Annotated in this window: 38 protein-coding genes and 1 pseudogene (1 of these 39 running past the window's edge); 15 read left to right on the top strand and 24 right to left on the bottom strand. The window is 74.7% G+C overall.

Translation table 11 applies throughout. The features are described 5' to 3' along the window. From NX801_RS23225 to NX801_RS23215, 3 genes are all read right to left on the bottom strand, one after another. Positions 1 to 663 carry the start of a prolyl oligopeptidase family serine peptidase gene (locus tag NX801_RS23225; protein WP_258789810.1) on the bottom strand. Its footprint begins 1,326 nt before the window's first position, so only the first 663 of its 1,989 coding nucleotides appear in the window; its start codon is at positions 661 to 663; the stop codon falls past the left edge of the window. A gap of 382 nt (positions 664 to 1,045) precedes the next feature. Next, positions 1,046 to 2,428, bottom strand: a complete 1,383-nt coding sequence (locus NX801_RS23220; RefSeq protein WP_258789809.1) for a M20/M25/M40 family metallo-hydrolase — start codon at positions 2,426 to 2,428, stop codon at positions 1,046 to 1,048. Continuing rightward, positions 2,421 to 3,254: a M55 family metallopeptidase gene (locus NX801_RS23215; protein WP_258789808.1), complete on the bottom strand. Its 834-nt coding sequence runs from the start codon at positions 3,252 to 3,254 to the stop codon at positions 2,421 to 2,423. The genes NX801_RS23220 and NX801_RS23215 overlap by 8 nt, the downstream gene beginning before the upstream one ends. A gap of 494 nt (positions 3,255 to 3,748) precedes the next feature. On the opposite strand from NX801_RS23215, the gene NX801_RS23210 reads away from it, so the two are divergent. Together NX801_RS23210 and NX801_RS23205 are read left to right on the top strand one after the other, a co-directional pair. Continuing rightward, positions 3,749 to 4,102, top strand: a complete 354-nt coding sequence (locus tag NX801_RS23210) for a DUF7144 family membrane protein (RefSeq protein WP_258789867.1) — start codon at positions 3,749 to 3,751, stop codon at positions 4,100 to 4,102. A gap of 15 nt (positions 4,103 to 4,117) precedes the next feature. Further along, on the top strand, positions 4,118 to 5,473 hold the full coding sequence (locus tag NX801_RS23205; RefSeq protein ID WP_258789807.1) for an ion channel protein: 1,356 nt from the start codon (positions 4,118 to 4,120) through the stop codon (positions 5,471 to 5,473). Between the two features lie 199 nt (positions 5,474 to 5,672). Here NX801_RS23205 and NX801_RS23200 read toward each other — a convergent pair whose 3' ends face one another. Next, positions 5,673 to 8,120: an MFS transporter gene (locus tag NX801_RS23200; protein WP_258789806.1), complete on the bottom strand. Its 2,448-nt coding sequence runs from the start codon at positions 8,118 to 8,120 to the stop codon at positions 5,673 to 5,675. 424 nt (positions 8,121 to 8,544) lie between these two features. After that, a complete protein-coding gene (locus tag NX801_RS23195; RefSeq protein WP_258789805.1) occupies positions 8,545 to 8,988 on the bottom strand; it encodes an SRPBCC family protein in 444 nt (147 codons plus the stop codon). 206 nt (positions 8,989 to 9,194) lie between these two features. On the opposite strand from NX801_RS23195, the gene NX801_RS23190 reads away from it, so the two are divergent. After that, a complete protein-coding gene (locus NX801_RS23190; protein ID WP_258789804.1) occupies positions 9,195 to 10,262 on the top strand; it encodes an Rv2578c family radical SAM protein in 1,068 nt (355 codons plus the stop codon). A gap of 85 nt (positions 10,263 to 10,347) precedes the next feature. Continuing rightward, positions 10,348 to 10,770 carry a RidA family protein gene (locus NX801_RS23185; RefSeq protein WP_258789803.1) on the top strand — a complete coding sequence of 141 codons (423 nt, stop codon included), beginning with the start codon at positions 10,348 to 10,350 and terminating at the stop codon, positions 10,768 to 10,770. A gap of 378 nt (positions 10,771 to 11,148) precedes the next feature. Here the strand turns inward: NX801_RS23185 and NX801_RS23180 are convergent, their stop codons facing one another. Continuing rightward, positions 11,149 to 11,763 carry an adenylosuccinate lyase gene (locus tag NX801_RS23180; protein WP_258789802.1) on the bottom strand — a complete coding sequence of 205 codons (615 nt, stop codon included), beginning with the start codon at positions 11,761 to 11,763 and terminating at the stop codon, positions 11,149 to 11,151. Positions 11,764 to 12,328: 565 nt separating this feature from the next. On the opposite strand from NX801_RS23180, the gene NX801_RS23175 reads away from it, so the two are divergent. The 9 genes from NX801_RS23175 (at position 12,329) to pssA (ending at position 23,512) form a co-directional block, all read left to right on the top strand. Next, positions 12,329 to 14,128 (top strand): 3-hydroxyacyl-CoA dehydrogenase family protein, encoded by a 1,800-nt coding sequence (locus NX801_RS23175; RefSeq protein ID WP_258789801.1) that lies wholly within the window; start codon positions 12,329 to 12,331, stop codon positions 14,126 to 14,128. A gap of 91 nt (positions 14,129 to 14,219) precedes the next feature. Next, positions 14,220 to 15,050, top strand: a complete 831-nt coding sequence (locus tag NX801_RS23170) for a TetR family transcriptional regulator (protein WP_258789800.1) — start codon at positions 14,220 to 14,222, stop codon at positions 15,048 to 15,050. Between the two features lie 489 nt (positions 15,051 to 15,539). Next, on the top strand, positions 15,540 to 16,982 hold the full coding sequence (gene ccrA / locus NX801_RS23165) for a crotonyl-CoA carboxylase/reductase (protein ID WP_258789799.1): 1,443 nt from the start codon (positions 15,540 to 15,542) through the stop codon (positions 16,980 to 16,982). Between the two features lie 59 nt (positions 16,983 to 17,041). Then, positions 17,042 to 19,069, top strand: a complete 2,028-nt coding sequence (locus NX801_RS23160; protein ID WP_258789798.1) for a protein meaA — start codon at positions 17,042 to 17,044, stop codon at positions 19,067 to 19,069. Continuing rightward, on the top strand, positions 19,066 to 20,067 hold the full coding sequence (locus NX801_RS23155) for an HpcH/HpaI aldolase/citrate lyase family protein (RefSeq protein ID WP_258789797.1): 1,002 nt from the start codon (positions 19,066 to 19,068) through the stop codon (positions 20,065 to 20,067). Before NX801_RS23160 ends, NX801_RS23155 begins: the two co-directional genes overlap by 4 nt. Positions 20,068 to 20,072: 5 nt before the next feature. Continuing rightward, positions 20,073 to 20,627 carry a MaoC family dehydratase gene (locus NX801_RS23150; protein ID WP_258789796.1) on the top strand — a complete coding sequence of 185 codons (555 nt, stop codon included), beginning with the start codon at positions 20,073 to 20,075 and terminating at the stop codon, positions 20,625 to 20,627. 4 nt (positions 20,628 to 20,631) lie between these two features. Further along, positions 20,632 to 21,837, top strand: coding sequence for an acyl-CoA dehydrogenase family protein (locus NX801_RS23145; protein WP_258789795.1), 1,206 nt, complete (start codon positions 20,632 to 20,634; stop codon positions 21,835 to 21,837). A gap of 168 nt (positions 21,838 to 22,005) precedes the next feature. Then, a complete protein-coding gene (locus NX801_RS23140; RefSeq protein ID WP_258789794.1) occupies positions 22,006 to 22,662 on the top strand; it encodes a phosphatidylserine decarboxylase in 657 nt (218 codons plus the stop codon). Beyond that, positions 22,649 to 23,512, top strand: coding sequence for a CDP-diacylglycerol--serine O-phosphatidyltransferase (gene pssA, locus NX801_RS23135; protein ID WP_258789793.1), 864 nt, complete (start codon positions 22,649 to 22,651; stop codon positions 23,510 to 23,512). The genes NX801_RS23140 and pssA overlap by 14 nt, the downstream gene beginning before the upstream one ends. 81 nt (positions 23,513 to 23,593) lie before the next feature. Here the strand turns inward: pssA and NX801_RS23130 are convergent, their stop codons facing one another. Further along, positions 23,594 to 24,751 (bottom strand): glycerate kinase, encoded by a 1,158-nt coding sequence (locus tag NX801_RS23130; protein ID WP_258789792.1) that lies wholly within the window; start codon positions 24,749 to 24,751, stop codon positions 23,594 to 23,596. A 114-nt stretch (positions 24,752 to 24,865) separates the two neighbouring features. On the opposite strand from NX801_RS23130, the gene NX801_RS23125 reads away from it, so the two are divergent. Next, positions 24,866 to 25,363, top strand: a complete 498-nt coding sequence (locus NX801_RS23125; protein WP_258789791.1) for an NUDIX domain-containing protein — start codon at positions 24,866 to 24,868, stop codon at positions 25,361 to 25,363. A gap of 139 nt (positions 25,364 to 25,502) precedes the next feature. Then, positions 25,503 to 26,237, top strand: coding sequence for an SIR2 family NAD-dependent protein deacylase (locus NX801_RS23120; protein WP_258789790.1), 735 nt, complete (start codon positions 25,503 to 25,505; stop codon positions 26,235 to 26,237). Positions 26,238 to 26,268: 31 nt separating this feature from the next. Here the strand turns inward: NX801_RS23120 and NX801_RS23115 are convergent, their stop codons facing one another. From NX801_RS23115 to NX801_RS23035, 17 genes and pseudogenes are all read right to left on the bottom strand, one after another. Next, positions 26,269 to 26,790 (bottom strand): methylated-DNA--[protein]-cysteine S-methyltransferase, encoded by a 522-nt coding sequence (locus NX801_RS23115; protein WP_258789789.1) that lies wholly within the window; start codon positions 26,788 to 26,790, stop codon positions 26,269 to 26,271. Continuing rightward, complete coding sequence (locus tag NX801_RS23110; protein WP_258789788.1) at positions 26,787 to 28,331, bottom strand: DNA-3-methyladenine glycosylase 2; 1,545 nt, start codon at positions 28,329 to 28,331, stop codon at positions 26,787 to 26,789. The genes NX801_RS23115 and NX801_RS23110 overlap by 4 nt, the downstream gene beginning before the upstream one ends. Before the next feature lie 78 nt (positions 28,332 to 28,409). Continuing rightward, the gene (locus tag NX801_RS23105; RefSeq protein WP_258789787.1) at positions 28,410 to 28,817 is read right to left on the bottom strand and encodes a nuclear transport factor 2 family protein; all 408 of its coding nucleotides are present in this window, start codon (positions 28,815 to 28,817) and stop codon (positions 28,410 to 28,412) included. 77 nt (positions 28,818 to 28,894) lie between these two features. Then, the gene (locus tag NX801_RS23100) at positions 28,895 to 29,227 is read right to left on the bottom strand and encodes an SCO4225 family membrane protein (RefSeq protein ID WP_258789786.1); all 333 of its coding nucleotides are present in this window, start codon (positions 29,225 to 29,227) and stop codon (positions 28,895 to 28,897) included. Between the two features lie 37 nt (positions 29,228 to 29,264). Next, positions 29,265 to 29,951 (bottom strand): response regulator, encoded by a 687-nt coding sequence (locus NX801_RS23095; protein ID WP_258789785.1) that lies wholly within the window; start codon positions 29,949 to 29,951, stop codon positions 29,265 to 29,267. Then, positions 29,936 to 32,371, bottom strand: coding sequence for an ATP-binding protein (locus NX801_RS23090; RefSeq protein ID WP_258789784.1), 2,436 nt, complete (start codon positions 32,369 to 32,371; stop codon positions 29,936 to 29,938). The genes NX801_RS23095 and NX801_RS23090 overlap by 16 nt, the downstream gene beginning before the upstream one ends. 112 nt (positions 32,372 to 32,483) lie before the next feature. Beyond that, the gene (locus NX801_RS23085; protein WP_258789783.1) at positions 32,484 to 33,260 is read right to left on the bottom strand and encodes a thioesterase II family protein; all 777 of its coding nucleotides are present in this window, start codon (positions 33,258 to 33,260) and stop codon (positions 32,484 to 32,486) included. A gap of 178 nt (positions 33,261 to 33,438) precedes the next feature. Continuing rightward, on the bottom strand, positions 33,439 to 35,046 hold the full coding sequence (locus NX801_RS23080; protein WP_258789866.1) for a GMC oxidoreductase: 1,608 nt from the start codon (positions 35,044 to 35,046) through the stop codon (positions 33,439 to 33,441). Positions 35,047 to 35,452: 406 nt separating this feature from the next. Continuing rightward, positions 35,453 to 38,206 carry a helix-turn-helix transcriptional regulator gene (locus tag NX801_RS23075; protein ID WP_258789782.1) on the bottom strand — a complete coding sequence of 918 codons (2,754 nt, stop codon included), beginning with the start codon at positions 38,204 to 38,206 and terminating at the stop codon, positions 35,453 to 35,455. Then, a complete protein-coding gene (locus NX801_RS23070; RefSeq protein ID WP_258789781.1) occupies positions 38,203 to 41,073 on the bottom strand; it encodes a helix-turn-helix transcriptional regulator in 2,871 nt (956 codons plus the stop codon). Before NX801_RS23070 ends, NX801_RS23075 begins: the two co-directional genes overlap by 4 nt. A 152-nt stretch (positions 41,074 to 41,225) precedes the next feature. Further along, positions 41,226 to 44,174 carry a helix-turn-helix transcriptional regulator gene (locus tag NX801_RS30815; RefSeq protein WP_309505876.1) on the bottom strand — a complete coding sequence of 983 codons (2,949 nt, stop codon included), beginning with the start codon at positions 44,172 to 44,174 and terminating at the stop codon, positions 41,226 to 41,228. 226 nt (positions 44,175 to 44,400) lie between these two features. After that, positions 44,401 to 44,979 (bottom strand): LuxR C-terminal-related transcriptional regulator, encoded by a 579-nt coding sequence (locus tag NX801_RS23060; protein ID WP_258789780.1) that lies wholly within the window; start codon positions 44,977 to 44,979, stop codon positions 44,401 to 44,403. Positions 44,980 to 45,397: 418 nt separating this feature from the next. Further along, positions 45,398 to 45,592 (bottom strand): ferredoxin, encoded by a 195-nt coding sequence (locus NX801_RS23055; RefSeq protein WP_258789864.1) that lies wholly within the window; start codon positions 45,590 to 45,592, stop codon positions 45,398 to 45,400. A 59-nt stretch (positions 45,593 to 45,651) separates the two neighbouring features. After that, positions 45,652 to 46,866, bottom strand: coding sequence for a cytochrome P450 (locus NX801_RS23050; RefSeq protein WP_258789779.1), 1,215 nt, complete (start codon positions 46,864 to 46,866; stop codon positions 45,652 to 45,654). 312 nt (positions 46,867 to 47,178) lie between these two features. Next, positions 47,179 to 48,378: a cytochrome P450 gene (locus tag NX801_RS23045; protein ID WP_258789777.1), complete on the bottom strand. Its 1,200-nt coding sequence runs from the start codon at positions 48,376 to 48,378 to the stop codon at positions 47,179 to 47,181. A gap of 55 nt (positions 48,379 to 48,433) precedes the next feature. Further along, positions 48,434 to 49,690, bottom strand: coding sequence for a crotonyl-CoA carboxylase/reductase (gene ccrA / locus NX801_RS23040; protein ID WP_258789775.1), 1,257 nt, complete (start codon positions 49,688 to 49,690; stop codon positions 48,434 to 48,436). Positions 49,691 to 49,784: 94 nt separating this feature from the next. After that, a pseudogene (locus tag NX801_RS23035) lies at positions 49,785 to 57,626 on the bottom strand (SDR family NAD(P)-dependent oxidoreductase); the annotation flags it as partial. Positions 57,627 to 57,671: the final 45 nt, after the last annotated feature.

Here is a 57,671-nt window from a genome sequence, read left to right as displayed (position 1 = left end):
GCCGGTCAGCACCAGGGTGCCGTCCCAGGGCATCCGGGGGTGGTCCCAGGCCAGCCAGACGGCCCGGCGGCCGTCCGGCGAGAGACGCGGTCCGGTGACGAACCGGTGGCTGTCGTCGGTGAGTTCGCGGATCGCGCCCCGGTCGCCGGCGGCCGAGCCGTCCAGCGGTACGGCGGCGGCGACCCGGCGTACGTCACCCGGCCCCGCACCGGTGAACTCCTCCAGTACGCACCAGACCTCGCCCCGGTCGGCGTGGATGACCGGGTCGGCCCAGCGCAGTCCGCCGCTGGTGGCGGAGAGGGGGGTGAGCGGCCGGGGTTCGCCGTCGCCGCCCGGCTCATGGAGGTAGAGCCGCTGGTCGGGGAAGTGGCTGAAGACCAGCAGTGGCCCGGCCTCCCCGGGGCGCACCGCGCCGGCCCAGGGCTGCCCGCCGTACTCGATCACCCGGCTGCGTACGTCCCAGGGGGCGGGGAGCAGCGGCTCCCCGGTGCCGTTCGGGAGCCGGCGGACCAGGGCCCGGCGGCCGCCCTCGGCGGGGCGCGGCTCGGTCCACCACACCTCGTCGCCGACGACTCCGACGTAGTCGGGGCGTCCCGAGTGCGCGGCGGCGAGCGCCGCGTCGATGGGTGACGGCCAGGCCCCGTAGGTGCCCGTGGGTACCATGAACATTTTCCCCTTACGTCCCGGTGTTCCGCGTGGTGCTCGTGGTCGGCGTTGCTCAGGAGCCTTCAGGAGTCTCCGGGAGCACTCCGGAGTGCTGAGGAGTGCTCACGAGTGCTCCTGGAGTACTCGGAGGCGCTCAGGCGTGCCCGGGCGTACGCGCCGGCGGCTCCGCGCAGGCGCGGCGATCGCGTGGCGCTCGCGTGCCGCGCCCGTGGTGCCCGTCGTGCCCTGTGCCCCGGTGCTCGTCGTGCTCTGTGCCCCGATGCTCGTCGTGCTCTGTGCCCTGATGCGTGTCGTGCCCTGGTGCTCGTCGTGGCCGCTCCCCCTCGTCCCTCGCCCCGCCCGCCGCCGGCTCCGGGCCGTTACCCGGGGCACGCCCGGCTCAGGCGTGCCGCAGGAAGTGGTCCAGGACCCGTACCCCGAAGTGGAGCGCGGTGACCGGGACCCGCTCGTCCACGCCGTGGAAGAGCGCCTGATAGTCGAAGCCGATGGGCAGTTGGAGCGGTGAGAAACCGTAGCCGGTGATGCCGAGCCGGGCGAACTGCTTGGCGTCCGTGCCGCCCGACATGCAGTACGGCACCACATGCGCGTCCGGGTCGAAGCGCTTCAGCGCCTCGGCCATCCGCGCGTACGTCGGTGAGTCGACCGGCGCCTCCAGGGCGATCATCCGGTGCTGGAACTCCCAGTCCACGTCCGGCCCGGTGAGCTGGTCCATGGTGGCGGTGAACTCCTCCTCGCCGCCCGGCACGAACCGTCCGTCGACATGGGCGGTGGCGGTCCCGGGGATCACGTTCACCTTGTAACCGGCTTGCAGAATGGTTGGATTGGCGCTGTTGCGGATCACCGGCTCGATCAGCGCGCCGGCGTGGCCCAGCTTGGCGAGGATCGCGTCCGCGTCGAAGTCCGGGTCGTCCGGGTCGATGTCGATGCCGTACAGCGCGGCGGTCTCGGTGAGCGCGGCCCGTACGGTCGGGGTGAGGCGGACCGGCCAGCGGTACTCCCCGATCCGGGCGACGGCGGCGGCCAGCCGGCTCACCGCGTTCTCCCGGTTGACCTTGGAGCCGTGTCCGGCCCTGCCGTCGGCGGTGAGTTTCAGCCAGCCGGTGCCCCGCTCCCCCGCGCCCACCGGGTAGAGCGCCAGATCGGGACCGGCGTGGAAGGTGAAGGCGCCCGACTCCCCGATGGCCTCGGTACAGCCCTCGAACAGCTCGGGGTGGTGGCGGGCGAGGAACCCGGAGCCGTCGACGGCGCTGGCCTCCTCGTCGGCGGTGAAGGCGACCACCACGTCCCGGCGGGGCCGGACGCCCCGGCGGGCCCAGTCGCGGACCACCGAGAGGATCATCGCGTCCATGTTCTTCATGTCGATGGCGCCCCGGCCCCAGACCATGCCGTCCCGGATCTCGCCGGAGAACGGGTGGACGGCCCAGTCGTCGGGGTGGGCGGGCACCACGTCGAGATGACCGTGGACGAGGAGGGCGTCGGCGGACGGGTCGGTGCCCGCGATCCGGGCGACCACATTGGTGCGGCCCGGGGTGCGTTCGAGCAGAACCGGTTCCAGACCGGCCCCGGTGAGCCGCTCGGCGGCGTACTCGGCGGCCGGCTGCTCCCGGCAGTCGCCGCCGCCGTGGTTGGTGGTGTCGATCCGGATCAGCTCGGAGGTGAAGGTCACCACCTCGTCGAGAGCCTGGTCGCCCGGACCGTCGTTCCCGGGGGCGCCCGGTCCGGAGACGCCGGCGGGGGTCGTGGGACGTGTGCTGTCAGCCATAGTGCTCCTCCACCGCTGCCGAGACGATCGTGGTGACCGCCTTGAAGGTGCGGATGGCCTCGTACATCGTCCCGCAGGTGTAGGCGACGCGCCGCTCGCCGCGGACCGCCACCCCGGGTACGACGGTGGCCGCCGCGGCGAGGTGCTCCGCGTCGAACTCCACCTCCACGGTGAACGGTCCGCCCCGCACCGGTTCGTACCGTACGGCCAGCGCGGTCGCCTCCTTGGCCGCGGCACGGATGTCGGCCGCCGTACGGGTGGGGGTGCGGCAGACCGCCGCGTACCGGGAGACATGGTCCTTGACCGCCACCTTGCGGGCCTCCGGGGCGTAGCCGAGGGCGTCCTCGCAGGTCAGGTCGTCGCCGGTGACCAGGACGACGGGCACGCCGTACTCCGCGACGACCCGGGCGTTGAGCGCGCCCTCGCTCGCCCGGTCGCCGTTCAGCCAGACACCGGTGATCGAATTGGCGAGATACGTGTGGGCCAGCACGCCCTCGGTGCCGGCCCCGGTGTGGTAACCCACGAAGGCGATCCCGTCCACGTCCCCGTGCTGGACGCCCTCGACCATGGAGAGCGTCTTGTGCCGGCCGGTGATCATTTCGGCGCGCTCGTCCAGCCGCTCCAGCAGCAGATTGCGCATGGTCCAGTGGGCCTCGTTGATGAGCACCTCGTCCGCGCCGCCGTCGAAGAAGCCCAGGACGGCCGCGTTCACATCGGAGGTGAACAGGGCGCGGCACCGCTCCCACTGCGGGCTCCCGGGGAGGACGTCGGCCGGCCAGGTCACCCCGGTCGCACCCTCCATGTCGGCGCTGATCAGGATCTTCATGCGTCCCTCTGTTCCCGGCCGTCCCACCGCCGAACCCCGCCCGGCGGCTCCGGCCCGGGGCGGCGGCCTCGTCAGTCTCGGCCCGGCGCACCCGCCCTGTCCAGCATGCGAACCGGTGACGGACCCGGCACGGGCCGGGGCCCGGGTACGCGCTCGCGCCCGCCCGGGCCCCGGCCTTCCGGGCTCCCCGGGACCGGGCGGCGGCCCGGGGTCCGTCATGCGAATGGCCGCCGTCCGGTCGCCCGGGGGCGGCGGCCGCCCCAGGCTCGGAGGGCAGCCGGACGGGCCGGACGGAGCGCCCGGCGGGCCGGACGGGCCGGACGGCTTCCGGACCGGGCAGCCGGAAGAGAGGGTGACCCATGAGCAGTACGTCAGGCGGCCCCGCCGCTCCGGGCCGCCGTACCCCCCAGGGGGCGGCGGCCCACGCCCACGCCCATCACGAGGGGGCCGGCGGACCGCATCGCGAGGAGAGCCCCTGGGCGCTCGGCGGCGCCATGTTCGCCGGGGTCCTGCTGCTGGTGCAGGGCGTGCTCGGGATGCTGGTCGGGGTCGCCGGGATCGGCCGTGACGACGTGTACGGGCGGCTGGGCGAGTACGTCTTCAAGTTCAGCGTCCCGGCGTGGGGCTGGATCCACCTGGTGCTCGGCATCGTGCTGGCGGTGGTCGGCGCGGGCATCCTGCGCGGCGCGCTCTGGGCGCGGGCGGCCGGGGTGGCGCTCGCCGCGCTGGCCGTGATCGCCGACTTCATGTGGCTGCCGTACTCGCCGGTCTGGGCGGTCGTCTCCATCGCCATCGGGGTCTTCGTCATCTGGGCGCTCTGCTCGGAGCGGGGCCCGGCCGCGCTCTGACACCGGTCCGCCGCGATGCCGCCCCCGCCGCCGTCCGGGCCGCCGGAACCCTCCGGGCCCGCCGCTCCCGACCCGCACGGCCGCCCGGGGTCCGCCGCCTCCGGCGCGGGCGGCTCCCCGCGGCCCGACGCGCCGTCCGCGCGGCGGCGGCTGCTGGTGCTGGTGGTGCCGGCGGTGCTCGCCGGGGCGGGGGCGGCACTGGTGCTGCTGGCGGTGAGCGTGGTCGCCGGCCGGCTGGAGGATGCGCTCTGGCGGGCGCTGCCCGGGGCGCTCGGGGTCTCCGGGGCCTCGGCCCCCTGGATCTTCGGGACGCTCTGCGCGACCGGGGTGGCGGTGGGCCTGGTGGTGTGGCGGTTCCCGGGCGGGACCGGGCCCGATCCGGCCACCCGGGGGCTGATCGACCCGCCGCTCCCGCTCCGGGTGCTGCCGGGGGTGGCCGTCGCGGTCGTCCTGGGCCTGGCCGGCGGGGTCAGTCTGGGTCCTGAGAACCCGGTCACCTCGCTGAACATCGCGCTGGCCTGCGCCCTCGGGCTGCGGGCGCTGCCCGGGGTCCCGGTGGCCGTCTGGGCCGGTCTCGCGGCGGCCGGCACCATCGGGGCGCTCTTCGGCACCCCGGTCGCGGCGGCCCTGGTGCTCTCCGAGGCGATGGACCCGCGCGATCCCCGGCCGCTCTGGGACCGGCTCTTCGCCCCGCTGGTGGCGGCCGGGGCGGGCGCGGTGACCACGGTGCTGATCGACGCCCCGGTCTTCGCCATGGACCTGCCGCCCTACCCGGGCACCCGGCCGGCCGACTGCCTGGCCGCGCTGGTGATCGCCACCGCCTCGGCCGCCGTCGCGCTCACCGGCGCCTACGCCTTCCCGTACGTCCACGGCGCCTTCCACCGGCTGCGCCACCCGGTGCTCCGGCTGACCGCCGGCGGCGCGGTGCTGGGCGCGCTCGGCGTGCTGGGCGGGACGCTGACCCTCTTCAAGGGCCTGGACCAGATCCGGGAGCTGGCCGCCGATCCGGCGGGGCACGGCCCCGGGAACCTGGCGCTGCTCGCGGTGGTGAAGCTGGCCGCGCTGCTGGTCGCCGCCTGCTGCGGGTTCCAGGGCGGCCGGATCTTCCCCGCCGTCTTCACCGGGGTGGCGCTGGGGATGCTGGCCCACGCCCTGGTGCCGGCCGTCCCCCTGGCGCTCGCCGTCACCACCGCCGTGCTGGGGGTGCTGCTGGCGACCACCCGGCAGGGCTGGCTGAGCCTCTTCGTGGCCGCCGCGCTCGCCGCCGACCTCACCCTGCTGCCGCTGCTCTGCGTGGCCGCGCTGCCCGCCTGGCTGCTGGTGACCGGCCGGCCGGTGATGGTGGCCCGGCCGGCCGCGCCCGGGCCCTGACCGGCCCCTGACCGTCCGCCCCGCGCCAGGCCTCCGACCGGCCGGTACGCCGGTGTGCCGGGCGCGTACCCGGTGGCGGGCTCGCCCGCAGGGCGCTCGGCCCCGTACCGCCGGTCCCGTACCGCCCATGCCCGCGCCCCGCCGGTACGCCGCCCGGCCCCGCGTACCCGTACCCCGCTCGCTCCGCGACGCGGTCCGCTCAGTACTCGTGGCCGAGCTGGAGGTCGCGTTCGGTGCGCCCGCCGCCCGCCACCCGCAGCACGGTGGCCACCGGCGGGTAGCCAGCGGCGATCACGGTGTACTCGCCGGACGGCAGATCGACGAACCGGAAGGTGCCGTCCACGCCGGTGGTGAGGGTGGCGACCACATTGCCGGCCGCGTCGAGCAGAGTGACCCGGGCGTCCTCCACGATCCGGCCGCCGTTCGCCCGTACGGTGCCGCGCAGCACCGCCCCACCGGCCAGTTCGATGTCCTGGCGGGTCTCCCGGGCGGCCTGCACGCTCACCGGGAGGGCCGCGGGCCGGAAGGCGGGGGCGCTGGCGGCGAGGGTGTACTCGCCGGCCACCAGCTCCCCGATCGCGTAGCCGCCGTCCCAGCCGCTGCGGGTGGAGGAGACCACCTCACCGCGTACATCGGTGAGGGTGACGGCGGCGTCCCGGACCGGGGAGCCGTCGGCGGTGACCACGGTCCCCGCGAGCCGCCCGGCGCCGCCGAGCAGCACATCGAGTTCGACGGCGCGGTCGTCCACGGTGACCTGGACGGCCTGCGGCTGGTGCCCGCGGGCCGCGCCGATCAGGACGTACGCGCCCGGCCCCGGCACGCTCAGCGCGTACCGTCCGTCCTCCTCGCTGGCACCCCGCCCGACCTGCCGGCCCCGGTCGTCGATGAGGGTCAGCGCGGCGCCCGGGACCGAGCTGCCGTCGTGGTGCAGGACCGCCCCGCGCACCGCGATCCCCGGCGGCGGGGCGGCGGCCTCCCGGGCCGCCGGGAGCGGCCCGGCGGGGAGGGTGAGGTCCGGAACGGTCACGGTGACCGCGCCGGGGGTGTCGGCTGCGGGGGCGTTCTGGGACACCGGCGGTTTCTCCTTGAGGAAGAAGGCGAGGAACAGCCCGAGCACGAGGACCGGGACGAGGTAGAGGAAGATGCGCGGCATCGCCTCCGCGTACGCCTGGATGTAGCCGTCGCGCAGCGCGGGCGGCAGAGCGTGCACCACCTCCGGGGTGATCGACTCGGGGTCGGGCAGGCCGGTGGTCCCGCTGGGCAGCCTGCTGTCCAGCGCGCGGTCGAGGCGGGCGGCGAAGAGGGTGCCGAAGACGGCGGCGCCCATGCTGCCGCCGATCTGCCGGAAGTAGTTGTGGGCGCTGGTGGCGGTGCCGACGTCGGCGGGCGGTACGGAGTTCTGCGCGGCGAGGATGAGCACCGGCATCACCAGGCCGAGGCCGATGCCGAGCACCGCCTGCCAGATGCCGGAGTACAGCCGGGGGGTGCCGGCGTCCAGCCGGGAGAGCAGCCACATGCCGAGGAGCGAGAGCGCGATGCCCACCACCGGATAGACGGTGTAGTGGCCGGTACGGGTCATCAGCCGGCCGGCGACCATGGAGGCGCCCACCAGCCCGGCCATCATCGGCAGCACCAGCAGCCCGGACGCGGTGGCGCTCACCCCGTCGACCATCTGGAGATAGGTCGGCAGATAGGCGGCGGCGCCGAAGAGCGCCACGCCGGTGACGGCGCCGACCAGGTTGGTGACGGTGAAGACCGGGTCGCGGAAGAGGCGCAGCGGGATCAGCGGTTCGGCGGCGCGGCTCTCCACGGCGACGAACAGCAGAATGGTGCCGGCCGCGCCGCAGAGCAGTCCGACGATCACCCGGGAGCCCCAGGCGTACTCGGTCCCGCCCCAGCTGGTGAGGAGCACCAGGCAGGTGGAGGCGGCGGTGAGGAACAGGGTGCCCAGCAGGTCGAACCGGCCCCGGGCGGCCGGCCGGGGCAGCCGGAGCACCGCGGCGACCACGGCCAGCGTGACGACGCCGAGGGGGACGTTGAACCAGAAGCACCAGCGCCAGGAGGCGTGGTCGGTGAAGAAGCCGCCGAGCAGCGGCCCGGCCACCGAGGCGAGGCCGAAGGCGGCGCCGATGAGCCCCATGTAGGTGCCGCGCCTGCGGGGCGGGACGAGGTCCGCGATGATCGCCTGCACCCCGATCACCAGTCCGCCCGCGCCGACACCCTGGACGGCCCGGAAGGCGATCATCTCGTTCATGGTGCGCGACCAGCCGGCCAGCGCGGAACCGATCACGAAGACCACGATGGCGAAGAGGAAGGCGCCCTTGCGGCCGTAGAGATCGCCGAACTTGCCGTAGACGGGCAGGGTGACGGTGGCGGTCAGCAGATAGGCGGTGATCGCCCAGGACATCCGGTCCAGACCCTGCAGTTCACCGACGATCTTCGGCAGGGCGGTGGCGACGATCATCTGCTCCAGCGCGGCCAGCAGCAGCGCGAGCATCAGGGCGAGGAAGACCACCCGCACCCGGCGCGGTTCGAGTTCCGGCCCGCCGGCCGGCGGCTCGGCGCCCGGCGGCCCGCCTCGCGCGGGGGTGCCGGGGGCCGGCGGGTCCTCCACCGGTACGCCGTTCAGCAGTGTGCTCGCACCCACGAAACCGCTCCCCTCGCCGCGCGCCCGCACCGCGCCCGTCGGTCGGCGTGACGCGGCGTCATTCTTCGCATCGGGCGCCGAGCGGGAGCAAGCGGGGCAAGGCGGGGAACGCGGGGCCTTCCGGGGGTGACGGGGCGCCGGCGGGACCAGGCATCCGGCGCCGAACAGGCGTTATCCCCGGGGCCCGGCATACCGGCCGGGGGTCCGCCGACCGTGGAACCGGGCCGGAAGACCACCCGAATCGGTGATCTGCGGGACGGGCCGGGTGCCGCTCCGGACCATCCGGCGACGGGAACCGCCCCCCCGGACGCCGGCCGTCCGGGGCCAGGCGCGTCCGGGCGGGCCGTCCGGCGAATCCGCCGCCGGACGCGGGGGGGGGGGCCCGGCGGCCCGGGCCCGCCCCGCCGCCCTTCCGTACGTCCGGTTACTGCTCCGTCTCGGCGGCGAGCTTGGCCAGCACCGCGTCGTAGATGCGGCCGAGGCCCTTGGGCGCGAAGGTCTTCTCGAAGAAGCCGCCGATGCCGCCGGCGCCGTTCCAGACGGTGGTGACGACGACCCGGGAGCGGCCGGTGCCGGCCGGGGTGACGGTCCAGGTGGTGACCATGGAGGAGTTGCGGTCCTTCTCCACGAGCTGGCCGTCGGTCGGCTCCGACACCTCCAGCAGACAGTCCCGGACGCGCTTGCTGGTGGCCTGGAGCTTCCAGTGCACCAGGGTGCCCTCGCCGTCGCCGCCCTCGCGCACCTCGTACTCGCTGAAGTGCTCGGGCAGCAGCTTCGCACGGGTGCCCCGGTAGTCGGCGAGGGCGTCGAACACCTTCTCCGCGTCCGCCCCGATGACCCGCTCCGTCGTGGCCTCGACCTGCGCCATGCCCTGTCCTCCAGCGCTCGTTCCCGGGCCGTTCCCCGGGGTGGGGCACCAGCCAACCACCCGGGCCCGGGCGGCCCAAATCCGGGTCCGGCCGACCGGACGCACCCGGCCGCCGGGCCGGCCCGGCGGCGCGCTCCGGGCGCGGCCCAAGCGATCATGGGAACGTTTGTTCTATTCTGGCGCTCCGCACCACCGAGGAGGCGTCCATGCGCTGGGACAACCTGAGCGACCACCCGGCCGCCCCCGCCGTTCCCGCCCTGTTCGACGCGGAGACGGTCACCACCCGCACCTTCGACACCCCCGAGTTCCGGGGCGTCACCTTCCACGAGGTCCGGGCCCGCTCGATCGTGAACCGGGTGCCGGGCGCGTCCCGGGTCCCGTTCACCTGGACGGTCAACCCCTACCGGGGCTGCACCCACGCCTGCGTCTACTGCTTCGCGCGCCGGACGCACGGCTATCTGGACCTGGACACCGGGCTCGGCTTCGACTCGCAGATCGTGGTGAAGGTCAACGCCCCGGAGCTGCTCCGCCGGCGGCTGGCGGCGCCCGGCTGGCACGGCGAGCACATCGCCATGGGCACCAATGTCGACTGCTACCAGCGGGCCGAGGGCCGGTACCGGCTGATGCCCGGCATCATCGGCGCGCTCACCGAACACGCCAACCCGTTCTCGGTCCTCACCAAGGGCACGCTGATCCTGCGCGATCTGGACCTCCTGGTCCGGGCCGCCGGGGTGACCGAGGTGGGGGTCTCGGTCTCGGTGGGCTTCACCGACCCGGAGCTGTGGCGGACGGTCGAGCCGGGCACCCCCTCCCCGGAGCGCCGGCTGGACGTCGTACGGGCCCTCACCGACCACGGCTTCGGGATCGGGGTGCTGATGGCGCCGGTGGTGCCGTTCCTCGGCGACCGTCCCGAGCAGTTGCGGGAGACCGTCCGGGCGATCGCCGCCGCCGGTGCGACCTCGGTCACACCGCTGGTGCTCCATCTGCGGCCCGGGGCGCGGGAGTGGTTCATGGCCTGGCTGGGGCGCCACCACCCGTATCTGGTGGCGCGGTACGAGCGGCTGTACGCGGGCGGCTCCTACGCCCCCACCTGGTACCAGCGGCGCATCACCCGTCAGGTGCACGAGCTGGCCGACGAGTTCGGCATCGGTCCCGCCCGGCGGGGCGCGGCCCGCCACCCGGCACCCGGTCCGGCAGCCGGAGGCACCGGTGGTGCCGGTGCCGGGGGCCAGGAGCCGGAACCGGCCGGGCCGACCCAGCTCACGCTGCTCTAGGCCTGCTCCGGGACGGGAGGCCGGAGGATCCCCGCGCGCCCGGCGCCGTACGGGATTGCCGGCGGTATGGGAGAGGATGTCCGTCATGACTCCGCCCACCCACCTCACCCATGTGCGCGCGCCCGAGGGCATCGCCCCCGGCGACGGCCACAGCCATGTCGTCTGGGGCAGCGGCCGGTTCATCGCGATATCCGGCCAGACCGCCCTGGACGAGGCGGGTCGGCCGGTCGGCGCGGGCGACCCGGCGGCCCAGGCGGGGCAGATCTTCGCCAACCTCGCCCGCTGCCTGGCGGCGGCGGGCGCCGGTTTCGATGACGTGATCAAGCTGACGTACTACGTCACCGACGCGGCCCATCTGCCGGCGGTGCGGGCGGCGCGGGACGCGGTGATCGACCCGGCGCACCCGCCGGCCGGTTCCGCCGTCCGGGTAACAGCGCTGGCCCGGCCGGAACTGCTGCTGGAGATCGAGGCGTTCGCCGTCCTCCCGGAGGGACCCCGGCCGCTGTAGCGACCCCGCGCGCCTGCCGGACACCCGGACCCGGGCCCGGTCCAGTGCCACCCGCCGCCGCGCCCGATCCGGTGGCACCCGCTCCGGACGCGGGTACCGGTGCGGTCACACCCGCTCCGGTGCGGTCGCCACCGCTCCCGCGCCCGATCCGGTCGTACCCGCCCCCGCGCCCGATCGAGTCACACCCGCTCCGGACGCCACGCCGGTCCGGTCCCGTCACACCCGCTCCCGCGGCCCGAGCCGGTCCGCGTCCGCCGCCGAGCGCCGACCCGGACCGGCCCCTGTACGGCGCACCCGCCGCCGGGCGCCGGCCCGACCCCCGGGCATCGGCCCGGGGCCCGGTCCGGTCCGGCCCCGCCTCCCCCGGGTGCCGGCCGCTCACTCCGACGCGGCGTCCTCGCTCTCGTCCTCCTCCGGCAGCCGGGCCAGCGCCTCGGTGGCCGCCCGGGTGAGGCGGGGGTGGCGCAGGGCGGCGCGCAGCACCGGGCGGGCGCGCGGGTCCCCCAGCGCGCCCAGGCCCTCGGCGCAGGCGAGCGCCACCCGCCAGTAGGGGTCGCCCACCGCCGCCAGCCGCCGTTCCAGCACCGTGATCAGCGCCGGTACGGACTCCGGGGCGCGCAGCGCGGTGAGCAGCCGTACCGGGGTCAGCGCATAGCCGACGCGCAGTTCATTGGTGGCGAGCGCGGCGGCCGCGCGGGGCGTGCGCGGGTCACCGAGCCGGGTGAGGGCGTGGGCGGCGGAGACACAGCGCTCCGGATCGCGGTGGTTGAGGAGCAGCACCAGCGGCTCGAAGGCCCGCCGGTCGCCGGCCAGCCCCAGCCGGAAGGCGGCCGTCTCCCGCGCCCAAAGCGGCTGTCCGGGCGCGGTGAGGACGCCGGCGAGCCGCTCGGTGTCCCCGGTGGTGGTGAGCCCTTCCCAGCCGGGCGAGCCGCCGGCCTCGTCGCGCAGCCGGTCGATGAGCGAGCGGAACTCCTCGTCCTGGGTCTCGTCCATGGTCGTCAGTATCCGGCGGGAGCGAGAGCCGGATCACAGAAATCCGGCGATTGCCCGGGACTGGCGCGCTCGTTACCCGCCGGTTAATCTCTGATGAGCGGGATTCACCCGGGCGGGCCACACCCGCGCGGTGTCTTCCGCGTCGCGGGGCGACCGCCCCGCACACCCGTGGGGCCTCCGGCCCCGCTCCCCTCGTGGCGGCCTGGTGACGCAGCCGCCGCGAGCGCCGTCGGTTCGGCAAAGCGGCAGTGCGCACCTCGGTGCGGTACGGCAGTGCAGTACGGCGTGGCCCCGGGACAGGGTCCGTCGCCCCTCTTCACCGCGCCTGCGCGGCGCCCCGCTCCGCGCTCTCGCGGCTCCGCGACCCGTCACCCCTCCGCGTGTGTCCGGCTCTTCCCGGACCGCTCCGGACCGCCCAGGTTCTCGTCTCACCCCTTCCGTGCCGCACGCGCTCCGTGCCGTCACGCGATGCCGGGTGACGCGCCGGCCGGGGCCGTGTCCGCGGCACCTCCGGCCGGTTCCCGCGCGCCCCTCATCAGTCGTCACCCCACTCTGGAGTCCCCTGATGGACACCCCTCTCTCCACCGTCGCCGTCGTCGGTCTCGGCACCATGGGCGCCGGTATCTCCGAAGTCCTCGCCCGGGCCGGCCGCGAGGTGATCGGCATCGACATCAGCGAGGCCGCCACCGCCCGGGCGACCGCCGCGCTGGCCGCCACCACCGCCCGGTCGGTGGCCCGGGAACGGATCACCGAGGAGGAGCGGCGCGACATCCTCTCCCGCTTCCGCGTCTTCACGGATCTGCGCGCCGCCGCCGGCGCCGACCTGGTGATCGAGGTCGTGCCCGAGTCGTACGAGCTCAAGCAGCGGGTCTTCCGCGAGCTGGACGCCGTGGTCCGCCCGGACACCATCCTCGCCACCGGCACCAACGCGCTCTCGGTGACCCGGCTGGCCGCCGAGTCGGCCCGCCCGGAGCGCGTGCTCGGACTGCACTTCTTCAACCCGGCCCCGGCGATGAAGCTGGTGGAGGTGGTCTCCTCGGTGCTCACCTCGCCCGCCGCCGTCGCCGCCGTCACCACCCTCACCCAGGAGCTGGGCAAGGAGGCGGTCGCGGTCGGGGACCGGCCGGGCTTCGTCGCGGACGGGCTGCTCTTCGGCTATCTCAACCAGGCCGCCGCGATGTACGAGTCCCGGTACGCCTCCCGGGAGGACATCGACGCGGCGATGCGGCTGGGCTGCGGACTGCCGATGGGCCCGCTCGCCCTGCTGGACCTCATCGGCGTCGACACCGCCCGGACCGTGCTCGACGCCATGTACGCCGCCTCCCAGGACCGGCTGCACGCGCCCGCGCCGATCCTGCGGCAGTTGAGCGAGGCCGGGCTGACGGGCCGCAAGGCGGGCCGGGGCTTCTACACCTACGAGGCCCCCGGCAGCCCGGTGGTGGTCCCCGACCCGCTCACCCCGGCCGTCCCGGCGCCCGGTTCGGCGGCGGACCCGGGCGGCGGCACCCGGGAGATCCGCTCGGTCGGCGTGGCCGGGTCCGGCACCATGGCGAGCGGCATCGCCGAGGTCTTCGCCAAGGCCGGGTACGCCGTGGTGCTCGCCGCCCGGTCGCCGGAGAAGGCCGAGGCGGCCCGGGCCCGGATCGCGGCCTCGCTGGACCGCTCGGTCGCCAAGGGCCGGCTGACCGCCGCCGCGCGTGACGAGACGCTGGCCCGGATCACCCCGGCCGGCTCGCTGGACGCCTTCGCCGGGGTGGACCTGGCGCTGGAGGCGGTGGCCGAGGACCTGGAGGTGAAGCGGGAGCTGTTCGCCACCCTGGACAAGGTGTGCCGGCCCGGCGCGATCCTCGCCACCACCACCTCCTCGCTGCCGGTGATCGCCTGCGCCCGGGCCACCTCCCGCCCGGCGGACGTGATCGGGATGCACTTCTTCAACCCGGCGCCGGCCATGAAGCTGGTCGAGGTGGTGCGTACCGTGCTCACCTCCGACGACGTGCACGCCACCGTCCGGGAGGTGACGGGGCGGATCCGCAAGCACCCGGTGGACTGCGGTGACCGGGCCGGGTTCATCGTGAATGCGCTGCTCTTCCCCTACCTCAACAACGCGATCAAGATGGTCCAGGAGCACTACGCCTCGCTGGACGACATCGACGCGGCGATGCGGCTGGGCGGCGGCTATCCGATGGGCCCGTTCGAGCTGCTGGACGTGGTCGGGCTCGATGTCTCGCTCGCCATCGAGAAGGTGCTGCACCGGGAGTTCCGCGACCCGGGTCTGGCGCCCGCGCCGCTCCTGGAGCATCTGGTGGCCGCGGGCTGCCTGGGCCGCAAGACGGGGCGCGGTTTCCGCGAATATGCCAGGCGCTGAGGCGTACGGGGAGTGGGGAGGGCTGCTCGGTCCGCCGGGCGGCCCGTCCCGCCGGGCGCGGCCCGACCCTCGAATGCAGTACGTTTCAGGCATGTCCCAGCCCGCTGATGCCGCCCGACGTCCCGCCCGTGCCGCCACCGCGCCCCCCGACGCCCCGGAGGGCACCGCCGGCACCCGCGCGGCCGCCCAGCGGCTGAAGCTGCGCCGCGAACTGGCGGCGGCGGCCATGGAGCTGTTCGCCACCAAGGGGTACGAGGCGACCACCGTGGACGAGATCGCGGCGGCGGCCGGGGTCGCCCGGCGGACCTTCTTCCGCCACTTCCGCTCCAAGGAGGAGGCGATCTTCCCGGACCACGACGACACCCTGGTGCGGGCGGAGGCGGTGCTGAACGCGGCGCCGGCGCACGAGCACCCGCTCGACACGGTCTGCCGGGGCATCAAAGAGGTCATGAAGATGTACGCCGCCTCCCCGGCCCTCTCGGTGGAGCGGTACCGGCTCACGCGTGAGGTGCCGACCCTGCGGGAGCGCGAGATCGCCTCGGTGGCCCGTTACGAGCGGCTGTTCACCCGCTATCTGCTGGGTCACTTCGACGAGCGCGACCACCACGACGGCAACGCCGACCCGCTGCTGGCCGAGGTGGCGGCGTCGGCGGTGGTCACCGCGCACAACCATGTGCTGCGCCGCTGGCTGCGGGCGGGCGGGCGGGGCGATGTGGAGGCCCAGCTCGACCACGCCTTCGGGATCGTCCGGAAGACCTTCGGCAGCGGGATAGGCGTGGGCCGTGCGGGCGGCGCCCCGGCACGGGCCGCGACGGCCGCCTCGGTGAGCGCCCAGGGCGATGTCCTGGTGGCGGTGGCCCGCACCGACGCGCCGCTGGACGAGGTCATGCGCACCATCGAGCAGGCGCTCAGCACCCGCTGAGCCACGCCGCTCCCCCAGTCTCCGGAACCGGTCCCTCGCGAGGGGCCGGTTCCGCGTTTTCCGGTCCCGGCGGGCGGCGCCCTCTCTCCCGTGCTCGCTCGTGCTCGCTCGTGGCGCCTTTGCCCCGCTCTGTCCGCATCCCTTCCCCACGACGATCGATCATCGCTCATCTGTGTCCGACAGGTTTCATCCGAGTGAAAATTCTGGCACTCAGTGTCTTGTCACTTGGCACCCGGTGTCATACGTTGAAGTGGTCCGGGCGGCCGGCGCGCAGAGACCTCCTCGTGCGCCGGCTGTCCCCGCACTCCCCCCGGAGTGCGCGCCCGGTCGCCTGCGTCACAGGCCACTTCGCGCACCACCCAGCGCTGCCGGCATCACCCGCACCACCCCCGGCCGAACCGACGGCCCCTCCACAGCAGCACCCATCCCTCGACCCTCGCGGGGGTCTTCCCTCGGACTCCCCGCACCCGCTTCGCCGGAGGCAATCCCGTGAAGGAAATCCTGGACGCCATCCAGTCCCCGGACACCACGTCCGCCGACTTCGCCGCGCTGCCGCTGCCCGAGTCGTATCGCGCGGTGACCGTCCACAAGGACGAGACGGAGATGTTCGCCGGGCTCACCACCCGCGACAAGGATCCCCGCAAGTCCCTGCACATCGACGATGTGCCGGTGCCCGAACTCGGCCCGGGCGAGGCCCTGGTGGCCGTCATGGCCAGCTCGGTCAACTACAACTCGGTCTGGACCTCGATCTTCGAGCCGCTCTCCACCTTCGGCTTCCTGGAGCGCTACGGCAAGGTCAGCGAACTCACCAGGCGCCACGATCTGCCGTACCACATCATCGGCTCCGACCTCGCCGGCGTCGTGCTGCGCACCGGCCCGGGCGTCAACGCCTGGCGGCCGGGCGACGAGGTGGTGGCCCACTGTCTGTCGGTGGAGCTGGAGTCCTCGGACGGGCACAACGACACCATGCTCGACCCGGAGCAGCGGATCTGGGGCTTCGAGACCAACTTCGGCGGTCTGGCCGAGATCGCGCTGGTGAAGTCCAACCAGCTGATGCCCAAGCCGGAGCACCTCAGCTGGGAGGAGGCGGCGGCTCCGGGGCTGGTGAACTCCACCGCGTACCGGCAGCTGGTCTCGCGCAACGGGGCCGGGATGAAGCAGGGCGACAACGTGCTCATCTGGGGCGCCAGCGGCGGGCTCGGCTCCTACGCCACCCAGTTCGCGCTGGCCGGCGGGGCCACCCCGATCTGCGTGGTCTCCTCGCCGGAGAAGGCGGCCATCTGCCGGGCGATGGGCGCCGAGGCGGTCATCGACCGCAACGCCGAGGACTACCGCTTCTGGAAGGACGAGCGCACCCAGGACCCCCGGGAGTGGAAGCGCTTCGGCAAGCGGATCCGGGAGCTGACCGGCGGCGAGGACGTGGACATCGTCTTCGAGCACCCCGGCCGGGAGACCTTCGGCGCCTCCGTCTACGTCACCCGCAAGGGCGGCACCGTGGTCACCTGCGCCTCCACCTCCGGCTACACCCATGAGTACGACAACCGCTATCTGTGGATGTCGCTCAAGCGGATCATCGGCTCGCACTTCGCCAACTACCGCGAGGCCTGGGAGGCCAACCGTCTGATCGCCAAGGGCAAGATCCACCCCACCCTCTCCAAGGTCTACCCCCTGGAGGAGACCGGCCAGGCCGCGCACGACGTCCACCGCAACGTCCACCAGGGCAAGGTCGGCGTCCTCGCCCTGGCCCCCCGCGAGGGTCTCGGCGTCCGCGACCACGAGCTCCGCGAGAAGCACCTCCGCGCCATCAATCTGTTCCGGGACACCACCGGCTCCGCCCCCGCCGGCACCGCGGGCGCGGAGGACACCACGGAAGCCACCGGCAGCACCGGCTCCCCGACGGAACCGGCCGCCCGCCACCGCGGCGACGACTGACGACAGCAACCACCCACGACTGACGATTGACGACTGACGACCCGGACTGAGGCCACTCCATGACAGAGCGCCAGAACAAGCGGGACCGGCCCTGGCTCATGCGGACCTACGCCGGTCACTCGACCGCCGAGGCGTCCAACGAGCTCTACCGGCGCAACCTCGCCAAGGGTCAGACCGGGCTGTCGGTCGCGTTCGACCTGCCGACCCAGACCGGATATGACCCCGACCACATCCTCGCCCGCGGCGAGGTGGGCCGGGTCGGGGTGCCGGTCTCGCACCTCGGGGACATGCGCCGGCTGTTCCAGGACATCCCGCTGGAGCAGATGAACACATCCATGACGATCAACGCCACCGCGATGTGGCTGCTGGCGCTCTACCAGGTGGTCGCCGAGGAGCAGGGCGTCGACATCGCCCGGCTCCAGGGCACCACCCAGAACGACATCGTCAAGGAGTACCTGTCGCGCGGGACCCATGTCTTCCCGCCCGGCCCCTCGCTGCGGCTGACCACCGACATGATCACGTACACGGTCCACCACATCCCCAAGTGGAACCCGATCAACATCTGCAGCTACCACCTCCAGGAGGCCGGCGCCACCCCGGTCCAGGAGATCTCGTACGCCATGTCGACGGCGATCGCGGTGCTCGACGCGGTCTTCGCCTCCGGACAGGTGCCGGAGGAGCGGCGGGGCGATGTGGTGGCCCGGATCTCCTTCTTCGTGAACGCGGGCGTCCGCTTCGTCGAGGAGATGTGCAAGATGCGCGCCTTCGGGGCGATCTGGGACCGGATCACCCGGGAGCGGTACGGCATCGAGAACCCCAAGCACCGCCGGTTCCGCTACGGGGTCCAGGTCAACTCGCTGGGGCTGACCGAGGCGCAGCCGGAGAACAACGTCCAGCGGATCGTGCTGGAGATGCTGGCCGTGACGCTCTCCAAGGACGCCCGCGCCCGCGCCGTGCAGCTGCCGGCCTGGAACGAGGCGCTGGGCCTGCCGCGGCCCTGGGACCAGCAGTGGTCGCTGCGCATCCAGCAGGTGCTGGCGCACGAGAGCGATCTGCTGGAGTACGAGGACATCTTCGCCGGCTCCCATGTGATCGAGGCCAAGGTGGAGGCGCTGGTGGAGCAGTGCCTGGCCGAGATCGACCGGATCCAGGAGATGGGCGGGGCGATGGCCGCCGTGGAGTCCGGCTATCTCAAGTCCCAGCTGGTCGCCTCGCACGCCGAGCGGCGGGCCCGGATCGAGGCCGGCGAGGAGAAGATCGTCGGCGTCAACATCTTCGAGACCACCGAGGAGAACCCGCTCACCGCCGATCTGGACACCGCCATCATGACGGTGGACCCGGCCAACGAGGCACGGGTGGTGGCGGCCCTGCACCAGTGGCGGGACAACCGCGACGAGGGCCGCGCCCAGGAGGCGCTGGCCGGGCTGAAGGCCACCGCCGCCGGGGACGGCAACCTCTTCGCGGCCACCCTGGAGTGCGCCAGGGCCGGGGTGACGACCGGCGAGTGGTCCTGGGCGCTGCGGGACGTCTTCGGGGAGTTCCGGGCGCCGACCGGGGTCTCCTCCGCGCCGGTCGCGGTCACCGCCGAGGCGGGCACCCCGCTGGCCCTGGTCCGGGAGAAGGTGGCCCGGACCGCCGGGGAGCTGGGCTCCGGGCGGCTGCGGCTGCTGGTCGGCAAGCCGGGTCTGGACGGCCACTCCAACGGGGCCGAGCAGATCGCCGTACGGGCCAGGGACGCCGGCTTCGAGGTGGTCTACCAGGGCATCCGGCTGACGCCCGAGCAGATCGTCGCCGCCGCGCTCGCCGAGGACGTGCACTGCGTGGGCCTGTCGATCCTCTCCGGCTCCCACGCCGAGCTGGTGCCGGACGTACTGGAACGGCTCCGGGCCGCCGGGGCCGGCGACATTCCGGTCGTGGTCGGCGGGATCATCCCGAACGCCGACGCGGCCGCACTTCGGCGGGCGGGCGTGGCCGCCGTCTTCACGCCGAAGGACTTCGGCATCACGGAGATCATCGGTCGTATCGTCGACGAGATCCGCGACGCCAACAAGCTCGAACCCCTCACCCTCCCGGAGGTCGCCGTATGACCAGCCCCGCCACCCCCGCCGGTTCCGCCGGCCCGGCCACCCCCGTGAACCGGCTGCGCCCGCGCCGGTCCTGTCTGGCGGTGCCCGGTTCCAACCCCCGCTTCCTGGAGAAGGCCCAGGGGCTCCCGGCCGACCAGGTCTTCCTGGACCTGGAGGACGCCTGCGCCCCGCTGGCCAAGCCGGAGGCCCGCCACACCATCGTGAAGTTCCTCAACGAGGGCGACTGGACGGGCAAGACCCGGGTGGTCCGGGTCAACGACTGGACGACCGAGTGGACGTACCGGGACGTGGTCACCGTCGTCGAGGGCGCGGGCCAGAACCTGGACTGCGTGATGCTGCCGAAGGTGCAGGACGCCCAGCAGGTGGTGGCGCTCGACCTGCTGCTCACCCAGATCGAGAAGACCATGGGCTTCGAGGTCGGCCGGATCGGCATCGAGGCGCAGATCGAGAACGCCCGGGGCCTCAACAACGTCAACGAGATCGCCCAGGCGTCGCCCCGGACCGAGACCATCATCTTCGGTCCCGCCGACTTCATGGCGTCCATCAACATGAAGTCCCTGGTGGTGGGCGAGCAGCCGCCCGGCTACCCGGCGGACGCCTACCACTACATCCTGATGAAGATCCTGATGGCCGCCCGGGCCAACGATCTCCAGGCGATCGACGGGCCGTACCTCCAGATCAAGAACGTGGACGGCTACCGGGAGGTGGCGGGCCGCGCCGCCGCCCTGGGCTTCGACGGCAAGTGGGTGCTGCACCCCGGTCAGGTGGAGGCCGCCAACGAGGTGTTCTCGCCCTCGCAGGAGGACTACGACCACGCCGAACTGATCCTGGACGCGTACGCCTACTACACGTCCGAGGCGGGCGGCAAGAAGGGCTCGGCGATGCTCGGCGACGAGATGATCGACGAGGCCAGCCGGAAGATGGCGCTGGTCATCTCCGGCAAGGGCCGGGCCGCCGGCATGACCCGTACCACCTCGTTCGAAGCCCCGGAGGCCTGATCACCATGCAGTTCGGACGCACCTACGAGGAGTTCGAGGTCGGCGCGGTCTACAAGCACTGGCCCGGCAAGACGGTCACCGAGTACGACGACCACCTCTTCTGTCTGCTCACCATGAACCACCACCCGCTCCACCTGGACGCCAATTACGCCGAACGGACGACCGACTTCGGCAAGAACGTGGTGGTGGGCAACTACGTCTACTCGCTGCTGCTCGGCATGTCGGTGCCGGACGTCTCCGGGAAGGCGATCGCCAATCTGGAGGTCGAGTCGCTGCGGCACGTGGCGCCCACCTTCCACGGCGACACCATCTACGGCGAGACGACGGTGCTCGGCAAGACGCCCTCGCGCTCCAGGCCGGACCGGGGCATCGTCCAAGTGGAGACCCGGGGCCACAAGCAGGACGGGACGCTGGTCTGCGTCTTCCGCCGCAAGGTGATGGTCCCCACCGAGACGTACGTCAAGGAGCGCGGCGGCGAGCAGCCCGGCCGCCCGGCCGTGCCCGCCTCCCCGCCCCCCGCCGCCGGGTCCGCCCCCGAGACCACCTCCCCGGAGAAGTGACGCCATGAGCCGACTCGCGCAGACCCACGGTCTCACCGAGGTCCAGCAGGAGATCGTGTCCACGGTCCGGGACTTCGTCGACAAGGAGATCATCCCGGTCGCCACCGATCTGGAGCACCGGGACGAGTACCCCCAGGAGATCGTGGACGGGCTCAAGGAGCTGGGGCTCTTCGGGCTGATGATCCCCGAGGAGTACGGCGGCCTCGGGGAGTCGCTGCTCACCTACGCGCTGTGCGTGGAGGAGATCGCCCGGGGCTGGATGTCCGTCTCCGGGATCATCAACACCCACTTCATCGTGGCGTACATGCTCAAGCAGCACGGCACCCAGGAGCAGAAGGACACCTTCCTCCCCCGGATGGCGGCGGGCGAGGTGCGGGGCGCGTTCTCCATGTCGGAGCCGGCGCTCGGCTCGGATGTGTCGGCCATCACCTCCAAGGCGGTCCGGGACGGTGACGAATACGTCCTGAACGGCCAGAAGATGTGGCTGACCAACGGCGGCACTTCCACGCTCGTCGCCGTGCTGGTGCGGAGTGACGAAGGACACCCCGAGGGCACCGCCCCGCACAAGTCGATGACCACCTTCCTGGTGGAGAAGGAGCCGGGCTTCGGGGAGGTCCGCCCCGGGCTCACCATCCCCGGGAAGATCGACAAGATGGGCTACAAGGGGGTCGACACCACCGAGCTCATCATGGACGGACTGCGCATTCCGGCCAATCGGGTCCTCGGCGGCACCACCGGCCGAGGGTTTTACCAAATGATGGACGGCGTCGAGGTCGGCCGGGTCAATGTGGCCGCCCGTGGCTGCGGGGTCGCGCAGCGTGCCTTCGAGCTGGGCGTCTCCTATGCCCAGCAACGTCACACTTTCGGGAAGGCCATCGCCCAGCACCAGGCCATCCAGTTCAAGTTGGCCGAGATGGCTACCAAGGTGGAGGCGGCCCATGCGATGATGGTGAACGCAGCACGCAAAAAGGACTCCGGGCAGCGAAACGACCTGGAAGCAGGGATGGCGAAGTACCTCGCCTCCGAATACTGCAAGGAGGTCGTCGAGGACGCCTTCCGTATCCATGGCGGCTACGGGTTCTCGAAGGAGTACGAGATCGAGCGCCTCTACCGGGAGGCACCCATGCTGCTCATCGGTGAAGGTACCGCCGAGATCCAGAAAATGATCATTGGGCGTCGGTTGCTGGAGGAGTACCGATTCCAGGGGTGATTGTCGCGTTTGGGTGGGTTCGGCCGCGAAGAAGATCACACCCTGTCATCATCTTCCGGCCGCCGACTCGGCTTCTGGCTTGCCCAGTTGCGGCCCGCAACCGATAGCATCGCCGAAACGCCGCCGTCCCCCGCATCCGCGCGGCATCATCCGCTACGAAGGTCATTCATGCCCCACAGCCAAACCTCTGCACCTCGCGACAGCCTCTCCGGCGCACGCATCGCTCGCGGAGCATCGCCGTGGCTCCTGCCGACCGTCGCCACCGCCGCTCTCAGTCTTGCCCGTTCGCGGCGTTCCAACCGCGCCCGGGCGATCGCTGTGCCGGCCACCGCGCTCGCGGCCGGCATGCTGTGGTTCTTCCGCGACCCCGAGCGCGAGATCGCGCAGGGCAGGGTCATCTCCCCCGCCGACGGCGTGGTGCAGAGCATCATGCCGTGGAAGGACGGACGGACGCGGGTCGCCATCTTCATGAGCCCGCTGAACGTGCACGTCAACCGCGCGCCGCTGGCGGGCACGGTGACCTCCGTCGAGCATGTGCCCGGCGGGTTCGTCCCGGCGTTCAACAAGGAGAGCGAGAACAACGAGCGCGTTGTCTGGCACTTCGACACCGAGCTCGGTGACATCGAGATGGTGCAGATCGCGGGCGCCGTGGCCCGGCGCATCGTGCCCTACGTCCCGCAGGGCACCAAGGTCGAGCAGGGCGAGCGCATCGGCCTGATCCGCTTCGGCTCGCGGGTCGACATCTACCTCCCGGAGGGTGTCGAGGTCGCCGTCGAGGTCGGGCAGGCCACCACCGCGGGGGTGACTCGAATTGACCGTGATTGATCCCGACACACGCGCCGACTGGGCGCCCGAGGCCGAGCCCGCCGAGGAGGCCGAGGAGATGCCGCTCTCGCTGCGGCTCTCGATAGCGGACACCCTCACCCTGGGCAACGCCACCTGCGGCTTCATGGCGGTGTACTTCACCACCACGGGCATCCTGATCCCGCACCTCACCGGCAGCGACGAGTCCGGCATGGCCCGGCACTCGGCCGCCACCGCGGTGATCCTGATGCTCTGCGCGGCGGTCTTCGACCTGTTCGACGGACTGGTCGCCCGCAAGCTGCGCAGTTCCCCGATGGGCGCCGAGCTGGACAACCTGTCGGACCTGATCAGCTTCGGTCTGGCCCCGGCGTACTTCGTGCTGGTCTACGGGATGGTCGCGGACGACGCGCACCAGCGGGTCTCCGCGGTGGCCGCCATCGTGGTGCTGCTCGCGGTGGTGCTACGGCTCGCCAGATTCAGCTGCGTCACCATGAAGGACGGCATGTTCCAGGGCATGCCGAGCCCCTTCGGCGCGCTGACGGTCGTCTCGATCGTGCTCCTGGAGCTGCCCTTCGTCCCGACGCTGCTGGCCATCATCGGTACGGCCTGGCTGATGGTGAGCCGGGTCGAGTACCCGAAGCCGCGCGGGGTGCTGGCGGTGGCGATGCTCAGCTGGATCGTCGGCGCCATGGGCATGCTGGCGGCCTGGGCCTTCGACGCCCCCGGCGGACAGCTGCTGCTCCAGACCGGCTGCGCGCTTCAGGTGGTGCTGGGTGCGGTGATCCCGCTCTTCGCAACCGCCAGGCGGGTGAACACCTTCCGCGACAACCGCCGCGAAAGCCGCGCGGCGCGAGCCGCACAGCTGCCGTAGCAGCACGGGGACGGAACCTCACCACCAGCGCCCCCGGCCACTTCTCGTGGCCGGGGGCGCTGTGGCGTCGCACGGGACTCCTCAAGAGGCGAGCCACTCCCGCGCCAGCCGCTCCGCCACCCGCTCCAGCAGTTCTCCGGCCCGGGCCATCGACACGGCCGGGTCGGGTTCCAGGGCGGAGAGGGGGTAGGCGCGGCGGATGCCGGCCCGCTCCAGGGCCTCGGGCGGGAGGGCGAGCCGGCCGCAGACGGCGACGCAGTCCACGCCGGCCGCGCGGGCGGCGGCGGCGACCCCGGCCGGGGCCTTGCCGTGCAGGGTCTGGCGGTCGAGCGAGCCCTCGCCGGTGACCACCAGGGTGGCGCGGGCCAGGGCCGGGGCGAAGCCCAGGACGTCGAGCATCACCTCGATGCCGGGCCGGAACCGGGCGCCGAGGCCCACCAGGGCGCCGTAGCCGATGCCGCCCGCCGCGCCCGCGCCCGGGGCGCCGGCCAGCTCGGTGGCGCGCGGGCCCAGGGGGCCGGCCAGGACCCGGGCGAAGTGGGCGAGGGCGGCGTCCAGCGCGGCCACGTCCGCCGGGGAGGCGCCCTTCTGCGGACCGTAGACGGCGGGCGCCCCGGTGGGTCCGGTCAGCGGGTTGTCGACGTCGCCGGCGAGGACCAGCTCCACGTCCCGGAAGCGGGGGTCCAGGGCGGAGAGGTCGGCCGTGGCCAGCTCGCGCAGCCCGCCGCCGCCGGGGCCGACCGGGGTGCCGTCCGCGGCCAGGAACCGGGCGCCGAGCGCGGTCAGCATGCCGGCGCCGCCGTCCGTGGTGGCGCTGCCGCCGACCCCGAGGACGACCGTGCGGGCGCCCGCGTCGAGGGCGGCGCGCAGCAGCTCCCCGGAGCCGCGGGTGGTGGCGGTCAGCGGGGCGCGGACGCCCTCCGGCAGCCGCTGGAGTCCGGACGCCTCGGCCATCTCAACCACCGCGGTGGGCCCGCGCAGCGCGTACCCGGCGGTGACCGGCGTGCCCAGCGGCCCGGTCACCCGGACCTCGCGCCGCTCGAAGCCGGCGGCGAGCGCGGCGGCGACCGTACCGTCCCCGCCGTCCGCGACCGGCAGGGCCGTCACCTCGGCGTCCGGGACGGCCCGCCGGATCCCGGCCGTCACCCGCTCCGCGACCTGGGCGGCCGTGAGGGACCCCTTGAACTTGTCAGCCGCCACGAGCACCCGCGCGGCCTTGCTCACTGCTCCGTCCGTCACTCTCGTATCCCTTGCTGTTCGAACAGGCAGTCGCGCCGGGGCCGACCCTATCCGCGGGCGGTGACCGGGGCCACCCCCCTTCCCGAACCCGGGCCCGCCCGTAGGCTGATCACCATGACGGACACCGACTTCGCCACCTATGTCGCCGGGCTCCCGAAGGTCCTCGCCGGGGCCGCCACGCTCTTCCGGGACGGCGGCGGCCGGGTGCTGCTCGTGGAGCCGAACTACCGGGAGGGCTGGGCGCTGCCCGGCGGGACCGTCGAGTCGGACCGGGGCGAGACGCCCCGGCAGGCGGCCCGGCGGGAGACGCTGGAGGAGATCGGCCTCGACGTGGTGCCGGGCCGGCTGCTCACGGTGGACTGGGCCCCGGGTGAGGGACGTCCGCCGCTCGTCGCGTACGTCTACGACGGCGGGGTGCTCGCCCCGGAGCAGCTCGGCGCGATCCGGCTCCAGGAGTCGGAGTTGCTCTCCTGGAAGCTGGTGGAGCCCCCGGAGGTGGCGGGGCATCTGCTGGGTGCCCGGGGCCGGCGGGTGCTGGTCGCGCTGGAGGCGCTGGCGGACGGCGGCGGCGCGGTGGAGCTGGAGGACGGACGGCGCCCGCACGGCGGCTGAGCGGCCCCCGGCCCGTACGGACCGGGCCCGGGCCCCGGGGTCCGGCACCGGCCGCTCCGCGCCGGGTCTCTGTCCGGACCCGCCGGCGGGCCGGGAAAGCCGCTCGCGGGGGCGGCGGGCGCCCGCTTAGCCTCCCGGTATGACTCTCGTCGCGATCCTCAGCGGAGCCGGGATCTCCACGGACTCGGGCATCAGCGACTACCGGGGGCCGAACGGGCTCTGGCGGCGCGATCCGGAGGCGGAGAAGCTCGTCACGTACGACTACTACATGACCGATCCGGAGATCCGGCGCCGGGCCTGGCGAATGCGGCTGGAGAGCCCCGCCCGGTTCGCGGAGCCGAACGCGGCGCACCGGGCCGTGGCGGAGCTGGAGCGGGCGCCGGGGTTCGCCGTCCGGGTGCTCACCCAGAACGTGGACGGGCTGCACCAGCTCGCCGGGATGCCCGGCCGGAAGGTGCTGGAGCTGCACGGCACCGGGCGGTGGACCGTCTGCACCGGGTGCGCCGCGCGGGCGCCGATGGCGGAGGCGCTGGCCCGGGTGGAGGCGGGCGAGGACGACCCGGCGTGCCCGGTGTGCGGGGGCGTCCTGAAGTCCGCGACGGTGATGTTCGGGGAGCGCCTCGACCCGGTGGTGCTGGGCGAGGCGGTGGCGATCGCCAAGGCGGCCGGGGTGTTCTGCGCGGTCGGCTCCTCCCTCCAGGTGCGGCCGGCCGCCTCGCTGGCCGGGATCGCCGCCGAGCACGGGGCGCGGCTGATCGTGGTGAACGCCGAGCCGACCCCGTACGACGAGCTGGCGGCCGAGGTGGTGCGGGAGCCGATCGGCACCGCGCTCCCGGCGCTGCTGGCCCGGCTGCGGGAGGAACGGGTGGGCTGAGCGCCCGTACCCCCGGCGTGCGCGCCGGGGCTCAGCGCGGCCGGCCGAAGTCCGCCGCGAAGAGGGTGTCCGCCTCCCCGGCGCCGCTCTCGAAGGCGAGCAGCCGCCGCTTGCGGTCCAGACCGCCGCCGTAGCCGGTGAGGCCGCCGCCGGTGCCGATCACCCGGTGGCAGGGGACGACGATGCCGACCGGGTTCCGGCCGTTGGCGAGTCCCACCGCGCGGGACGCGTGGGGGTTGCCGAGGAGCGCGGCGAGTTCTCCGTACGTACGGGTCTCGCCGTACGGGATGGTCAGCAGCAGCTCCCAGACCCGCCGCTGGAACGGGGTGCCCGTCAGGTCGAGGGGCAGCTGGAAGGCGGTCAGCTCACCCGCGAAGTAGGCGCCGAGCTGGCGGATCGCCTCGGTGAACGGGCGGGGGTCCGGGTCGCCGAAGGTCTCCTCGGGCGGCCGGTGCCGCTGGTCGGTCATGTAGAGGCCGCGGAGTCCGGCGTCGGTGGCGACCAGGGTCAGCGGGCCGTAGGGGCTGTCGGTGACGGTGTGGCGGCGGTTCACGACGCGCGCGCTCCTTCGGGGAGTCCGGGTCCGGGGGCTCCGGCGTGTCCGGGGCCGGCGGGCAGGTGGTTGACGGGGTGGTCGTCGGTCGCCCAGAGGTACTGGACGGCGTAGGCGCGCCAGGGGCGCCAGGCGGCGGCGCGGGCGGTGAGCGCGGCGGGGGTGGCGGGCAGTCCGAGCCTGGCGGCGGCGCGCCGGACGCCCAGGTCCGTGGCGGGGAAGGCGTCCGGGTCGCCCAGCGCCCGCATGGCGATCACCTCCACGGTCCAGGGACCGAAGCCGGGCAGGGCCATGAGCCCGGCGCGGGCCTCGTCCCAGCCGGTGTCCGGACCGAGCCGCAGGGTGCCGCCGGCCAGAGCGCCGACCAGGGTGGTGAGGGTGGCCCGGCGGCTGCGCGGCAGGGCGAGGGACTCGGGGTCGAGGGCGGTGAGCGCCCCGGGCGCCGGGAAGAGGTGGGTGAGCCCGCCGCCGGGGTCGGTCACCGGCGTCCCGTGGGCGGTGACCAGCCGCCCGGCGTGGGTGCGGGCGGCGGCGGTGGAGACCTGCTGGCCGAGCACCGCCCGTACGGCGAACTCGGCGGCGTCCACGGTACGCGGCACCCGCCGGCCCGGTGCCCGGCCGACCAGCGGGGCGAGCAGCGGATCGGCGCGCAGCCGCTCGTCCACCGCCTCCGGGTCGGCGTCCAGGTCCAGCAGCCGGCGGCACCGGGCGATGGCGAGGCTCAGATCACGCGGGTCGGTGAGGTGGAGCCGGCAGGCGATGTGGCCGGGGCGGGGGCTCAGGGCGACGATGCCGTACCCGTGCGGCAGCGCGAGGGTGCGCCGGTAGGCGCCGTCCCGCCACTCCTCCACGCCCGGTACGGCGGTGGCGGCGAGATGGCCGAAGAGGTTGTCGGGGCAGAGCGGCGCCCGGTAGGGCAGCCGCAGCTCCACCGCGCCCGGGGTGCCGGTGGCGGCGGGGCCGGTCCCGGCGGGGCGGGCGGCGGCGCGGGCGCGCAGCTCGCCGGGGGTGAGCCCGAAGACCTCCCGCACGGTGTCGTTGAAGGTGCGCACCGAGGCGAAACCGGAGCCGAAGGCGACATCCGCCATCGGCAGGTCCGAGGTCTCGATGAGCAGCCGGGCGGTCTGGGCGCGCTGGGCCCGGGCGAGGGCGAGCGGCCCGGCCCCGAGCTCCTCCCGGAGCCGGCGTTCGAGCTGCCGGGGCGAGTAGCCGAGCCGGGCGGCGAGCCCGGGGACGCCCTCGCGGTCGACCACTCCGTCCTGGATCAGCCGCATGGCCCGGGCCACGGTGTCGGCCCGGGTGTTCCACTCCGGCGAGCCCGGCGAGGTGTCCGGCCGGCAGCGCTTGCAGGCGCGGAACCCGGCCTGCCGGCAGGCGGCGGCGCTCGGGTAGAACGTCATGTTCTCGGCCTTGGGCGACATGGCGGGGCAGCTGGGCCGGCAGTAGATCCGGGTGGTGAGGACGGCCGTGAAGAACCAGCCGTCGAAGCGCGCGTCCCGGGAGCGGACGGCCCGGACGCAGCGCTCGGTGTCGGTGTGCATGCCGTACAGCATCGGCCACGGGCGGGGTCCGGCGCTGGCGGTTTCCCGACATGGCCGTTCGCCCTTCCTCCCGGGGGATCAGTCGAAGAAGCGGTCCTTGCCGTCCACGTCGGAGAGATGGCTGTCGATGGCGGTGATCTCGCCGTCCCGGACCGTGAGCACGGCGGCCAGGTGCTCGTCCAGCACCCGTCCGTCCGGGGCGGTCGCGGTGTTGTGCAGGATCAGCGCGACTCCGTGCCGCCCCGTGAGCAGGTGCAGCAGCTCGGTCCGTACGCCCCGGCGGGCGATCAGCCGGGCGCGCGCCACCGCCGCCGCCGTACCGCGCACGGTGCCGGAGAGGGGGCCGGAGCCGGGCACGGTCCAGGTGATGTCCGGGGCGAACAGCACCTCCAGTGCCTGCCAGTCCCGGGCCTGAAGGATCTTCAGGAAGTTCTCGGCCGCCCGGACACCGGCGTCCCGGTCACTCAGGTCACTCAGGTCACTCATCGTTCTCGCTCTCTCTCGTGGCAGGGATGTTCGCGGCCACCGGCCACCGGCCGTCGACCGCCGGCCGCCGGTCGCGGTCAGGGCCGGTGGCCGGAGCCGCGGGAGTCGTCCAGCCCCCGGCGCAGGGTCCGGGCGCACCAGCCGATCAGCACGGCGTTGACCAGCGCGCCGAGCGCGACCGCGAGGACGATGGAGAGGACATGGTCGGGCAGCCGGATGACGATCAGGCTCACCGGCGCGGTGGCGAACAGCGGCACCACTCCGGCGAACGACGCGTCCGGCTGGTCGAGGGAGCTCACCACCAGGGCCCAGACGAGCAGGCCCGCGCAGACGGCGAGGTAGAGGCGGGCGAGCACGCTGCCCAGGGCGGCGCGGAGGAACCGTACCGGTGCGGGCCGGGTGGCGGTCATGGGCTGATGCTCCTTGTCGTGGGTGGGGGCCGGTCCGTCATCGGGCGGGCGCCGGTGGCTGGGGGTGGGCGAGGCCCAGGTCGTAGGCGAGGATCGTGGCCTGTACCCGGTCGCGCAGGCCGAGCTTGCGCAGCACCGCGTTCACATGGGACTTGACGGTGCCCACGGTGATGGCCAACTGGGCGGCGATCTCGGCGTTGTTGAGCCCCGATGCGACCAGGGTGAGGACGAGCCGCTCGCGCTCGGTCAGCCGTTCCAGGGCGTGGGCCTGGTCGGCGGTGGCCCGCCGGCCGCCGGCCGGGCCGGCGGTGTAGTGGCCGATGAGCCGGCGGGTCGCGGAGGGTGCGAGGACCGCCTCGCCGGCCGCCACCACCCGGATGGCGTGCAGGAGTTCGGCGGCGTGGACGTCCTTGAGGAGAAAGCCGGACGCGCCGGCCCGCAGCGCGTCGAAGACATAGGCGTCCAGGTCGAAGGTGGTCAGCACCAGGACCCGGGGGCCGTTCTCCCGGCCGGTGAGGATGCGGGTGGCGGCGATGCCGTCGAGTTCGGGCATCCGGACGTCCATCACGACGACATCGGGCGCGGTCTCCGCCGCCCGCCGGATCGCGGCGGCACCGTCGCCGGCCTCCGCGACCACCGTCAGATCCGGCTCGGCGTCGATGACGGCCGCGAAACCGGCCCGGACGACGCTCTGGTCGTCCACGACCATCACGGTGACGGACATGTCGGATCCTCCTGGTCTCCCCGGGGCGGGGCAGCGGTGTCGGTGCCCGGGGCCGAGGGCCCGGTGGCGGCGACGGTGTCGGGGGCCGAGGGCCCGGCGGGAGTGGCGGGAGTGGCGGGCAGCAGCAGCCGTACCGGGCCCGTCCGGGACAGGGTGAGGGTGCCGCCCAGCGGGTCCGTGCGGGCGGTCAGCCGTGCCCGGACCGCGGGGCGTACGGCCGCGGGCACTCCGGTGGCGGTCAGGGCCAGGCCGCCGCCGATCTGGTCGAACACCAGGGTGACGGGCTCCTCGCCACCCGCGGCGAGCAGGATCTCGGCGGCCCGGTAGGCGGTCAGGTCGATCAGCGGGGACAGCGGTCCGGCGGCCCGGCCGGTGTACCGGACCTCGATCCGCCGGCCGCTCGCCCGGTACTGACCGACCAGCAGATCGAGGGCGCCCAGGGTGGGCTGGGGCACCAGCTCCCGGTCGGTGACCGGCTTCCGGCCGCCCGCCCGGTCGTCGTGGACCGTGTCGAGCAGCGACCGCATCGCGGCCAGCGCCTCGCGGGCCCGGTCCGCCGTGCCGGCGAGTTCGCCCGCCTCGGCGGTCCGGACCATCGCGGCGGTACGGTCGAGCACGGTCGTCTCCAGGCCGGTGGTGATCCGCCGGCGCTCCGCCCACGCCTCCCGCACCCCGTCCTCGACGGACCGGGCCAGCCGGTCGTCGTACGCCGCCCGGCGGTGCCGGGTCCGGCGGGCGTACCAGCCGCCCGCGCCCCGCAGCAGAGCGATCGTCAGCAGGGCCGTGCCCGCAGCCGCGCCCGCCCGGGCCGGGGTGCCGCCGGTGACGAGCACTCCCCCGGCCAGCGACACGGCATGGGCCGCGGCGCCGGCGGCTCCCGCGCGCCGCCCCGGGAGCGCCCGGCCGGTACGGGGCTCGCCGGCCGCCGCGCGCACGGTGAGCAGGGCGAGTGCGGTCCCGGTACCGAGGGCGCTCAGTACGGCGGGCACCACCACCGGGCCCGCCGCCGTCCCGCCCATGGCCGTCGCCACCGGCCACAGCGCGGCCAGGGCGCAGAGCACCCCGGGCGCCGCCAGGGGCGCGCGCCGCAGCCAGAGCAGCGCCACGGCCTGGGCGACGACCAGCAGCGACTGGAGAGCGCCGGCCGAGACGGTGGCGCCGGGCGTCCGCGGGTGGGCGTGCGGCAGGAAGACCGGCACGAACGGCTGTACGCACAGTCCCGCCGCGACGGTGAACTGGGCCGCCCGGCGGGCCCGGGGGACGGGCGGCGGCGGTGCCGTCGCGCCGCCGCCCGGCAGCAGGGCGTGTACCCGCCAGCCGCCGTCACCGGTAGGTCCGGAGGTGAGTGTGCCGCCCGCCTCGCGGGCCCGCTCGCGCAGCAGCCGGTGGCCGCGCCCGCCGCCGAGGCCGGCCGCCGGACGCGCGGAGCCAGTACGGTCACCGGGCGCCGGGCCGTTGTCGACGGTGATCTCCACCCGGGCCCCGTCGGCCCGGCAGCGTACCGAGGTCGGGGCGCCGGGGGCATGGCGTACCGCGTTGGTCAGTGCCTCGCGGACGATGCCGTACGCGGCCTCCCCGGCGGCGCCGTCCGGGACGGCTTCGAGGTCACAGGTGACCGGCTGGCCGAGGCCGCCGATCCCCGCCGCCAGGGCACGGAGCCGTTCGGCCTGATCCGCCCCCGTCTCCGGCGCGGGCCGGGGCGCGTGCACGGCGCTCAGCGCCTGCCCGGCCTCCCGGCCCGTCCGTATCGCGAACTCCAGTGCTTCGGCTGCCAGTTCGGGTCGCCGCTCGCGCAGGCCGAGCGCCGCGCCGACGGTGACCACGACCGCCGTCAGATGATGTGCGGCCACGTCGTGCAGCTCCCGCTCCATCCGCCCGCGCTCGGCCTCCGGCAGCCGGCGCCGGCCCGCCAGGACACGGTTCAGCCGCCAGGCCGCCGCCGCGCCGGCCGCCCGGGACCGCCGCAGCCGGATCCCGGCACCGCAGGCGGCCGCGTAGAGCAGGGCGGTCAGCGCCAGGTCGAGGCCGTGCGGTCCGCCGATACCGTGCAGGGTGACACCGTGCAGTGCCTGCCAGGCGGCCAGGGTGCCGGCGGACAGCACCGCGGTCGTGGTGTCCCGTTCGACGGCCACCGCCCCCAGCGCGAGCGCGACCCCGGCGGTCCCCCACAAGGCGACCGCTCCGGCGGGCAGCGCGCCCGCGCCCACCGCACAGGCCAGGCCGGTCAGCGCGAGCACCGGCACCGGGTGCGACGAGCGGACCAGCAGCGCGGTGGTCATCACCGCGCCCAGCACCACCGCCGCGAGCAGCTCGCCCGCGGCCACCCCGGCTCCCCCGCACGCCAGTGCCGGGCCCGGCCACACCGCGGCCTGGGCGAGCAGTACGAGCGCGGGCGGCAGTCGGCCATCGGTTCGGATCATGATGCTCCGAGCCTACGGCGGGGGGCTCCCGCTCCCCTCGGGCCGAAGAGGGAGAACCGTCTCCAACCAGAGGTAGAGGCCCGGCCCCGGAACTCCCCCGCCGCGCCGGTGGTCAGACGCGTTCCGGTGTCTCCAGGCCGGTGGTCAGGAGACGGACGATCTCCGGCTGGTGCCGGGCCAGGAAGAAGTGGCCGCCGGGGAAGACCTCCAGGGCGAAGGGTCCTTCGGTGTGGGCCGACCAGGCGGCGGCCTCGTCCCTGGTGACCTTGGGGTCGTCGTCACCGATCAGGCTCGTGACGGGGCAGCGCAGCGGCGGACCGGGCTCCCAGGTGTAGGTCTCGGCGGCGCGGTAGTCGGCGCGGATGGCCGGGAGGATCATGCGCAGCAGCTCCTCGTCGCCCAGCAGCTGGGGGTCGGTGCCGCTGAGCTCGCGCATCTCCTCGACCAGGCCGTCGTCGTCGCGCAGATGCACGGTCTCCGCGCGGTACGCGGACGGGGCGCGGCGACCGGAGGCGAAGAGAGCGGTGGGCACGAAGTCCCGCCGCCGCTCCAGGCGCCGGGCGACCTCGTAGCCGAGGGAGGCGCCCATGCTGTGGCCGAACAGCGCGAGCGGCCGGTCGGTCCAGGGCAGCAGGGCCTCGTACACCTGGTCCGCGAGCGCCGGTACGGAGTCCAGCAGCGGTTCGGTGCGGCGGTCCTGGCGGCCCGGGTACTGCACGCAGAGCACCTCCACGGTGGCGGGCATGGCCCGGGAGAGCGGGAAGTAGAAGCTGGCCGAGCCGCCCGCGTGGGGGAGGCAGACCAGCCGGACACGGCTGTCGGGGCGCGGGTGGAACCTGCGGATCCAGCGGCCGTTGTCCTCGGTGCCCTCGGTGAGCGGGGAGTTCACGGAGTCGTTCCTTTCCGGTGCCGGGGCGGACCGACTCCACCGGGCCCGTCCGACCCGGCCCGGTGGAGTCGGGCCCGGATCGTCCCGGTTCGGTGGAATCCGGACCGGGCCGGTTCAGCGGGCGGGGATGCGGCCCTGCCTCTCGCTCTTGCTCTTGCTCTTGCTTTGACGTCCTCTCCTACTTCTTGACGTCCTCCTTGATGACGCGCTCGACGTTCCGCTCCGCCAGCGCCGTGATGGTCACGAACGGGTTGACGCCGATGCTGCCGGGGATGAGCGAGCCGTCGGTCACGTAGAGGTTCTCGTACCCGCTGACCCGACCGTAGTTGTCGGTGGCCTTGCCGAGCACACAACCGCCGAGCGGGTGATAGCAGAAGTCGTCAGCGAACGCCTTGAGCTGCTTGCCGAAGAGGTCGTACCGGTAGATCGTGGTGTTGGCCTTGTTGACCCGGTCGAACAGCGCCTTCGCGGCGGCGACCGCGGGCGCGTTCTGCTCCCGGGTCCAGCGCAGGTCGGCGCGGTCCTTGGCGGCGTCGTAGACGAAGGTGCCGCGCTGGGGGTTCTTGGTGATGGCCAGGTAGAGACTGACCCAGGTCTCCAGGCCCGCCGGCATGGGGGCGATCTCGGCGAAGACCGGGGCGTCGGGGTTGTCCCAGTCGTCGATGCCGAGGGCCGGGATCGACGACTGCTTGGTGCCCGTGGGGTTCCACATGTGGTTGGCGCGGGCGGTCATGATGTTGCCGTTGGGGCCCCAGCCCCCGCCGATCTCGGAGCTCAGGTCCGGCAGGGTGCCGGTCTCCCGGGCCCGCAGCAGCAGTTCGGTCGAGCCGAGGCTGCCGGCGCCGAGGAAGAGGTGACGGCAGGAGATCTCCTTGGTCGCCAGCAGCGTGCCCTCGGCGTCCTTCTGCTCGACGGTCAGCAGATAGGTGCCGTCCTGCTGCCGGCGGATGGTCCTGACCTGGTGCAGGGTCTCGATGGTGACCTTGCCGGTGCCCAGGGCGGCCGCCAGATAGCTCTTGTCGAGCGAGACCTTGCCGTGGTTGTTGCCGTAGATGACCTCGGCGTCCAGCGCGGACCGGGGCACCGTGCCGTCCGCCTCGCGGCGCATGTAGTCCCAGTCGTAGACATTGGGCACGAAGGTGGTGCCCAGCCCCGCCTTGGCGGCCTGCTCCCGGGAGACCCGCGCGAACTGGTACCACTCGGTCCGCTCGAACCAGCCCGGGTCGATGTTGTTGACCCGGAGGGTGGAGTTGGCGCGCGGGAAGTACGTGCCGTACATCTCGGCGGCGTCCACCTGGGGCAGCACCTCCTCGAAGTACGACCGGCGGGGGGTGACCGCCATGCCGCCGTTGACGAGTGAGCCGCCGCCGACCCCGCGTCCCACGTACACGGACATCTGGTCGAAGTTGACCCGGTCCAGGACGCCCGCGTACGGCTCGATGTCCCGGTTGGCGAGGTCGAGCCAGAGGAAGGAGCCGAGCGGGGCCTCGGTACGGGTCTTGAACCAGCTGGAGCGCTTGTCGGGGGTGAGCATCCCGGAGAAGACCTTGCCGTCCGGGCCGGGCTGGTTCCACAGCCGGCCCATCTCCAGCATCAGCGTGGGGACTCCCGCCTCACCGAGGCGCAGCGCGGAGACGGCCGCGCCGTAGCCGGTGCCGACCACCACGGCGGGGACGAACGTGCCTCCGGATCCGCCGGCGCGGGTGGCCGCGGCCGCCTCCGGGGCGGCGCTGATCGTGGTCCGGCCGGTGAGGGCGGCGGCGCCCAGTGCCGCCAGGCCGAGCATGCGGCGGCGGGAGAGGGGCTGATGAGCTACCACGCTGTGTCTCCTGAGCTTCGGGGAGAGGAACGGTGGGGGGAAGGGTCGGCCCGGCCGGGGCGGCACGGCCCGGGGCGACATGGACCGTACGGAGGCCGCGTCAAGGGTGTCAACGAAGATCGGGACGGGGCGGACTAACCCTGTGGGTGCCGGTGCGGGGGTTCGGTTACCGGCGGTACGGGGCACGGCGGTACGGTTCGGTCCGCGCCCGGGTCGGGACGGTGGCCGCGCCCGGTCCGGACGGTGGCCACGCCCGGTCCGGACGGTGGCCACGCCCGGTCCGGACGGTGGCCGCGCGCCGCACGGGACGCGCGCGTCGGTCCGAGCGGCGCCCGCGCGCGGGTCCGGGTTCGGGACGGGCCCGTGCCGTCCGTCAGGCGTCGGCCGGGCCGGGCAGCAGCGGGGAGAACGCGGCCAGTTCGGACCGGCCGGCGACCCGCAGCTTGCGATAGGCGCTGGTGAGGTGCTTCTCCACGGCGCGCGAACTCACCTCGAGCCGCTCCGCGATGAGCTTGTTGGGCACTCCGTGGGCGGCCAGGCCGGCGACCCGGCGCTCGGCCCGGGTGAGCGCCGCCACGGCCGCCGGCCGCCGGGAGCCCGCCGGGTCGGTGAGTTCCCGGCACGCCTGGTCCGCGATCCAGGACACGCCGCAGCCGACCGCCAGGTCACGGGCGCGGCGCAGCCGCTCCTCCGCCTCGGTGTCCCGGCCGGACGCCCGCAGCCGCCGGCCGAGGAGCAGTTCGGTGCGGGCCGCCTCCATGGCGTTCACCGACCGGCGCAGCAGCTCGGCGGACTCCCGCAGCAGCCCGACGCCCCGCTCCCCCTCGGTGATCGCGCCCCGGACCCGCTGGGCGCGTCCGACGGCGCCGGGGGTGCCCCAGGCCACGGCCCGCTCGTGTTCCTCGTCGGCGAGGTCGTGGGCCCGCCGGGTCTGGCCGAGCCGGTGGTACAGCCCGGCCGCCCAGGTGCGCCAGGGGAAGAGGGCGGGGTTGCGCCATTCGGCGCGCTCGGCCGAGCGGCCCCAGTCGAGGACGTACTCCAGAGCTGTGGCCGTGTCTCCCCCGGCCGTCGCGACGCAGGCCCTCAGCAGCTGGAGCGGGGAGGGCCGGTGGTCGTGGTCGGCGGCCTCGCGGCGGTGGCCGAGCAGCCGCCGGGCCAGCTCGGTGTCCCGGCTCTGCACGGCGACCCTGACGAGGGCGGTCATCGAGGAGAGCGTGGCCCACTCGGCCATGCCGTGGGCGAGAGCCTCCTCGGCGTGCGCCTTCGCCTCCTGCTGCCGTCCCCGGGCGAGCAGGACATGGGCGAGTTCGGCGGCGACCACGGCCCGGGGCACCGGGGCGCCGTCCCGGCGGGCGTGTTCCCGGGCGCTCGTCAGCCAGGGGCCGATGGCGTCCAGTGACTCGGCGGCCGCCAGCACGCCGCACAGCAGCGGCAGCGCGGTGTGGACATGGCCGGGGGCGGCCGGTTCGTGCTGGAGGAGGCGGTCGGCCCGGAACGCGACCTCGGCGGCGGTCATCCGCTGGGTGACGGTGGCGCCGTGCAGCAGTACGGTGGCCAGCTCGCGCTCGGCGGCGGTGCCCATCGGGGGCGTGTCGCCCAGGGCGCGCAGCCGCTCCGCGCACTGGTCCAGTTCGCCCGGTCCGGCGACGGCGACATGGCGCAGCCGGGCCTCCAGCCGCAGGGCGGCCTGGCGTTCGACGCCGGTGCGGGTGTCCGGGTCGCCCAGATCGGCGGCCGCCTTGGCGACGGTGTCGATGAAGGGCGGCGGGCAACTGCCCAGCAGGGAGGGCGGGGTACGGGCGGCGGCGATCGCGCGGGCGGCGGGGGTGGGCAGCAGCAGCACCGCCTGGGAGAGGTGGCGCAGGGCGGCCTGGGGATCGAGGTCGCGCTCCGACGCGGCCAGGTCGAGCAGGAGGGCGGCCCGGTCGGCGCCGGACGGCGACGTACCGAGCAGGGCCCGGCGCAGGTAGCGGGCCGCCTCCTCCAGGGCGCCGCGCCGACGTGCGGCGGTCGCGGCGGACCGCAGCACCTCGACGGTCCAGCCGGCGTGGCACGAGGTGACGGCGAGCAGGTGGGCGGCGACCCGTTCGGCGGGGTGGCCGCCGTGGTGCAGCAGTCGCGCGGCACGCAGATGGATGTGCTCGTACTCGGCGGGCGTCATCGACTCCTCGGCGGCCTCCCGCACCGCGGGGTGGGCGAAGCGCGGCGGGTCGCCGTCCGCGAGCAGGCCGAGGCGGCGCAGGGAACGCGCCGCCGCCTCGCCGGCGGCGGTGTCGAGCCGGGCGAGCCGGCCGACCAGTTCGAGGTCGGTCACCGGATCCGGCTCCTGGTCGAGCACGGCCAGGGCCCGGGCGAGCCGGCGTACCGGTTCCGGCTGGGAGCGCAGGGCGACGGCCAGGCGCTCGCGGAGTGCGACGGGCCGGGATTCCGGTACGGCGGTGGCGTGGCCGGCCGCCGGCTCGTCCGGGTGGCGGCTGGCCAGAGCCGCGGCGAGGAAGAGGGGATTGCCTCCCGATGCCCGCCGACGCGCGGCGATCTCCCCGGGCTCACCGGGCCGCCCCAGGTGGTCGGCGACCATGTCGGCCACGGCGGCGGTGGGGAGCGGGCCCAAGTGGACGACGGTAGCGGCGCGTTCGACACAGGCCTGCACCGGTGGCGCGTCCGCGCCCGGCTCGCCCTCCCGCAGGCTGACGACGACGGCGGCACGGCTGTCCGGCAGCCGCCCGGCGAGCTGGGTGAGCCAGCGCAGGGAGACGGGGTCGGCCCACTGGAGGTCGTCCACGAGGAGCAGCAGCGGCTGGTCCGCGCTGAAGTCGGTGACGAAGGAGAGGAGTTCGGCGAACCGGTCGGGTCCCGGGACGAGATCGAGCGGTCCGCGCCCCGGGAGCGGGTCGAGCAGCTGGCCCACGACGCCGAAGGGAAAGTCCTGTTCCTGCGGCGCGCAGCCGGCGGTCAGGGCGCGCAGACCACGGTGCCGGGCGAGCGGGGGCAGCCGCCGCAACAGGGCGGTCTTGCCACTGCCGAGACCGCCGGTCACGGCCAGCAGGCGGCCGTCGCCCCGGTGGGCCGCCGCCAGCGCCGAGGTCAGCAGGCCGAGTTCGCGGTCCCGGCCGCGAAGAGGTGTCATGGTGTCGCCTTCGGTCGGTGCTCCAGCGCGGCGGCCAGTTCGGCCCGGCCCTGGATGCCCAGCTTGCGGTAGGTCCTGGTCAGATGGAGTTCGACGGTGCGCGGGGTGACCGAAAGCCGGTCCGCGATGGCCCGGTTGGGCAGGCCGTCGGCGGCCAGGGCGGCCACCCGCCGCTCAGCGCCGGTCAGTTGACGCCGGGGCGCCGGTGGGGTGGCGCCCTCCGGCCGGGCGGCGGGCCGGCGGTCACCGGGGACGGCACGGGGTTCGGAGCGCACGGATCGGGGCCCGGAGGGAACGGCACGGAGCTCGAAGGGAACGGCGCGGGACCCGGAGGGGGCGGCGTCCGGCGGGGGGCCGGCCCTTCGCAGCCGGGCGGCGGGCGGGGCGGGCGGCCGGGGTCCGTCGTCCAGGGAGCCGTCCGGGGGGCCGGGGGCGCCCCAGGCGCGTATCAGGCCCTGCTCCTCGGCGAGAAGGGCGGCGGCCATGGTCCCGTCCGCCGCCGGGTCGCAGGCGGAGGCGGCGGCCCGGCGCCAGGGCAGGAAGGCGGGGTTGGTCACCTGCCGGGCGAGCAGCCGGCGCCCGCACTCCAGCAGATCGGTCAGGGCCTCCTCCCGGTGGCCGTACGCCAGCCGGGTGCGGCCCCGGGCGTAGAGCAGCAGCGCCCCGGACAGCCCGGCCGCGGTGCCGTACGGATGGGCCGGGGCGAGCAGCTCGCCGGCCGCGTCGGGGCGGCCCTGCTCCAGCCGTACCAGCGCGGCGAGGGCGACCAGTCCCGGGGTGAGGAAGGGGTTCCGGCCGTGGCCGAGCATGATCTCCCGGGCCTGCTCCAGGTCCTCCGACGCGGCGTCGGGCCGCCCCCGGCGCAGTTCGGCGAGCCCCATGACGAGCAGGGTCATCCCGGCCACCGGGGGCGCGTCCGTCCGCGCGGTGCCCAGCAGCACGGTGTCGAGTGCTGTGCGGGCCTCCTCGTGGTCGCCGCTGAGCACCAGGACATGGCAGGCGGCCGCCTGGAGCAGAAGTGGCACGGCCCGGCGGGCGGCCGGATCGAGGGCGGTACGGGCCAGGTCCCGGGCGAGGCCGATGTGGTGGCCGCGCAGGGCGGTGCGCCAGGCCGCGGCCGCGGCTTCCGCCGCCGTGGCGGGCCGCGCCGGGAGCGGCGGGACCTGGGTGCCGTCCGGGTCCTGGACGGCCTCCGGCTCGCTCTGTTCGGCGAGCCAGTACAGGGCGCGCAGGGCGGCGGCGTCGTCCGGCGCGGCACGCCCGGCAACCCGGGCGATCAGCGGCTGGGCGGCGGCCATGTCCCCGCGCGCCACGAGGAGTTCGGCGGCGCGGATCCAGGCGGGCCCGGCACCGGCGGCGGCCGGGGCGAGCAGGACCTGCCGCAGGTGCCGGTCGGCCGTCTCCGGATCGGCGGGCAGGACGGCCGCCGCGAGTTCGGTGAGTGCCTCGGCGTGCTGGGCGGACGGCATGGGCTCGCACAGCGCGCGCCGGAGCAACCGGGCGGCCTGGGCCGGTCGTCCGGCGGCGCGGTGCCGGACGGCCTCGCCGCGCAGCAGCCCGGCGGCCCAGGCGGCGCCGATGGGCCGCGCACCCAGCAGCATGCCGGCGACCGCGCTGTCGGGAGCGGCCGTACGGTGGGCGAACGCGGCCGTACGGGCGTGGAGTTCCTCGCGGTCCCGGACGCTCAGGGCGGCCAGGACGGCCTCGGCGGCGGCCGGGTGCCGGAAGGCGGGCCGGTCGCCGGGGAGGAGCAGCCCGGTCCCCGCGAGCCGGGCGAGCGCGCCGGGCGCGGGTGTTCCGTCGAGCGCGGTGATCATGGCGCGGGAGCAGCCGGGTCCGGCGGCCGCGATGACCCGCAGAACGCCGTGCAGTTCACCGGGCAGCACCCCGAGGGTGTGCCGGGTGCGGTGTCGTACGGCTTCCGCCGCGCAGTCGGCGAGCCGGGGCAACTGCTCGCCGGTGGGCGGCCGGCCGTGGCGGGCGAACCGGGTGACGAGGGAGCGCAGCAGGGCGGGGTTGCCCTCGCCGGCCCGGGTCGCCGCGGCCAGGAACGCGGGGTCGGCCGGGGGCTGCCAGGCCAGGGCCAGGAGCCGGCCGGCGGCGGGGTCCGGGAGCGGGCCGAGCGCGAGGGTGTGCCGGGCGACGGTGTCCTCGTCGTCCAGCGGGCCGGGGGTGATCCGGTCGCCGGGCCCGGCGGGGGTGGCGTCGCCGCGCGCGGTGAGCAGTGCCAGCGGGGTGCCCGCGAGCCGGCGGCCCAGGGCCTGCAGCCACCGCAGGGAGGCCGGGTCGGCCCACTGGAGGTCGTCCACGACGACGAGCAGCGGCTCGGTGCGGGCGGCGGCGAGGAAGAGCCGGCACAGGGCGGCACGCTCCAGCTCCGCCGGGCCCCGGCGCGGCGGCGGGGCGGCCGGATGGCCGCTGCGCGCCAGGGCACCGTACAGCCGGTCGGCGAGGGTGTACGGCCGTCCGGCCTCCTCCGGACAGGCCTGGGCGGCGGCGACCCGGACACCGGCCCGGGCGGCCAGGGCGGCGGCCCGGTCCAGCAGCGCGCTGCGGCCGATCCCGGGCGGGCCGGTCACCTCGACGACGGCGGGCCGGCCCCGGCGCAGCTCCCGCAGTACGGCGGTGACCAGGGCCTCTTCCCGGTCCCGCCCGGCCAGCGGGGAGACCGCGCCCGATGCGGTGCCGCCGGTACGGTCCCCCGGGGCGCGGTCACCCGAACTCGTGCCGGGGGCTGGGCGATTGGTCCCGGCGGGAGCGGTGGCAGGGCCCGGGCCGCCGGGGTCGGCACGGGCGGATCCGCCGGGTCCGGCAGTACGGACGCCGCCACCGGAAGTCGCCTCAGGGCACGGGCTGTTGGGCCCCACTCCGGGGACCGGCCCGCCGGTACCGGTGACAGGGACCGGGCCGCCGGTATCGGCCCGGGCGGGTCCGTCAGGGGCTGGGCCGTCCGGGCCGGCCGGAGGTGTGCGGTGGCCGGGCCGGGGCTGGCCGATCGGGGGCACGGCCGTCGTCCCGGTCACCGGCCCGTCGCCAGGAGTTCGGGAGCGCGCAGGCCGCCGGGGAGTTCGGAGCGGCCCCGGACATCGAGCTTGCGGTAGACGTTGGTGAGGTGCATCTCCACCGTGCGGGTGGTGATGAACAGCGTCTCCGCGATCTTCTTGTTGCTGACGCCCGCCCGGGCCAGGGCGGCCACCCGGCGCTCGCTGCCGGTCAGGGTGTCGAGCGGGCTGGCGGCGAGCTGGGGCATCCGGCCGCCCGCGGTGACCAGCAGCCGGCGCGCGGTGGCGGCCAGCAGGTGGTAGCCGCAGTGGGTGGCTCGCTCGATGACGCGGCGCATGAGGCGGCGGGCACCGTCGGCGTCGCCGTGCAGCAGCAGTTCGTGGCCGAGCTGGAATTCGGCCCGGGCGAGCTCAAGCCGGGCCGGTGAGGAGGCGAGGGCGTGCACGGCCTCGTCGAGCAACCGCAGCCGGGTCCTGCCGTCGGCCACGCAGGCGGCGGCGAGCAGGCCGAGCCCGAGGGCGCGGGGCGTGCCCCAGCGGTGCAGGCCCGGCCGGACCCGCTCCACGATCGCGGCGGCCTCCGAGGGCCGGCCGAGGCGGGCGAGGGTGGTGGTGGCGGGCAGCCACCAGGGGACCAGGAGCGGATTGACGACCCCGGCGTCCGCCAGGCTGCGGCCGCAGCTCCGCCACACCGCCACGGCGCCCTCCAGATCGCCGCGTGCGCACAGGGCCCGGCCCCGGGCGTAGAGGTGGAGGTGCCACTCGTAGAGGCGGCGCTCCAGCGCGGGATCGGCGCGGACCAGGCGGTCCATGGCCTCGACCGCCTCGTCGGTCCGGCCCGCCGAGAGCAGGGCACCGGCCAGCGCGGTGCGGGCCAGCGGCGCCGGGTCGCCCGGGTCCGACCGTTCGGCGAGGGCGACGGCGGCCCGCGCCTGCCGCAGGGCACCGGGGATGTCACCGGCGTCGTGCAGCAGCAGGGAGCGCCCGCCGAGCGCCGGGACCCGGACCCGCGCGGCCTGCCGGACGGGGCCGGCCGCGCAGGAGCGTTCCAGGCCGGCCAGTCCCTCGTCCACGGCGTCGGCCAGGCCGAGCACGGTGGCGGGGCCGAGGACCCACCAGTCCGCCGGGGTGGCCTCCTCGACCCGCAGGGCCCGGCGGGCGAGGGTGACCGCTTCTCCGGCCGGCCGGCCCTCCAGGCACGTCATGACGCTCAGGGCGGCGAGCAGTTGGCGCTCGGCGGGGCTGTCGCCGCGCGGCGGGGTCCAGGCGCGGACGCGTGCGCGGGCCACGGACATGGCCGAGGTGTCGTTGACGGCGGTGGCCAGGAGGGCCGAGGCGATGGTGGTGCGCACTTCGCGGTCGGCGGACGCGGGCCCGGCGGGCCGGCCGGTCCCGGGCCCGCCGGGCCGGTCGGGCCGGTCGGCTCGGTCGGGTCGGTCGGCTCGGTCGGCTCGGTCGGGTCGCTGGAGCCGGTCCGGCCCGTGGAGCCCGGTCGGACCGTCGAGGCCGTCCGGGCCGTCGAGTTCGCGCCCCCCGTGGAGCCCGTCGAGTCCGTCGAGTCCGTCGAGTTGGTCGAGTTCGTCGAGGATGCGGCCGAGGGTGTGGACCGCGCCGGTGGCCTGGCGGGTGCCGACGGCCGAGAGGCCGTAGTCCATGGCGATGGCGGCCTTCTCCCGGACGTCGTCGGCGGCGGCGAGGGCCTTGTGCAGATGCCAGAGCGCGGCGGCCGGTGCGGTGGCGGCGCAGGCTCTCGCCAGTTCGCGGTGGACGTCCTTGCGTTCGGCGGCGGTGAGCCGGGCGGTCAGGGCGCGCCGCAGACAGCCGACCACCGCAGGGCCGGCGGCCCGGCCGGGGGACGCGGCGATGGCGTCGCGGAGGACGGCGAGCATCCAGGGCTCGTCGATACGGTCCAGGAAGAGGAGTTGCTCGACCACGTCGGCCGCCGGCCGTCCGGTGTCGTTGAGGAGCCGGGCGGCGCGGGCCCGCAACTCGCGTACAGCGCCGGCCGGCAGACCCGCCAGCACGGCCCGGCACAGGGGGGCGCGCATCACCGCTCCGCGCGGCCCGGGCGCGGCGGCCTCGAACCGGCGCAGCACGGCCAGCGCGGCCTCCACCCCCCGGGGCGGGATACCCGCCAGGGCGCCCAGCAGGTCCGGATCGGCGCGGCCGAGGACGGCCAGGGCCGAGGCCACCTGGCGTACGGGGGCGGACTGGACGGCCAGGAAGTCGGGGACGAGCGAGGCGCTGATGCCGCCGTAGACCCGGCGCAGCCGGCGCAGGCCGCTGCGGTCGGCGCGGATCCCGGCGGTGCGCAGCCCGGCGAGGAGCCGCCCGAGCAGCCGGGGGTTGCCGCCGCAGATCTCCGCGCAGCGCCGGGCGAAGAGCGGGTCCACCGGCCCGCCGAGAACGCGGTCGATCATCCGGGCCGCGCCGGACTCGGTCAGCGGCCCCAGCTCCAGCAGGGTGCAGCGGTCCTGGGCCAGCAGCTCGGCGAGGACGGCGGCGCCGGGTCCTTCGCTCTCGGTGCGCTGGGCGAGGAGCACGAACAGGGGCTGTGAGGTGGTACGGCGCAGGGCGAAGTCGAGTCGGCGCAGGGACGCCTCGTCGTACTCCTGGGCGTCGTCCACGACGAGGGCGAGCGGACCCTCGGCCAGCCGGCGGAGGAGGCGTCCGAGGAACGCGCGGCCGTCGGCGTACGGGTCGGGCACCGGTCCGGAGGGGGCCGGGGCCCCGGGCCCGGCGGGGCGGCCGGAGAGGCCCCGGACCGCGAAGCCATCGGCTCTCAGCCGGGTGGTGACGGCGGTGAGCAGGCCGCTCCTGCCGATTCCGGCCGGACCCCGGACGAGCACGGTCCGGGCGGCTCCGGCCCGGGCCCGGCCCGCCTCCCGCAGCACGCTGTTCAGTTCGGCGGAGCGGCCGACCGGGGTCCTGGACCACTCATGACGTGTATCGGGGGTGCCCGCCACAGTGTTCCTTTCCTCAAGCCTGACGCGCCCTCGGGGGACGATCGGCACGCCCGGCGACCGGCCTCGCGAAGTGGCCGGTGTTCAAGATCCAATCGGACCGACACTAGGGAGCGGAAGTGCGCGTTTCCACCCGTGTTTGAGTCAGAAACCGGACCCTTGTGGCCGAATGGTCACCGGAGGCTGGACATCCGGCCACCGTTCGTCCCCTCCACCGGGGCCCGGCCGCTCACTTCACGAAGTCGTCCACGACCTCGGGCGGCCAGGTGCCGACCTTGAGGACGCCCAGGGAGTAGGCGCGGGAGACCAGCGCGGCGCGATTGGGCACCTTCAGCTTCCGCAGCAGACAGGTCACGTGATATTCGACGCCCTGCCGGCTGAGATAGAGGCGCGAGGCGAGCGGAACGGTGGAGACGCCGGCGGCGATGCCTTCGAGGATGCGCGCGTCCATCGTGGAGAGGATCTTCTTGCGGTTGGTCACCACGCGCGTTCCCTCGGCGTCCCGGGCCGAGGGCATCATCACGAGGATCGCGGTCGTACCGGGCAGCCCGCCGCGCACCGCGACCGCGGTGAGCGGGACGGTGAAGGCGGATTCCTCACCGGGCCCCACGGCGATGACGGGCGTGACGAATCGCTGGTGTTTTCCTTCCAGTAAATGGGAGAACTGCCGCATCAGCGGCTGCCGCACGCTCGGGTGCACCACGTCGCGGAAACTGCGTCCGCATATTTCCTCCGACGAGCCATTGAATTGCCGGAAGAACTCCTGGTTCGCCTGCTGAATGGTCAGGGATTTGTCCAGGCTCGCCATGCACAGACCCGGAGCCGCAAGTGTCGCATTGGACAAGGGAGAGAGCCCCCTTCAGGAACTTCTGTGGAGGGTGAAATCACTGGGAGGCTAGTGAGGCGCTGCTTCACTGGTCAATGAAATCCCTGCGGGAGCGCCTTAAGACTGCGGCTCAGCGACGGAGGTTCGGTAGCCGTCCGCCGGCTTCCCCGGGGGGTTCGGTACGGTCGAAGTCACGCCACCTTCCCCGCGTTCGCGCCACCTTTGGCGGCCCCTTTACCAGCGGTGGAGAAATACTTACCCGGCTGTCACACGCCGGTAAAGAGCACCGCCGTTACTCTCGCACGGAAGCGCCGGACCGGCCGGCGGTCCCGGAGGCAGATCCGGGGTCCGCCACCGCTCGCACGGTCGCGGACCCCACGCCTTCCGGCCGATGTGCCACTCAGTCCTCGGAGATCGCGACCGCCTGCACCGGACAGGCCGTCGGGACCTCGCGCACGCGCGGGTCCCCCGCGCCGTCCTCGTGCCCGGGGACCAGCGTGACCAGCGCGTCGTCGTCCTGGGTGAAGACGCCGGGCGCGGTCATGACGCACTGTCCGGAGCCGATGCACCGGTCGCGGTCGATGGTGATGCGCATGGCGCGGCCCGCCTCCCTCTCGCTTTCCGCCACTCCCGTGGTCTCCTCCGTCCGGATCCTCACCAGGTGACGAGGAGTTCGACCGGACCCTGGGCGTCGTGGCCCGCCTTGATGGACACCTCGTCCAGCGGTACGGCCAGCCGCAGGCCCGGAATGCGGGTGAAGAGCGTGCCGAGGGCGATCTCCAGCTCGGCACGGGCGAGGTTCTGCCCGAGGCACTGGTGGATGCCGTGGCCGAAGCCGACATGGTGACGGGCGCTGCGCCGGGCGTCGAAGGTGTCGGGGTTCTCGTACGCCTTGGCGTCGCGGTTCATCAGGGTGATGGAGACCAGCACCGCGTCCCCGGCCCCGATGGTCTCGCCGCCGACCTCGATGTCCTCCTTGGCCATGCGGACCATGTAGTCGGAGACGGAGGTGAACCGCAGCAGTTCCTCGACCACCCCCGGGATCGCGCCGGGGTCGCGCAGCAGCACATCGAGCTGCTCCGGGTGCTGCATCAGGGTGAGCGCGCCGAGGGCGATCGCGTTGACGGTGGTCTCGTGGCCGGCCACCAGCAGGACCAGCGCGATCATGACCACTTCGTTCTGGTCGAGACCGCCCTCCTCCAGCTGGCGGGCGATCAGCTCGTCCAGCAGGCCGTCCCCGGGCTCGGCCTGCTTCTTGCCGACCAGCTCGTGCAGATAGGCGTAGAGCTGGCCGAAGGCGGCGTCGGCCTCCGCCGAGGTCGCGGCGCCCACGAAGTCGCGGGAGCGCTCCTCGAAGAAGTCGTGGTCGCCGTAGGGGACGCCGAGCAGCTCGCAGATCGCCATCGAGGGCACGGGCAGCGCGAAGGCCGACACCAGGTCCGCCGTCGGCCCCTTGGCCAGCATGTCGTCGAGCAGCCGGTCGACCAGGCTCTGGATCCCGGGGCGGATGGCGTTCATGCGCTTGACGCCGAAGCTGGGGATCAGCATGCGCCGCTGCCGGGCGTGCAGCGGGTCGTCCACGCCGATCAGCGGGAAGGACAGCCCGCCCCGGTCCTCGGTGCGCCGGACGACGACGGGGAAGACCGGGTGGCCCCAGTCGGAGGACAGCCGGGGGTCGGCGAGCAGCGCCCGTCCCTCGGCGTGCCCGGTGATCAGCCACGCCGGCCGGCCGTCGAACAGGGTGACCCGGGTCAGCGGGCGCTCGCCCCGCCATTGCGCGTACTCCTTCGGCGGCTGGTACGGGCAGGTCCGGTCCTGCGGGAAGGACGGGGCCGGCGCCCCGGCGGGACGGATTTCGGTCTCGGTCATGTCATGCCTTTCGCACGGCCGGCGGGTGCCGTCGTTCATCGGTCCTGAGCGTGGGTGTCGAGCATGGGTCTCGGGTGTGGGCCTCGGGTGTGGCCGCGGTTCACGGCAGTGGCGGCGGGTCTACGGGAGCGGCCGCGGTTCCGTAAGAACCCCGGTTCCGGGCGGAGGGGCGTTGCCGGGACGCGGTACGGGGCCTCCGGTGGCCGGCCGGGCGGGCGCGGGGCTCCGGTGCCGGGGACACCGGGCCCGATGCCGTCACCCGGGTCGGGGCCCCCGTGCGCGGGCTCCGGCGCCGAGGTCGTCGGAGGCGGGTCACCAGGTGACGGGCAGCTCGTGGACGCCGTAGAAGACCATGTCGTCGCGGAAGCGGAGTTCCCCGACGGGCTCGGCCAGCCGCAGGGTCGGGAAGCGGCGGAACAGGGTCTCGAAGACGATTCCGAGCTCGATCCGGGCGAGCTGCTGCCCTATGCACTGGTGGGCGCCGAAGCCGAAGGCCAGATGCGGGGCGGGACGGCGGGTGATGTCGAAGCGCTCCGGCTCGTCCACGAAGGCGGGGTCGAAGTCGGCGGCCAGGACATGCGCGACGACCTGCTCGCCCGCGGCGATGCGGACGCCCCCGAGCTCGGTGTCCCGGGTGGCGACGCGCTCGCCGCCGAACTGGCCGATGGTGAGGTAGCGCAGCAGTTCCTCGACCGCGTTGCCGATCAGCGACGGGTCCTCGCGGAGCAGTGCCAGCTGGTCGGGGCGGTCCAGGAGCAGCGCCGCGCCGAGGCCGATCATGCAGGCGGTGGTGTCATGGGCCGCGATCAGCAGGGTGCCGGCCGCGTTCATCAGGAACAGGTCGTCGACGACGCCGTCCGGGTCCTCGGTGGTGATCAGCGCCGAGATCAGGTCGTCGCCGGGGGCGGCGCGGCGCTCCTGGACCAGCTGGAAGAGCAGCCCGCCCAGGCGCATCCCGGCGGCCTCGGTGGCGGCGGCGTCCTGGTCGACCCGCATCATCGCCCCGGCGATCTCCTGGAACTCCTCCCGCCGCTCCACCGGGACGCCGAACAGGTCCGAGATCACCATGGAGGGCACCGGGTCGGCGAAGGTCCTCACCAGGTCGACCGGGCCGCCCCGGGCCTCGATGGCGTCGAGGTGCTCGTCCACGATGCGCTGGATGTTCGGCCGGAGCGCCTGCATGCGCCGGACGGTGAACTCCTTGGCGAGCAGCCTGCGGTCGGCGGTGTGCTCCGGCTCGTCCTGCCACAACAGGCTGCCCCGGCCGGGTTTCTGGGTGACCACGCCGTCCCGGGTGTGCAGCGCGTGCGGTACCCGGACGCTGAACGAGGGGTCGCGCAGCAGGGCGCGTACCTGCTCATAGCCGGTGGCCAGCCAGGCCTCGTGGCCGCTGGTGAAGGTGGCCCGGGTCACCGGGGCGGCCTCCCGGACGCCGGCGAGGCCGTCCGGCGGCCGGAACGGGCAGCTGCGGGCCTTGGGGACGGCGGGCGCGCCGGCGGTGGACTCGGACATGGTTCTCCTTGCGCTCACTGATGGGGAGGGGGTACCGCGTACGGCCGAAGGGCGGTCAGGCGGCCGGTAGTTCGAGCGTGGTCTCGCCGCGCCGGGGTGCGTTCACCAGGACGGCCATGTTTCCGGAGGGGTGCACGTTGTCGTACATCATCTGGTGCATCCGTCCGATGTCCTCGAAGCCCTCGCAGGCGGACAGACAGGGGTCGAGCGTCCCGGCGCCGACCAGGCTGATGACCTCGCGGCACTGGCGGGCGTCGGCGTAGTGCGAGCCCTGGAGGCGCTTGGAGCGCATCCACAGATGGCGCAGGTCCACATCGCCGTTGTAGCCGGAGGTGCCGCCGCAGATCACCACCATGCCGGCGTTGTCGCAGAGGTACATCGAGGTGGGCAGGGTGTCCTGGCCGCTGTGCTCCAGCACGATCCGGGGGGACCTGCGCTCCCCGAGGATCTCCCAGATCCTCTTGCCGACCCCCCGGGCGCCGCGCAGGAACCGCGCGAAGGCCTCGGTGTCCCCGGCGTCGGGCAGCCGGCCCCAGTGGTCGAAGTCGCGCCGGTTGACGGTGCCTTCGGCGCCGAGGCGGCGGCAGTAGGCGGCGCGGTCGTCGTCGGAGACCACGGCGATCGGGATGCCGCCGGCCATCCGGACGAGCTGGATGGCCATCGAGCCGAGGCCGCCCGCGCCGCCCCAGATCAGTACCGGGTCGCCGGGGCGCACCGTGTGGCCCTGCCAGCCGAACAGCTGCCGGTAGGCGGTGGGTCCGGTGAGCAGGAAGGCCGCCGACTCCTCCCACGACAGCCGGGCGGGCTTGGGGTGGCACTGGTACTCGTCGACGCGGCAGAACTGGGCGAAGGAGCCGTAGTTGGTCTCGTACCCCCAGGCTTTGATGCTCTCCGAGACCAGTGGATCCGTCCCCATCCGGATGTCCTCGGCGGTCTCGTCCCACTGGCCGCTGGTGAGCAGCACCTGGTCGCCCACCTTCACACTGCGGACGCCCTCGCCGACGGCCCACACCACACCGGACGCCTCCGAGCCGCCGATGTGGAAGTCCTCCGGCTCGCCCGCGCGCTGGCGCGTCCCGATCACATCGACCGGCTTGCCCAGCGAGGACCAGACGTTGTTGTAGTTGATGCCGGCGGCCATCACATAGACCAGCACCTGGCCCCGGCCCACGGCGGGGGTGTCGACCACCTCGGTGCGGAACGCCTGCTTCGGTTCCCCGAAGCGGTTCTGGCGGATCACCGAGGCGTACATCCGGTGCGGGACTTCACCGAGCGGCGGGGTCTCACCCATCTCGTAGAGCGGCTTCGTCATGTCTCTCTCCCACATCTGCTCTGGCCGGACTGGGGTGTTCGCGGTGGTGGCGGTTCTTGCCAGGAGGGCCGGGCCCCCCGGGGGTACGGCCCGGTCACACGGTTCCCGGGTCCGGGGGTGCGGCGGGGCCGGACGGCCCGGCGACGGCGTCCGTCAGCCAGGACTCCACCGCGGCGGCGGTGGTGGCGGCGTGGTCCTCCATCATCGAGTAGTGGTTTCCCGGCACTTCGACCACCGTGTCCACGTGCCCGGGCGGTGCCGCGCGCCCGTCGCCGCCGGCGGCCCCGGCCGTCATGGGCTCGCTCGCCCGGACGAGCAGGGTCGGCGCGGCGATCTCCGGCGCGGCCCAGTCGTCGAAGACGCGCAGGTAACGGCCCATCGCGGTGAGCTGTTCGCCGCCGGACCTCAGGTAGTCCAGGCGCTGGGACTGGGCCTGCGCCATCGCGTTGAGCACCCGGTGGTCGAAGGGGATCTCGCGGCTGAAACTGTCGACCATCACCACGGCGGCCGGCGGCTCGCCCAGGGCCTCCAGCCGCGCCGCCACGCCGTGGGCGATCCAGCCGCCCGAGGAGTAGCCGAGCAGGACGACGGGCTTGCCGCCGGCGCACTCCCGCACGGTCCGGGCGTGCAGCCGGAGCACCGCGTCCGCGTCGGACGGGACCGGCTCGCCCGGCTCGTACCCGGGGTGGGTGAGCGCCCACAGGTCCAGCCGGTCGCGGAAGGGCGCGGCGAAGCGCGCGTACTGGTGCGCCCCGGCCGGTACGACATACGGCGAGAAGCACATCAGCGCGTAACCGCGGTCGCTCCGTGAGAAGCGCACCGGGGCGGGCGGGGCGGCCAGTTCCTCGGGCCGCTCGAAGGAGGGCCGGAAGCGGGCCACCTCCCTCAGCATCCCCATCGCCTCGGCGGCCGTTCCCTGCTCGCCGGCGTGCCGGTAGAGCTGTACGAGCAGATCGGTGGGCCGCTCATCGGCGGTGGCCCGGCCGGTGCCCCGGAGCCGCGTCGCGAGGTGCCCGGCGAGCCGGGCGGGCGTGGGGTGGTCGAAGGCCAGTCCGGCGGGCAGGGTGAGACCGGTCGCCGCCGCCAGGCGCCGGCGCAGGTCGAGCGCGGTGAGCGAGTCGAAGCCGAGCTCCAGGAACTGCGCGGCGGGCGGTACGTCCCCGGCCGACGGGTAGCCGAGGACCACGGCGGTCTGGGAGCGGATGTGCTCCAGCAGCCGTTCCTCGCGCTCGGCCGGGTCGAGCTCCGCGAGTCCGGCCAGTTCGGCCGCCGGCGCCCCGGCTCCGGTGCCGGGCTTCTGGCCGGCCGCTCGTTCCTCGGCCAGCAGCCGCCGTACGTCCGGCAGTTCGGCCAGCAGCGGACTGGGCCGGCCCACGGTGAAGGCGGGCAGGAACTTCTCCCAGTCGATCGGGGCGACGGTCAGGGCCGTCTCGTCGTGTTCGACGGCCTGGCGCAGGGCGGAGATCGCGAGCCCGGGTTCCATGAAGCCCAGGCCGCGCTTCTCGCCGCGCTCCCGGACCGCCTCGTCCACCATGCCGCCGCCGGCCCAGCCGCCCCAGGCGACCGAGGTGGCGGCCAGGCCCCGGGCCCGCCTCCGCAGCGCCAGGGCGTCGAGGAAGGCGTTGGCGGCGGCGTACGACGCCTGGCCGCCGCTGCCCCAGACGCCGGCGCCGGAGGCGAAGAGCACGAACGCGTCCAGCTCCCGGCCGCCGAGCAGTTCGTCCAGGTGGACGGCCCCGCCCACCTTGGCGGCGGCGGCCTCCGCGAATTCGTCCAGTCCGGCGTCGGCCAGCAGGGACGAGCGCGCGGTGCCGGCGGCGTGCAGCACGGCGGTGAGCGGGTACCGGGACTCGATGCCGGCGAGCAGCCGCGCGACCGCCTCGCGGTCGGCCATGTCGCAGGCGGCGACGGTGACTTCGGCGCCCAGGGCGGTCAGCTCCGCGCGCAGTTCCGCCGCTCCGGGGGCGTCGGGTCCGCTCCTGCTGGTGAGCACCAGGTGCCGGGCGCCCGCGCCGGCCAGCCAGCGGGCGAGGTGCCGCCCGACTCCGCCGGTTCCGCCGGTGACCAGCACCGTGCCGCGCGGCTGCCACCCGGTGGCGGGCGCCGGGCCGGCGGGCCGCGCCCGGAGCAGGCGCCGGCCGAACACCCCGTCGGCGCGTACCGCGAGCTGGTCCTCGTCGTGCTGGGCCAGTACCCCGACCAGCCGGCGCAGCCCGTGCTCGTCCAGCTCCTCGGGCAGGTCGACCAGACCGCCCCAGCGCCGGGGCAGTTCCAGCGCGGCGACGAGGCCCAGGCCCCAGAGCTGGGCCTGTCCGGCGTCGCGCGGCGGGTCACCGGCCCCGGTGGAGACGGCCCCCCGGGTCGCGCACCACAGCGGGGCCCGGACGTCCAGGTCACCCAGCGCCTGGATCAGGGTGACGGTCCCGGCGAGGCTCGCGGAGAGCGCCGGGTGGGCCGGGTGGTGGCCGGGGGCGAGACCGAGCATCGAGAGGACACCGGCGGGCTGTTCGCCGTGGAGTTCCCCGGCGAGCCGGTCGGCGGCCTCCGCCCGGCCGCAGTCGACGGGGAGTTCGACCACTCGCACCTTGGCGCCATGGGCGCCGAGCACCCCGACGACGCAGGGCGCCCACTCCTCGTCCGCCAGTCCGGCGGGGAGGACGGCGAGCCACAGACCCTCCAGACCGGGGTCCGGGTGGTCGGTCAGCCGGCGGAAGGAGACCCGGTAACGCCAGCCGTCCACCGTGGACTTCTCCCGGCCGCGCCGCCGCCACTCGGCCAGCACCGGCAGCGCGGGCGCGACCAGGGCGGCGCCCTCGGCCCCGAACTCGACTGTGAGATCGACCGGTTCGGCACCCGGGGCAGCCGGGGCAGCCGGTGTGCCCGATGCGACCGGTGCGGCTGCCCTGTCCGCCGTGTCGGTGAGGTCCACCAGGGCCGTTGTGTCCGCCAGGTCCGTGAGGTCCGCCGCGCTCGTGGCGCCGGTCGCGCTCGTGAGGTCCGCCGCGCTCGTGGCGCCGGTCGCGCTCGTGAGGTCCGCCGCGCTCGTGGCGCCGGTCGCGCTCGTGAGGTCCGCCGCGCTCGTGGCGCCCGCCGTCCCCGTGGTGCCGGTCGCGTACCCGGTGCCCGCCGTGGCTGTGCCGCCCGCCGCCTCCATGGTGCCCGCCGCCTCCGTGGCGCTCTCCACCAGGTGCCAGAACCGGGTCTCCGCGGGGTCGGCGCTCGCGGCCGCCGGGTCGGCGTCCTCCAGCCAGTAGCGCTGCCGCTGGAAGGCGTACGTCGGCAGGTCGACCCGGCGTACCGGATGCCCGGCGAACGGGGCCGTCCAGTCCACCGGCACGCCGAGTACGTGCAGTTCGGCCAGGGAGCGCAGGAAGCGGGGCATACCGCCCTGGTCCCTGCGCAGCGAGGCGCCGGTCACGGCCTCGGCACCGGCCTCCTCAGCGATCTCCTGTACGGCGCCGGCCAGCAGCGGATGCGGACCGCACTCCACGAACACGCCGTGTCCGTCCGCCAGCAGCGCCCGTACGGTCCGCTCGAACTCCACGGTGTGACGGGCGTTGCGGTACCAGTAGCCGGCGTCCAGGGCCGTGGTGTCCAGCGCCGCACCGGTCACCGTGGAATAGAAGGGGAGGTCCGCCGGGCGCGGCGTGACCGGGGCCAGCAGCTCAAGCAGTTCGGGGCGGAGGCTCTCGACCTGGGCGGAGTGCCCGGCTCCGGTGGCGCCGCGCACCTTCCGCACCCGCACGCCCTCGGCCCTGAGCTCCGCGAGGAGTTCGTCGACGGCCCCGGGCTCTCCGGTGACGGTCACGGCGGCCGGCCCATTGACGGCGGCGACCGCCAGCCGGTCCCCGTACCCGGTCAGCCGGGCGCGGGCCCGGTCGGCGGGCATGGCCACGGCGAGCATCGCGCCCCTGCCCACCAGGGTGGTCAGCGTCCGGCTGCGCAGGGCCACGATCCGGGCCGCGTCGTCCAGGGTCAGGGCGCCCGCGACATACGCGGCGGCGACCTCGCCCTGCGAGTGGCCGACGACGGCGGCGGGCGTCACACCGTACGACCGCCACAGGGCGGCCAGCGACACCATCACCGTGAACAGCGCGGGCTGGGCCACCTCCACCTCGTCCAGTCCCGGCGCACCCGGCGCGGCACGCAGCACGTCGAGCAGTGACCAGTCGGTGTACGGGGCGAACGCCTCGGCGCAGGCCCTCGCCTCCGCGGCGAACACCGGGGCGGTGTCCAGGAGTTCCCGGGCCATCCCGGGCCACTGCGAGCCATGGCCGGGGAAGACGAAGGCCACTTTGCCGGCGGCCCCGGCGGTGCCCTGGACCACGGAGTCGGCGGGCTCACCGGCGGCGAGCGCGGCCAGCCCGGACCGCAGTTCCGCCCGGTCGCGGCCGACGACCACGGCCCGCTGCTCCAGCTGGGTGCGTGTGGTGACGAGGGCGCGGCCCACGCCGGGCAGGGAGAGGTCCTCGGTGCGGTCGAGGTGGTTCAGCAGCCGGTGCGCCTGCTCGCGCAGGGAGGCGCCGGACTTCGCGGACAGCGCCCACGGGAACACCTCCAGGGGTGAGGCGCCCGGTGTTCCCGCCCGCGCGAGTCGGGCGGCTGCCGACTCCTCACGACCGGGCGCGGCCTCTTCCGACGCGGGCGCCGCCTCCGCCGGGGCCGGTACGCTCCCGCCGGGCGCCGCCGCCGGGGGCCGCGGGTCCGCCGGGGGCGCGGGCTCCGGGGCCTGCTCGATGATGGTGTGCACATTGGTGCCGCTCATCCCGAACGAGGAGACGGCCGCCCGCCGGGGCCTGTCCCGGTCGGGCCAGGGGGCCGGCTCGGTCAGCAGGCGCACCTGTCCGCCGGTCCAGTCCACGTCCGGGGTCGGCTCGTCCACATGCAGCGTCCGTGGCAGCACGCCGTTGCGGATGGCCATCACCATCTTGATGACCCCGCCGACACCCGCCGCCGCCTGGGCGTGGCCGATGTTGGACTTCAGCGAGCCGAGCCAGAGCGGCCGGTCCGCCGGGCGCTCCTGGCCGTAGGTGGCCAGCAGCGCCTGCGCCTCGATCGGGTCACCGAGCCGGGTGCCGGTGCCATGGGCCTCCACGGCGTCCACCTCGTCCGGGAGCAGCCGGGCGTTGGCCAGTGCCTGCCGGATGACCTGCTGCTGGGCCCTGCCGCTGGGCGCGGTGAGGCCGTTGGAGGCGCCGTCCTGGTTGACCGCGCTGCCCCGTACGACGGCCAGGACCTGGTGTCCGTTGCGGCGGGCGTCGGACAGCCGCTCGACCAGGAGCAGGCCCGCGCCCTCCGCGAAGCCGGTGCCGTCGGCGGAGGACGAGAACGCCTTGCAGCGGCCGTCGGCGGCGAGCGCGCGCTGCCGGCTCGACATGGTGAACGCGGACGGACCGGCCATCACCATCACCCCGCCGGCCAGGGCCATCGAGCACTCGCCGGTGCGCAGCGCCTGCACGGCGAGGTGGAGGGCGGTCAGCGAGGACGAGCACGCGGTGTCCACGGTGACCGAAGGGCCCTGGAGGCCGAAGGTGTAGGAGAGGCGGCCGGCGATCACACTGGCCGAGTTGCCGCCGGCGAGATAGCCCTCGACACCGTCGGGCACCTTGAGCGGCCGGGCCGTGTAGTCCTGGTAACCGGAGCCGATGAACACCCCGGTGCCGGTCGAGCGCATGGTGTGGGGGGCGATCCCGGCGCGTTCGAAGACCTCCCAGGCGGTCTCCAGCAGCAGTCGCTGCTGCGGGTCCATGGCGACGGCCTCGCGCGGGCTGATCCCGAAGACGGCGGGGTCGAACTCGTCGGCGTCGTGCAGGAATCCGCCCCGGGTGGTGTAGGTGGTGCCGGGGTGGTCCGGGTCCGGGTGGTAGAGCGCCTCGACGTCCCAGCCCCGGTTGCCGGGGAAGCGGGAGATCGCGTCACGGCCGGCGGCGACCAGCTCCCACAGATCCTCCGGCGAGCGCACACCGCCGGGGTAACGGCAGGCCATCCCGACGATGGCGATCGGCTCGTCCGGCTCCCCGGCGGCCACCGGCGCCGTGGTCTCCACCGCCTGCCCGCCGGTGAGTTCGGCGAGCAGACGGGCGGCGAGGTCCGCGGCGGTCGGATGGTCGAAGACCAGGGTCGTGGGCAGGGCGAGACCGGTCGCCTCATTGATCCGGCCGCGCAGCTCCACGGCGGTCAGGGAGTCGAAGCCGAGGTCGCGGAACGGCCGGTCGGCCTCCACGGCGCCCGCTCCCCGGTGACCGAGGACGGCGGCGGCATGGGTGCGTACGAGGTCCACCAGGGTGCGTACGCGGTCCTCGTGCGACAGTCCGGCCAGGCTGCCGGCCAGTGTCCCGGAACCGGGAGCCGCCCCGGGACCGGAAGCCGTACCGAGTCCGGAAGCCGCCCCGGGGGCGTCCTCCGCGAGGGTGGCGCGCACCTCGGGCAGGTCGCCGAGCAGCGGGCTGGGGCGGCCCAGGGTGAACGGCACGATGAAGCGCGCCCAGTCCACATCCGCGACGGTCAGCTGGGTCTCGTCGCGGTCGAGTGCGGTCTGAAGGGCGGCGACGGCCGACGCGGGGGCCATGGCGCGCAGCCCCCGGCGGAGCAGCCGCTCCTCGTCGCCCCCGTCCTCGACCATGCCGCCGTCGGCCCAGGGCCCCCAGGCGACGGCGGTCGCGGTGCGGCCCTGGTCCCGGCGCCGGCGCGCGAGCCCGTCCAGAAAGGCGTTGCCGGCCGCGTAGGCGGCCTGACCGCCGCTGCCCCAGACCCCGGAGATGGAGGAGAAGAGGACAAAGGCGTCGAGTTCGCGGTCGCCCAGCAGCTCGTCCAGATGGGCCGCGCCGCCGGCCTTGGCGGCGAGCGCCGTGGCGAAATCGGCCGGGGTGGTGGTGTCGACCAGACCGGCATCGGCCACCCCGGCGGCGTGCACCACGGCGGTGAAGGCGTGCTCCGCGAGCAGGGCCGCCACGGCGTCCCGGTCGGCCACATCGCAGGCGGCGAGCGTGACCCGGACACCGAGGGCCTCCAGTTCGGCCCGGAGCGCACCGGCGCCCGGGGCCTCGGCGCCCCGGCGGCTGGTGAGGACGAGGTGCTCGGCGCCGCCGCGCGCCAGCCAGCGGGCGACATGGCCGCCCAGCGCGCCGGTACCGCCGGTGATCAGCACGGTGCCCCGGGGCCGCCAGTCGCGGATGGCGGGGCGGGCGGGCGCGTGGGCGAGCCGCCGGGCGAAGACGCCGGAGGCGCGTACGGCGAGCTGGTCCTCCGCCCACCGGCCCGCGCGGATCTGCCCGAGCACATCCACCAGGCACCCGCCGGCCCGGTCGTCCACGGTCTCCGGAAGGTCGATCAATCCGCCCCAGCGGCGCGGAAGTTCGAGGGCGGCCGTCCGGCCCAGGCCCCAGACCTGGGTGTGCCGGGGGTCGCGTACGGCGTCGGCACCGCTCACCGCCACCGCGCCCGAGGTGAGACACCACAGCGGGGCGTCGATCCCCGCGTCGCCCAGGGCCTGGACGAGCAGCAGGGTGGGCAGCACGGGGTCGCCGGTGAGCAGCAGGGACAACACCCCGTCGACCGGTTCCGGCCCGAGCCCGGCGAGTTCCCCGGCCAGCCCGGCCCGGTCGTCGTCGGCCCGGACGACCACCGTCCGCAGCACCGCGCCGCGCGCGGTGAGCGCGGTACGGACGGCGGCGATCCGCTCGTTCTCCTCCTCCGGCACGGCCAGCAGCCAGGTGCCGCCGGGACCGGCCGGGGGGATCCCGCCCAGGCGCTGCCACGCTTCGCGGTAGCACCGGTCCTCGATCGCGGACTGCTCCTTGCGCCGGCGCCGCCACGACGACAGCCTCGGCAGTACGTCGCTGAACGCGTCCCCGGCGGCGATGTCCAGGGTCTCCGCGAGCGCCCCCAGGTCCTCCCGCTCCACGGTCGCCCAGAACTCCGCCTCCACCGGGTCCACCGCCGGGACGAGCGCGGTGGCCGGGCGGGCCTCCGGTGTCTCCAC

Source organism: Streptomyces pyxinae, assembly GCF_024756275.1.
Taxonomy (GTDB): domain Bacteria; phylum Actinomycetota; class Actinomycetes; order Streptomycetales; family Streptomycetaceae; genus Streptomyces; species Streptomyces pyxinae.
The sequence above is the reverse complement of the archived record's forward strand: the minus strand, read 5'-3'. Positions and strand labels throughout refer to the sequence as shown.

Excerpts from the sequence above, each read along its gene's own strand:
- NX801_RS23160 (WP_258789798.1), top strand. The coding sequence starts at position 17,042 with ATGACAGAGCGCCAGAACAAGCGGGACCGGCCCTGGCTCATGCGGACC.
- NX801_RS23080 (WP_258789866.1), bottom strand. The coding sequence starts at position 35,046 with ATGCTCGGCCTGGCGGCACTGGGCGCCGCCGCCCTCACCGGCCGGACC.
- NX801_RS23210 (WP_258789867.1), top strand. The coding sequence starts at position 3,749 with ATGTTCGCCGGGGTCCTGCTGCTGGTGCAGGGCGTGCTCGGGATGCTG.
- NX801_RS23180 (WP_258789802.1), bottom strand. The coding sequence starts at position 11,763 with ATGGACGAGACCCAGGACGAGGAGTTCCGCTCGCTCATCGACCGGCTG.
- NX801_RS23215 (WP_258789808.1), bottom strand. The coding sequence starts at position 3,254 with ATGAAGATCCTGATCAGCGCCGACATGGAGGGTGCGACCGGGGTGACC.
- NX801_RS23155 (WP_258789797.1), top strand. The coding sequence starts at position 19,066 with ATGACCAGCCCCGCCACCCCCGCCGGTTCCGCCGGCCCGGCCACCCCC.
- NX801_RS23185 (WP_258789803.1), top strand. The coding sequence starts at position 10,348 with ATGACTCCGCCCACCCACCTCACCCATGTGCGCGCGCCCGAGGGCATC.
- NX801_RS23100 (WP_258789786.1), bottom strand. The coding sequence starts at position 29,227 with ATGACCGCCACCCGGCCCGCACCGGTACGGTTCCTCCGCGCCGCCCTG.
- NX801_RS23170 (WP_258789800.1), top strand. The coding sequence starts at position 14,220 with ATGTCCCAGCCCGCTGATGCCGCCCGACGTCCCGCCCGTGCCGCCACC.
- NX801_RS23175 (WP_258789801.1), top strand. The coding sequence starts at position 12,329 with ATGGACACCCCTCTCTCCACCGTCGCCGTCGTCGGTCTCGGCACCATG.
- NX801_RS23060 (WP_258789780.1), bottom strand. The coding sequence starts at position 44,979 with ATGGCGAGCCTGGACAAATCCCTGACCATTCAGCAGGCGAACCAGGAG.
- NX801_RS23050 (WP_258789779.1), bottom strand. The coding sequence starts at position 46,866 with ATGACCGAGACCGAAATCCGTCCCGCCGGGGCGCCGGCCCCGTCCTTC.
- NX801_RS23105 (WP_258789787.1), bottom strand. The coding sequence starts at position 28,817 with ATGAGTGACCTGAGTGACCTGAGTGACCGGGACGCCGGTGTCCGGGCG.
- NX801_RS23125 (WP_258789791.1), top strand. The coding sequence starts at position 24,866 with ATGACGGACACCGACTTCGCCACCTATGTCGCCGGGCTCCCGAAGGTC.
- NX801_RS23140 (WP_258789794.1), top strand. The coding sequence starts at position 22,006 with ATGCCCCACAGCCAAACCTCTGCACCTCGCGACAGCCTCTCCGGCGCA.
- NX801_RS23095 (WP_258789785.1), bottom strand. The coding sequence starts at position 29,951 with ATGTCCGTCACCGTGATGGTCGTGGACGACCAGAGCGTCGTCCGGGCC.
- NX801_RS23205 (WP_258789807.1), top strand. The coding sequence starts at position 4,118 with ATGCCGCCCCCGCCGCCGTCCGGGCCGCCGGAACCCTCCGGGCCCGCC.
- NX801_RS23190 (WP_258789804.1), top strand. The coding sequence starts at position 9,195 with ATGCGCTGGGACAACCTGAGCGACCACCCGGCCGCCCCCGCCGTTCCC.
- ccrA (WP_258789775.1), bottom strand. The coding sequence starts at position 49,690 with ATGACGAAGCCGCTCTACGAGATGGGTGAGACCCCGCCGCTCGGTGAA.
- NX801_RS23195 (WP_258789805.1), bottom strand. The coding sequence starts at position 8,988 with ATGGCGCAGGTCGAGGCCACGACGGAGCGGGTCATCGGGGCGGACGCG.
- NX801_RS23075 (WP_258789782.1), bottom strand. The coding sequence starts at position 38,206 with ATGACACCTCTTCGCGGCCGGGACCGCGAACTCGGCCTGCTGACCTCG.
- NX801_RS23110 (WP_258789788.1), bottom strand. The coding sequence starts at position 28,331 with ATGCACACCGACACCGAGCGCTGCGTCCGGGCCGTCCGCTCCCGGGAC.
- NX801_RS23120 (WP_258789790.1), top strand. The coding sequence starts at position 25,503 with ATGACTCTCGTCGCGATCCTCAGCGGAGCCGGGATCTCCACGGACTCG.
- NX801_RS23145 (WP_258789795.1), top strand. The coding sequence starts at position 20,632 with ATGAGCCGACTCGCGCAGACCCACGGTCTCACCGAGGTCCAGCAGGAG.
- NX801_RS23055 (WP_258789864.1), bottom strand. The coding sequence starts at position 45,592 with ATGCGCATCACCATCGACCGCGACCGGTGCATCGGCTCCGGACAGTGC.
- NX801_RS23090 (WP_258789784.1), bottom strand. The coding sequence starts at position 32,371 with ATGATCCGAACCGATGGCCGACTGCCGCCCGCGCTCGTACTGCTCGCC.
- NX801_RS23150 (WP_258789796.1), top strand. The coding sequence starts at position 20,073 with ATGCAGTTCGGACGCACCTACGAGGAGTTCGAGGTCGGCGCGGTCTAC.
- NX801_RS23220 (WP_258789809.1), bottom strand. The coding sequence starts at position 2,428 with ATGGCTGACAGCACACGTCCCACGACCCCCGCCGGCGTCTCCGGACCG.
- NX801_RS23045 (WP_258789777.1), bottom strand. The coding sequence starts at position 48,378 with ATGTCCGAGTCCACCGCCGGCGCGCCCGCCGTCCCCAAGGCCCGCAGC.